This is a genomic window from Mucilaginibacter sp. 22184 (assembly GCF_052045695.1).
GTDB lineage: Bacteria > Bacteroidota > Bacteroidia > Sphingobacteriales > Sphingobacteriaceae > Mucilaginibacter.
Genome location: NZ_JBQEPI010000005.1, coordinates 461372 through 503545, shown reverse-complemented (window position 1 = coordinate 503545; position 42174 = coordinate 461372). Strand labels below are relative to the sequence as shown.

The window sequence follows — 42174 nt, the reverse complement described above, 5'->3', positions numbered from 1 at the left end:
CAAAAACATCCGCTCCCAGGAGCCTATCTGTACAACAACTTTACTCTCTTTCAAACCCTAACTCAGAGGGGTCACTTTAGATTGGCGAAGAGGGGTCAATATCATTGGTATATCCACTTAGGGTTTCATTTTGATTTTTTGGTTGTTTTAAGAAAAACATCAATCCAAAGCTTTTTTCCAACATAACACATTAATAAAAAGGTTAACAAAATTACGTTTGTGCCTGCTGTATCACAAGATGTCCATCTCGTAAACATGGTGTAATACAGTTGGTTATAAGCCATTCGTAGAGTCTTTTTATTTTTTAGCCTGATTTTTAAAAGACTCTACGAATGACGCAAAAGAGTTTTGCGATTGTATGCGAGTTTTGGTAGGTAATGACAAAGAAAAAGCCCTTTAATCTTTCAATTAAAGGGCTTTCTACACTTTTTAAATGCTTTCTGCGGAGAGTTAGGGTTCAGAACCTATGCGCTCTACGCTTTACTGATGCTGTTTTTGGCAAGTTTTTCAAAAAGACGCTACGAATGACGCAGTTTCTTTTGTTTTGCCTTATGGCGGAGAGCTAGGGATTCGAACCCCAGGAACCTTTCACAGTTCAACAGTTTTCAAGACTGCCGCAATCGACCACTCTGCCAGCTCTCCGGCGACAAAAGTACAAATCTGAAGCGGATTGCCAAATCTGAAAATGATTTTTTTTCATTTTATTTACATATCCTTAATAAGCTTTTGATAGCCAGTTTATTAATTTTATAAATTGCTTATAAATTGCCTGTTTTTTTGCTTCGGAAGGTGTTATAACGCGGTTTTTCGATGCGAATGTTGCGTTTTGAAAGCTCAATACTGGCGTTTAATTCAAATCCGATGAGCAAAATTAGCGAATTGAGGTACATCCAGATCATCACTACGATGATGGTTCCGATGGAGCCATACACTTTATTGTATGATGAAAAATGGTTTATATAATAGGAGAACCCTATTGAAGTTAATATGGCTAAGCCTGTTGCCAGAACAGAGCCCGGGTTAATGAACTTCCATCTTTTTTTGTGAGCTGGCCCATATCGGTATAAAATGGATACCGTTACAAAAAATATGATGATGATCACTACCCAGCTCAACAGCAAACCGAGTAAGGAGTACAGCCAGATAATGCTTTTACTAATTAAATGCCGCCTAATGAATTTGATGGCTGTTTGCCCGGCTACAAGTATACCTATGGCTATAACAAGGGCAAAACTGATAGCAATGGTAAGCAGTAGCGCCACGCCTCGTCTTTTTATCCAGCTGCGCCTGTCTTTGAGCAGCGATGATTTATTAAAAGCCTTCATCAGGTTGGTTACCCCATTGGTGGCAAAATACAGCGTAGATAGGAAGCCTAAGGATAATAATTTGCCATTCTGGTTCTTGATGATATCGATGAGGGTGTCCCTGAATGCCAGATAGGCGTTGGTAGGTAAAATGGTGGATAATATCCGCAATAACTCAACCTGGAAGTGATCTATAGGTATGTAAGGTATCAGCGTACACAAAAATATCGTTGCCGGAAATATAGCTAACATAAAGCTATAAGCCAATGAAGAGGCACGGTTAACCAGCGAACTGTTGGCGATCTCTTTGTAAAAAAAGACAATAACCGTATACAGTGGCAAAGGACGAAAACCTGGCAGGATGATAACTTTTGTCCAGTCAACAAAGTACCTGTAAAAACCAAACCGGAGCAAAAAATGATGCAGCCATCTCATTAAACCAAATCTACTTAAAAAACGGTACTAATTTATCAATGAAATCCTGCGGTGGTAAGCAGGGGCGGTTTGTTTTCATGTTGATGAATACCAGCAATGTTTCGCCCTGGTTGATCAGTTCGTCTTTGGGATTACTCAATTCATACCGGAAATGGATACGGATACCCGGCATTTTATCCATGATCACCTTTATGCTGATTTCTTCATCATATAGGGCTGGTTTAAGGTACTTGCATTTTAGCTCCAGTACGGGCATCATAATGCCCGACTCTTCCATACCCCGGTAGGTTAAACCCAGGCTGCGCAGCATTTCTACACGGCCAACCTCATAAAACTCGGCATAGTTGCCATAATACATATAGCCCATCTGGTCGGTTTCGCCGTACCTGACACGTATTTTAGTGGTATGCTCAAACATTAGCGCTTGATATTTCGCTCGTTAAGGGCTTGCTGAAATTTACGCGCGTTCACCAAATGGTCGCTTACATTGGTAGCAAAAGCATGATAGCCCGAAAAATCGGCCTTGGCGCACATATATATATAATCACTTTTTTGATAGTTCAGCACTGCTTTTACTGCAGCAACAGATGGCATCATGATAGGGCCGGGAGGCAAACCATTATGCAGATACGTATTGTATGGTGAGTTGTATGACAGATACCTGGTGAGTACCCGCTTGATAGTAAAATCGTTTAAAGCGAAGATAACTGTAGGGTCGGCTTCCAGTTTCATGCCTTTTTTTAGCCTGTTCAGGTACAAACCGGCTACGGCTGGCATTTCGTCATCATGCAGGGCTTCAGCGTCAACAATAGAAGCTAAAATAGACACTTCGGGCAGGCTTAGATTAAGTGCGGCGGCCTGTTGTTTACGCTCCGGAGTCCAGAATTTTTGATAATTCGCGTACATCTTTTCGAAGAACTTATCGGGTGATGTATTCCAATACAACTGATAGGAATTGGGCATAAACATGGCGTACACATTATCAGTAGTAAAACCATATTTAGACACGTAGCTGGCAGAATCCAGCAGGTTGATGATAGCTGTTGAATCGGGCTCGATCTTTTTAGATACAAAACCGGCAAACTGCTCTTTTTGCCTTAAACCGTGAAACTCCAGCTGTACGGGTTCCTGTGTACCAGATGCCAGCATATTGATGAGCTTGCGATTGCCCATACCCTGGCGCAGGTGGTAACGACCCGGTTTTACGCGTTTAGGATAGTTCATGTTTACCGCCGCCCAATTAAATGAGGCGGTGTCTTTCACCAGATCCTGCTCTTGTATGGTTTTTAATACCTGATCATAAGTGGCGCCGGTATGTATATACAGGTATTCCTGTTTGCCCGTAACGTTGGGGCCAAAGTACTTCAGATAATAATTGAAACCGGTAAAGCCCAGCAGTACAATAATAACGAGCACCAGGGCTATGATGAATTTTTTGAGTATACCCTTTGACGGCGCTTTCTGTTCAGTCATGATAAATAGATTTTTATTGAGTCAAGATATAATTATAGAGTCAAGATACAAGAGTCAGGAATCAAGATAAAAAAACTTTCTGGTTGTAATATTCCTATCGAAAACAAATTGATTTTATTAATTATTGACTCTTGTATCTTGATTCTTACTTTTTTAGTTTTTGGAGGGCTATCAATCCGCCGCTTAAATTTTTAACATCAAGATAACCATTTTGCTGCAATATAGTTTGTGCCGTTTTGCTGCGCAAACCAACTTTGCAGATAACGATAATCTCGTCTGTTTTGTTGTAGTCCCAATCCTGAATGCTTTGCTCCAGCCGGGGTAATGGTATATTGAGGCCACCTATATTATAGGTATGATATTCCATTGCCCCGCGTACATCTACCAGGTTCAGATGCTCGCCATTATTTAGGCGAGCCAACAACTCGGTGGCATTAATTTGTTGGGGCATCGGGTGTTTTGGTGCCTTGTGTTACCGTTAAGTTAATGCGTGTACCAATGCTGGCTTTACTGGCCGAATCGGTTTTCATAGGATACTGCGATACCACAACCACGTTAGTGGAGTCGGTAATGGTTCCCTGGTAAGTAATGGTACCAATAGTAAGACCGGCACCTTTAATGGCAAAGCGTGCGGCATCCAGATCAAGTTTAACCAGCTCCGGAATCTCCACTTCGCTGGCGCCTTCACCATCGCCCAAAACCAGGTCGATGCGTGAGCCTTTTGGTATTTTGGCGCCGGCTTTGATCACCTGGCCACCAAAACGAACTTCCAGGATACGATCACGCGCGATATCGGAGCGATAAGTAGTATCGCCAATTTTCAGGCCATAGTTTGACAAGGTAGCCACGGCTTCGCGATAGCTGCTTTGTTCCAGATCGGGCAGCGAAATATTAGGGGCCTGCAGCGTAACCATAGTCAGGTAAATAACCCTGCCTTCCTTTACATTGGTGCCCGCGTCAGGATCTTGCTCTACAATGGTTCCAGGGGCTACATCCTGCACATAAACCGAATCAATCTTATAATCAAAACCTTGTTCTTTTAAGGTGGCGGTGGCCCTGTCTATCAGCAGTCCTTTGAGTTTTGGTACGGGTATACCGGCTCCGTGGTGGGTATAATATCCGAGGCTGTAAAAAGCTATTAAAACGATAACTATTACCGAAATAATAGCCATGATGATGTTATTACGAAATGATTTTGTTTTTAAGTAAGCCCCAAACTTGCTCATTGGTATTTGCTTCAAATTAAGGATCAAACATAGTAATAATTTCGGATTTGGCTATGTAGAAAGTCCGAAAGTAGGAAAGGCTTGAAAGTCCGGAAGTGTTATAGGAGGAAGTTATTAGTCATGGAATACAGTGATTTTTACAAAATTTATGGTTCATTGTTTAATTATTTAGTTTAAAGAGTTTAATTTCGGCCCTGACTGATTTTTTGCCCTTTACATCACCTTTAATACTTTTAAAACAGACTTACCGTCTTTTAAGTTTTCCCCTAAAACAACAAATATGACAACTAAAAATGTAGCCCTTTTGGCCGGTGGTTTTACCGGTGAATATGAAGTATCCATCAACAGTGCCAGGAACATAGCGAGCACTTTACCGGCCGAAAAATATAAGATTTATACTTTATTAATCAAGCGTGACAAATGGTTTTATGAATCGGAAAATGGCTCGGTTGATGTGGACAAGAATGATTTTACCATCACGCTGAACGGCGAAAAGATCAAATTTGATTTCGCGTTTATTACCATACACGGCACCCCCGGCGAAGATGGTAAACTACAGGGCTATTTTGATATGCTGCGCATACCTTATAATACTTGTGATGCCACCACATCGGCCATCACCATGAATAAGGCTTATACCAAAACATTGGTAAACGGGATACATGGCCTACATACAGCTCATTCGATGCGTTTGTTTGAAAAGGATATGCATGATGTGGCTATTATTGCCGCTACACTGAAGTTTCCATTGTTCATTAAACCCAATAATGGTGGCAGCAGTGTGGGTATGAGCAAGGTTTATAATGTAGCCGGTTTACCCGATGCATTAAAAAAAGCTTTTCATGAAGATCAGCAGATATTGGTGGAAGAATTTATCAAAGGGCGTGAGTTTAGCATCGGCATAGCCCGTCTGCATGGTAAAATAACAGTTTTGCCTGCCACAGAAATCATTACTTCCAAAGACTTTTTTGACTATGAGGCTAAGTATACCTCGGGCGTAACGGAAGAAATAACCCCGGCCGACCTTACCGCGGAGCAAAACGAACGGATAGCCAATATTGTGACCGAAGTATATAGCAGGCTGAATTGTAAAGGCATGGTACGCATAGATTTTATTTTACTGGAAGGATCAAACGATTTTTATTTTATCGAAGTAAATACAACTCCCGGCCAATCAGCTGCCAGTCTGATCCCGCAGCAGGTAAGAGCTGCCGGTATGGATCTGGGTGAGTTTTATAGCGCTTTGATAGAAGGAGCGATTTAAGAGATTTCGGAACTCGGATGTTCGATTTGGGATTTATTCGGGGATGATTAAAAAAAGAATATTCTAAATCTTCAAATCATTGAATTTTTAAATCCGAAATCGAACATCCGAATTCCGAAAGTAAAAATATAGTAGAGACGCATATTTGCGTCTCTTTTTTGTAATAAAGGTTCATGATTCATTATCAAATCACCAATGTTAAAGTTCCAAAATTTCAAAAAACTATACGGAGGTTTCCCGGCATTGAAGGTTGATGAACTCGCCATCGAACCAGGTATTTACTGGATAAAAGGCGTAAATGGCTCGGGTAAAAGTACTTTGCTCAAATCCATAGCTGGTACATTATCCTTTGAGGGCGATATATTGCTGGATAACAGCATCAGCATCAAAAAGCAACCCGTGGAATACCGGAAACTGGTAAACTTTGCAGAGGCCGAACCCGTATTTCCGGAGTTCTTAACGGGTAAAGAGTTGATCGCTTTATTTGCTCAAGCCAAGGACGCGCAAGCAGGGCAGGAGCAGCATTATATCGATACCATGCAGATGCAGGCTTATGTAAACCGACCGGTCGGTGCCTACTCCAGCGGGATGCTCAAAAAGCTATCGCTGGTATTAGCTTTTATGGGTAAACCAAAACTGATACTATTAGATGAGCCCTTGATCACCATCGATATGGCATCCTTAAAAATATTAAATACCTGGATAGCAGATCGTTACAATCAGGATGGTACCAGCTTCCTGCTATCATCACACCAGGCATTGGAACATGCCGAACTACCCATAGCCCGCGAGTTACTGGTAGAAAACCAAACCCTGAAATTTATTGCCTGATGCAGCAGCCATTGACCAAAGTATTGCTCAAAATATTTGCCGGTGGTTTTTACCAGGTACATGCCGGAATATTGTTTGTTGTGTTTTTTATCATGGTGGGTACTGTGCCGGGCAATATGCTTATCACTTATCACAAATCATTAATGCTGGCCATGACCAGTAGTGCAGTGATGCTGGCTTTGGTATTGGCGGTTTGGCTTATCTATATTTTTAAAAGCTGGCATTATGTAAGTACCCAGCTTTTTGCACCTGATAAACAGTTCCTGTTTTACAGCGGCACTTCATTGAGTAAACCAGAACAGCGTAAAAGCTGGTGTTATACACAGGCTGCTATTTTAGCTCCTGTTATTATTTACGCGTTACTGGCCGTTGGGGTAGGTTTGGCTCATCATTTTTATATACTGCCCGTGGTGATTCTGGTGTTTATAACTGCTATGATCTGGTGTAGCGCGTTGATATATATCCGCCTGATGAACGGGCTAATTGATGGCAGTAAACAATCACTATTACTGAGATTGAGCAATAAATGGCGCAAGCCTTATTTCAGTCTGTACATCTATCACATATTTGACGCTAAGAAAGTGCCTTACTTTATTACCAAAGGTTTATCATGGCTCATCATTAGCGGGATGTTTTATTTATTTGCCGATGTGAAAACCGATACAAGGGTGGCAGGCATAGCCATACTGGCGGTGATCACCGCTCATGTTGTGCTGATATTTGAAGAACGTCGCTTTGAAGAAACCAAACTAAGCTTTGCCCGTAATTTACCTTATAACCGGTTCCGGTTATTCTTAAACTTTACCGCTGTTTATTTCTTTTTGTTGTTACCTGAAAGTGTTTGGCTTTTCAGCAGATTCCACCCGTTGATGGCTGTTGAACTATTGCTGGCTGGTTTAAGCACAGCCCTGCTGTTTCACAGCCTGCTGTATTGGTTTGGCTTGAATATGGACAGATACCTGCAATGGATCCTGGGCCTGTTTATTGTACTATTCTGGATAATTATGTTCCGCCTGCTTTGGGTATTGATCCCGCTGAACCTGATTGTCGCTTACCTGTTTTTCTACAATAATTATTATAGGTATAAGGGAGTCGTGAGTCGTGGTAAAATTGATGAACAATTTAGTAAAAAATCCGGTAACCCTTTAATTAGGTGAATCAAGGTTCAGACAAAAACTCACCGCTATCCACTCACTATTCACAATATTATATCAAATAGTGCTCAATCACATCCTGCGGGATCTTAGCTCCTCGGCCTGTAGCCATATCAATCATCACGTAATCAAAATAGCCGTCGCAGCTTATTTTGCCGGTACTTTTATTAGTAATAGTGAATTGCACCCGGCAGCCTTTTTCGTTAATAGATTCAATGCCTGTTTTTACAACAAAATAGTCGCCCATAGCCAGGGGGCGTTTATAATCTACATGGGCAATGCGTATCACCCAGCCAAAACCCCGTTCCATGAATTTTTCCATGGCCATACCGTAGCAGCGTTCCATCTGATCGTACCGGGCAGCCAGCACATAATCAAAATATTTGCTGTTATGCACATGCTGAAACATGTCAATATCATCAGGGCGTACGCGAAGTTCTGTTTCAAAGGTGCTATATTGGGCAGGAGTATTCATTAGGCAAATATAGTTGATTAGGTTGATTGAGTTGAATTGCTGGTTTCTTAATTACCCCCATTCACGCTTAGGGATTGCAGCGGATACCGGCCGAACCTAAGGCCCGCAGGCGTATGAGCGGAAAGCCCGGGCCGCAGGCAACGCACCTGGTAGGTCAAAAGTTAAAATTCAAAAATCAAAAGCTTTGCCCGGAAAAATATAAAGGCGACCTTTTGAATTCATTACCCTGGTAAGAAAAAATTAAAACCTTTGTTGTTAGAAAAATATAAAAATAGCCTTTTGAATTTTGAATTTTAACTTTTGAATTTAATACCTATCTTTGCACCCACAATTAATTAATCATTCACGCTTTAATATTATTCAAGTAATGTATTTAGGTAAAGAAGCAAAGGCAGAGATCTTTGCAAAACACGGTAAATCAGCTACAGACACAGGTTCTGCAGAAGGACAGGTAGCCTTATTCACCACCCGTATCGCTCACTTAACCGGGCACTTAAAAAATAACAAAAAAGACTTCTCTACTCAATTATCACTTCAAAAATTGGTAGGTAAACGCCGTGCATTGCTGGCATACCTTTACAATAAGGATATTGAAAGGTACCGTGCTATCATCAAAGCGTTACAGCTTAGGGATATCATCAAATAAGTTTTTCAAGTTTTTCATAAAAAGCCGTCCGCAATATTCGGATGGCTTTTTTACTTTTGAACAAATATTATACACACATAAAAACCGATGCGTTCCGAAAGATGAAAAGCGCATCACAACAAAAACAAGATGAGTTTAAACGTAATTAAAAAGGTTATCGATTTAGGTGACGGCCGCACCATTGAGATCGAAACCGGTAAATTGGCCAAACAAGCTGATGGTTCTGTAGTAATTAAAATGGGTGATACCATGTTATTGGCTACCGTAGTATCATCGCCGGAAGCGAAAGAGGGAGTTGATTTTTTACCCCTTTCTGTTGACTACCAAGAAAAATACGCTGCCACTGGTCGTATACCAGGTGGTTTTTTACGCCGCGAGGCTCGTTTATCAGATTATGAGGTGTTAATCTCCCGTTTGGTCGACCGTGCTTTGCGTCCTTTATTTCCCGAAGATTATCATGCTGATACCCAGGTGATGATCACGTTAATATCTGCCGATAAAGATATTATGCCAGATGCTTTAGCTGGTTTAGCAGCATCTGCAGCTTTATCTGTTTCTGATATCCCTTTTAATGGCCCTATCTCTGAAGTTCGTGTAGCTAAAATTGATGGGCAGTTAGTAATCAACCCAACCCTGAGCCAATTAGAAAACGCGACTTTAGAATTTATCGTTGCTGGTTCTGAGCATGACATCAACATGGTTGAAGGTGAATCAAAAGAAATTCAGGAATCTGAATTGGTTGAAGCCATCAAATTTGCGCACACTGCTATTAAATTACAATGTTTAGCTCAAAAAGAGTTAACCGCCGAAGTTGGTAAAACTGTAAAACGTACTTACAGCCATGAGCATAGCAACGAAGACTTGAAAAAAGCTATCTACGCTGCTACTTACGACCAGGTTTACGCTATCGCTTCTTCTGCATCTGCAAAAGACGAGCGCGGTGTTAAATTTAAAGAAGTTCGCGATGCTTATATCGAAACCTTAGGTGAGATTGATGACGTTACTAAGTTCCTGGCCAAAAAATACTACCACGATGTAGAGTATGATGCTATCCGTAACCTGGTATTAGACGAAGGTAAACGTTTAGACGGTCGTACAACTACCCAGATCCGTCCGATATGGAGCGAAGTTGGTTATTTACCATCTGCTCACGGTTCGGCTGTATTTACCCGTGGCGAAACTCAATCATTAACTACCGTTACCTTAGGTGCTAAGGATGATGAGCAAATGATTGATGGCGCGTTCATCAACGGTTACCAGAAATTTTTGTTACACTATAACTTCCCAGGTTTCTCAACCGGCGAGGTTCGTCCTAACCGTGGTGCTGGTCGCCGCGAAATTGGTCACGGTAACCTGGCTATGCGTTCATTAAAACAAGTATTGCCTTCTGAAGACGAAAACCCATACACTATCCGTATCGTTTCTGATATCCTGGAGTCAAACGGTTCGTCGTCAATGGCAACAGTTTGTGCCGGTACATTGGCGCTGATGGATGCTGGTGTAAAAATTAAAGAGCCTGTATCAGGCATCGCGATGGGATTGATCACCAATGAAATGGGTACTAAATACGCTATCCTTTCTGATATTTTGGGTGATGAAGACCACTTAGGTGATATGGACTTTAAAGTAACCGGTACTAAAAACGGTATCGTTGCTGTACAAATGGACTTGAAGATCAACGGCTTGTCATACGAAGTGTTAACCAACGCTTTGAACCAGGCTAAAGATGGTCGTTTACATATCCTTGGCGAAATGGCTAAAACCATTACCCAGCCACGTGAGGATTACAAACCACACGCTCCGCGTATTGTTACCATTAAAATCGACAAGGAATTTATTGGTGCAGTTATCGGGCCCGGTGGTAAAATCATCCAGGAAATGCAGCGCGAAACAGGTGCAACTATTTCTATTGAAGAAAAAGACAACCAGGGTATCGTTCAGGTATTTGCCGATAACAAGGCTTCTATCGACGCCGCTCTGTCACGTATCCGCGCTATCGCTTCAAAACCAGAAGTGGGCGAGATATATGAAGGTAAAGTAAAATCAATTATGCCATTTGGTGCATTTGTTGAAATTATGCCGGGTAAAGATGGTTTATTGCACATTTCTGAGATCGATCATCGTCGTATCGAAACGATGGATGGTATATTCCAGATTGGCGATGAGGTAAGAGTTAAATTGCTTGATGTTGATAAGCAAGGAAAACTAAAACTTTCCAGAAAAGTATTATTGCCGAAACCAGAAGCCCCAAAGGCTAATTAATTATTGAATTGAATATACAAAACCCTCGTAACGAGGGTTTTGTTATTTAGCCTGTTTTGTTTATGATTTTTTTGAAAAAAAATTAAAACAAAACAGGCTAATTTGAACTTTAGTAAAGTTGAGAGATTGCTGATAACACCATTAAGTCCGATCCTGCTTGAGAGAAAACATGACTTCTTCTACTAATGATCCTTTAGATTTTCTAAATAACAATCCGCATGGGATACAGTCGGGCGCACAGACCGATCTTGTGCAGTTGTTGTTATATGAGATCATCAGGGTAAAAGATCTCATCGTATATTACGACTCTATTCCCAATGGAGGCGGTCAATTAGGTTCATCTATCCTTAACGAACTGGTATCCGAAGCCTACAGCTCCCTGGTTAATTACGATACCGTGCTCATGAAGAAATACTACGACCTGTTGCTTAACTGCGATTAAGCCGCCCGGGCTTCCTGAAGGGGGAGTTTTTGAATTACATTTTTTTTCTTAACCTTTTTGTCATTCTGAACGCAGTGAAGAATCTATTCTATACCTTTTCTTCCGGCTTGCATAGTTCGCTAATAGATCCTTCGTTCCTCAGGATGACAAACTTTTAGAGTTGTAATCTAAAAATATCCTTGTCATTCTGAACGCAGTGAAGAATATATTGTACGCTATATTTCTTTAAATAAGTGCAAATTTGTAGATTCATCTGCAAGATGCGCCAGTATAACTTTTTTACTTACATCCTTACAAATTATAATAAAAGGGTATTATACACTGGTGTAACTAATGATTTAAATCAAAGATTATACGAACATTATTTTGGCATTGATCAAGCTGAAAGTTTCACCTCAAAGTATAAATGTTATTATCTCGTATGGTTTGAGCGACACCAATTTATAAATCATGCAATTGAACGTGAAAAGGAGATTAAAGGCTGGACGAGGGAAAAAAAGATAAAACTAATTGAGGTGGAAAACCAAAGTTGGGATTTTCTGAATAAGGAGATTATGGAATGGCCTCCTATCTTTACTGGTTAAACTATAACCAAAAAGTACCTTGTCATTATGAACGTAGTGAAGAATCTATTCTGTAGCTTTTCTTATGGTTTGGATAATTCACCAATAGATCCTTTGTTTCTTAGGATGATAATTTTTGTTCGTTTATGATCTAAAAAAATCTTTGTCATTCTGAGCGCAGCGAAGAATCTATTCTACGACTTTTCTACCGGCTTGCATAATTCACTTATAGATCCTTCGTTCCTCAGGATGACAACGGGGGCGAATATCATACACCCTCCCCAAAAAACTTTACATAAATTTTATAACTCTCCCTTTTGAGGGCCGTGGGGATTATTATATTTGCATATGAACCATCTGATAGCACCATCAATTTTAGCTGCCGATTTTGCCAACCTGCAACGCGATCTGGAAATGATCAATAAAAGCGATGCTGATTGGGTGCATGTTGATATTATGGATGGTATGTTTGTACCCAACATATCATTTGGTTTCCCGGTGGTTAGCGCTACCAAAAAACATGCCACCAAGCCACTGGATGTTCACTTGATGATTGTGGAGCCCGATCGTTATCTAAAAGCTTTTAAAGATGCCGGCGCCGATGGCATCACGGTACATTATGAAGCTTGTCAGCATTTGCACCGCACCGTGCAGGCTATTAAAGAGCTTGGCTGCAGGGCAGGAGTGGCCCTTAACCCACATACCCCGGTTACTTTGCTGCAGGACATCATTGCCGATCTTGATCTGGTACTCATCATGTCTGTAAACCCCGGTTTTGGTGGGCAAAAATTTATCGACAATACCTACAAAAAACTCCACGACCTGAAAGCGCTGAGCCGCGATAAAAATCCAAACCTGTTTATTGAGGTTGACGGTGGTGTTGATCAGCATAACATCCAAAAACTGGTTGATGCAGGTGCCAACGCGCTGGTTGCAGGCAGTTCTGTGTTTTCGTCGGCCGACCCGTCGGCTGCCATATCTCACCTTAAATATCCCGAAAAGTTATTACAATCGTAATAAATTCTACGAACCCGGTAGGATAAATTACAAATTTGCAATCAAAAGGCCTTTTGTTGATTAATTGTATATTTTTTCAAAAAATGCAAATAATCTCTATATATTTTGTCAAATTAATTAACTTCGGCCCAACTAAATACGAAGTTCCTAATCGTGTATTCAGAACCTACAATTTGTTAACTATATGAAACATAATTTTGGTGCCGGACCCGGCATTTTACCTCAGGAAGTTTTAAAACAAGCTGCTGAGGCAGTAATTGATTTAAATGGTATAGGATTGTCATTATTGGAGATCTCACACCGTTCAAAAGAATTTGAAGCAGTTTTAGATGAAGCTGTTAGTTTGGTGAAAGAGTTATTCAGCGTTCCTGAGGGTTATTCGGTTCTGTTTTTACAGGGAGGTGCCAGCACACAGTTTGCTTTGGTTCCTTATAACCTGTTGCCGTCAACCGGTAAAGCCGCCTACCTGGAAACAGGTGTTTGGGCAAATAAAGCTTTAAAAGAGGCTAAATACTTTGGCGAGGTTGAAATTGTAGCTACTTCAAAAGAGAGCAACTTTACTTATATTCCTAAGGATTATACTATTCCTGCGGATGCCGCTTATTTCCACATTACTTCAAACAATACCATTTACGGTACGCAATTACAGGAGTTCCCTAAATCGCCTATCCCGTTGGTTTGTGATATGTCGTCAGATATTTTCAGCCGCAAAGTTAACGTTGCTGATTTTGGTTTGATCTACGCCGGTGCTCAGAAAAACATGGGTCCGGCCGGTGTAACCCTGGTGATTGTAAAAGATGATATTTTAGGCAAGGTTGATCGCAAGATCCCGTCTATGTTTAACTACCAAACACAAATTGAAGGTGGTTCTATGTACAATACGCCTCCATGCTTTGCCATCTATGTTTCAATGTTAACCTTAAGGTGGTTAAAAGGTAAAGGCGGTGTTGCTGCCATTGAGCAGGAAAACATCACCAAAGCACGCGTATTGTATGATGCTATCGATGCTAACCCGCTGTTTAAAGCAGTGGCTGCTCCGGAAGATCGCTCTAACATGAACGTATGCTTTGTAATGGAGAACCCTGAGCTGGAAAAACCTTTCCTGAAATTATGTGACGAAAGAGGCATAGTAGGCATCAAAGGTCACCGCAGTGTAGGTGGTTTCCGTGCTTCCATTTATAATGCATTGCCATTAAGCAGCATTTTGGTGCTGATTGATGTAATGAACGAGTTTGCAGAAAGTAATAAATAATTTAGTGAATGGTGAGTGGAGAATGGTGAGCAGTTTACCGCTATTCAACCATTCACCGCTCACTGCTCACCACTCACACAAAAGACATGATCAAAATATTAGCTAACGATGGTATAGATCCAATTGGAAAAAAAATGCTGGAAGATGCAGGATTTTTTGTTGACACCAACAATATACCTCAGGATGAATTGCCTGAAAAATTAAAAAATTACGATGCCATCACCGTGCGTAGCGCAACCAAGGTACGCAAGGCATTAATTGACGCTACTCCAAACCTGAAACTGATTGGTCGCGGTGGTGTTGGTGTTGATAACATTGATGTTGACTATGCCAAAGAAAAAGGCATCGGCGTGTATAACACTCCCGCTTCATCTTCATTATCAGTAGCCGAATTGGTATTTTCAAGCCTGTTTGGCGGCGTTCGTTTTCTGTATGACAGCAACCGCAAAATGCCGGTTGAAGGTGGTACCAAATTCAACGATCTGAAAAAAGCTTATGCGAAAGGTATCGAACTACGTGGTAAAACATTAGGTATTGTAGGTTTTGGCCGTATCGGTCGCGAGGTAGCCAAAATTGCTATCGGCGTAGGTATGGAAGTGTTGGCTTATGACCTTTTTGAATTTAACTCCGAGCTTGACATCGTTTTGGGTGGTGGTACAACCGTAAAGGTTTCTGTAAAAAAAGCTACACTTGACGAAGTGATCAAAACAGCTGATTTTATTACGCTGCATACCCCATTTATTGACAAAGCCCTTTTAGGCGCCGAAGAACTGGCTCAAACCAAAAAAGGTGTAGGTCTGGTGAACATTTCACGTGGCGGCTTAATTGACGAGCTGGCCCTGATCGACGCCTTAAACAGCGGACAGGTTTCATTCGCGGCATTAGACGTATTTGACAATGAACCAACTCCGCGCGAAGAAATACTGAAACACCCTAAAATTTCCCTTACCCCGCACATTGGCGCCGCCACCAACGAGGCTCAGGAACGCATAGGTGTTGAATTGGCCAGTTTGATTATTGACCATTTCAAAAAATAAAAAGTAAATACGAGGTTTACTGTTTAACGCAAATAGCCGGGATCAGCAATGGTTCCGGCTATTTTGTTTTTATGGCCGATTGAAGACGGGGCATTTCGATAGAGCATGAAGGGGTGAGAGTGAGGATGAAAGAGAAATCTTCTGCAGTAAATTAATACTTTTTAAAATTTTAAAAGCCGCCCAAAATCGTGTGAAAATTTGTTTAAAAGTGTTAAACTCGGGGGTTTGAAACAATTTTTGAATGTTTTACCTCGTTTTTGAGCAGAAAAGTGTTAAAATTTAAGGTTTAAAAAGTAAAGATTTAATTTCCAACCCCAACGTATTTGATAAACTCAACGGGATGTTTTCGGGAAACCAGGAGCCGTATTTTGGAGTCGACTTTTAAGCTGTCGGTATTCCTTAAAGAGAAATGATTGTTGATTATTTGCCCATCATAATCATATTGAACATCTATTTCCGTTCTGTCGATCTTGGGGTGCTGAAAACCGGTAACTTTTGCAACAACAAGTATGCTGTCTTTGAATGCTTTTTCCTGTCTTAAATAACCGTAAGCAACTATAATAAAGGCAAGGCAAAAAATAACCCGGCTCAGTTGCATTTTGTTCTTAAAGTTTGATAAGGGTGCCATAGTTGATTGGGCTTATCTATGAAAATAGTTTGATGATCAATAATACGTATTTCCCTGGCTTAAAGTGTATAAACCACGTTTTTCTCTGGTATTGTTACAATATAGCCATTCTGCTCCAGGTCGTTAGCCAGTAACTGCATACTTTCGGTTTCTCCATGTACCAGGAAAACGTTTTTGAGTTTCGATTTGTCCTGTTGTTTTACGTTCTCCATCAGGTCGTTATGGTCGCCGTGGGCGCTCAGTACGTCGGTTTGTTTGATGGTGGCATAAACGGCCAGTTCGCGATCTTTGATGTGTACTATGGAGTCGCCACGCAGCAAACGGTGCCCTAAAGTACCTTTGGCACAGTAGCCTATAAAAAGGATGGTGCAGTAATAATTCTGGACATTATAAAACAGGTGATCCTGGATACGGCCGCCCTCCAGCATACCAGCAGAAGAAATGATGATGCAGGGCTCATAATAATTGGATATCTGGCGACTATCTTTCAAATTCTCTACATAAGTAAGGTTTTCGAACTCAAATTCATCGCCCTTGTCCTTGTAAAAATCCTGGGCATCCTGATTAACCAGGCTATGGTACTTTCTGAAAATGCCGGTTGCCATGGTGGCCATTGGACTATCCACAAACACTTTAACCGGTGGTAGCAAGCCTTCGCTGAAGATCTTGTTGAGGGAGTACACCAATGATTGGGTACGGCCGATACTGAACGCAGGAATGATCAACCGCCCTTGTTCTTTGACACAGGCTTTATCAATAACCTCTATGAGGGTTTGCTCAACCGACTTGTCTTTAGTGTGGTAGCGGCCTCCATAGGTCGATTCTGTGACCAGGTAATCAACCGGTGGCAACTCCTGTGGATCATTTAATACCGGGTAGTTTTTGCGACCGATATCCCCGGTGAAGGCAATGGATTTTTCTTCACCATTTTCTGTAACACGCAGGACCGCTGCTGCTGCACCTAGTAAATGTCCAACAGGTATAAAAGTAAGCTCAATATTGCCATTGATACGGAAAGGCCGGTTAAAGCCGATGGTCACAAAACGGTCTACAGTATCCATCACGTGCTTTTGTAGGTAAAGTGGCTGTGGACCTCCGCCGGTATTGAATTTGCCCTTGCCGCGTTTCCTGTGGCCTTTGCTGGCCTTATTCATGAAGATACTAACAGAATCGAGCAGTAATAATTCGGTGAGGTCGGCGGTAGGCGGGGTACACAGGATCTGGCCGTTAAAGCCCATTCTGATGAGTGTAGGCAGATTGCCCGAGTGATCGATATGCGCGTGGGTTAATATCACCACGTCGATCTCTTCAGGGCGAAAAGGGAAATTCTCGTTATCTTGTATGTTGCGGTCTTTCTCGTAATCTAACCCGCAATCCACTAAAATCTTATATCGGTCAACCTCCAGCAAATGCATGCTGCCGGTTACCTGACGGGCTGCCCCGTGTATGGTTAATTTCATTTTTATAGGTCGATGGACTATGGACGATAGACCATAGTCTCTGCAATTCTTTACTGTTGTAATATATTAAAATAATCGCTATGGTCTATGGACTATCGACCATTAACCATTCTGCGCGTCAAATTGTAATTGGTTCAGGTAGCGGTACAAACCCTGCTCATTGCTGATGAGTTCCAGGTGATTACCACATTCAATGATCTCGCCTTTTTCCAGTACAATGATCTTATCAGCTTCACGAATGGTTGATAAGCGGTGAGCTATGATGATGGACGTACGATCCTTCATTAATTCCTCCAGAGCTTCCTGTACCAGGCGTTCTGATTCGGAATCCAATGATGAGGTAGCCTCGTCCAGGATCAATATTGAAGGATTTTTAAGCAACGCCCGGGCTATAGCGATACGCTGGCGCTGACCACCCGATAATTTAACACCACGTTCGCCCACCACGGTTTCGTAGCCTTCGGGGAAAGAGGTAATAAACTGGTGAGCATTAGCACGTTTGGCAGCTTGGATAATATCTTCTTTAGATGCACTCAATCGGCCATAAGCAATGTTTTCTGATATCGTTCCGCCAAAAAGCATCACATCCTGGGGAACTATGGCTACCTGGTTACGGATATCAGTGATAGAAAAATCAGAAGCTGGGCGACCATCAAACAAAATATTTCCACTTTGTGGATGATAGAATTGCAGTATCAAGGATGCCATGGTTGATTTACCCGAACCACTCGGCCCAACAATAGCCACTTTTTGACCAGCCGCCGCATCAAAGGAAATGCCCTTTAAAACGGTAAGCTCCGAACGGGAAGGGTAGGCGAACACCACGTTGTCAAAAGCAAGATTGCCTTTGATTTTTTGATCTACCTGGTTGTTATTTTCAATCATTTGTATGTTTTCGCCTTGTTCGGCCAGTATTTCCAGTACGCGTTCGCTTGCGCCAACAGCTTTCTGTAAATTGGCATAAAGGTCTGGAAAAGTGCCCATAGCGGCGCCTACGAATATAGAGTACATGATAAACGTAGTCAAATCGCCCACCAGGATCTCATGGTTGCTCACCAGTACCGATCCATACCATATCACACCTACGAAGGTGCCGAACAAACAAAACACGATAAAGGATGCAAATATCCCGCGAAATTTGGCACCTTTTACGGCTATATTCACAACCATACGCAAAATTTTGTCATAGCGGGTAGCTTCATAAGCTTCGTTCACAAAAGCTTTTACGTTGGCGATGCCTTGCAGGGTTTCTTCAACAATGGTATTTGATTCAGCCAGCCTGTCCTGCGCCTGGCGTGATAGTTTGCGGATATATCTTCCGAAAAACACAGCAAAACCTACCAGGAAGGGGAGGATAGCCAGTAAAGCCAGGGTTAATTTTATCGATACCACCGCTAATAAAATAACACTGCCTACCATGATCACCAATTGCCTGATGATCTCGGCAAAAGTAGTGGTTAAAGTATCCTGGATCTGTGACAGATCGGCTGAGATGCGGCTGTTCAGTTCACCAACACGGCGATTGGCGAAAAAGTTCATGGGCAGCGTGATCAGCTTAAAATAGGTATCACGACGGATATCGGCCAATGATTTTTCGGCGACCTGTACAAACCAAACTACCCGGAAAAAGGAAACAAAAGCCTGACCGAATAGCAATACAAAACCAGCAAGGGCGATGGCATTAAGACTATGGGGTAAATAACTGTTTGGGTATTTACCTTGCGCGGCATCTATTAAAGCGCCCAGAATTTTAGGAAAAGCAAGGCCCACCAGGCTGGATATGAACAAAAATATCAATCCTGCTATAAATTTGCCTCGGTAAGGTTTAATGTAATTGAGTAGCTTACGGATGTTTTGTATGCTCTGCCTGTTTATTTTTGCTTTGGGTAATTCTGCTTCTGCTTTAGCGCCACTATTCAGCCGTCCTCTTGCCATGTATATATTTAAATTCTAAACTCTAAGTTCTAAATCCAAGGTAAAACACCTGGATCCAAGATCGCAAAATTACACCTTAACTTTACTTTTTCTGCTTATCAGAAATAAAATTGACGCAATCATGAGAACAATAACCAAAATATAGATTCGCTGCATGTTTTGAGCCTTTTGAGCCTCAGCTTTTAAAGCTACATTTTGTTGCCTTAATTTGCTGATCAGGTTGACATAATTTTGGTTAATGGTTTCGGCCTCTTTGGAGTGATTCTGGATCTGTCGTTGCTGAAAGGCACGGTATTCCAGCAGGATCTTGAGCTCTTTATAAATGTTATCGTCTGTTTTAACAATGTCCATCAAAATATCGTTCGACCGGCGGATATCGCTTTTTGTTTGCAGTCCAAATATCCCGGTATGTTCATTCAGACTCTGGCTGTACTGACCAAATCGCACTTTGCGCATATCCAGCATGCTGTTTATTTTTTTTCGCTGGAGCTGATAAGCGATGGAATCGGCACTTACTTGCGCATTTGTTTGCGCTTGCAAATCGGTAAGTAAAAAGAAGATGACGCCAATCAATAAGAATTTTTTCATCATACTATTGAAATTCAATGATCACTTTATCATTTAAATTTAACCCTAATAAGCCGCTGGCGTTACCTTTATTAATAGCTATTTCCAGATGGTCGCTGATACCAAAAAGGCATAATTTTTCGCCAACCGGTACTTCGTTATAATGCCAGCTCAGATGGTTGATGGTTTCGTTACGTTTAAAATTTAACACGAATTTGCGTCCTTGCTGTACGCTATTGAAAAATTCCTTGGTAATGTTGGTGATCACATTTTGAAACGAATCGATATAGATAACCACACCTTTGATCAGATTTTTTTCAATAACCGGCTGCAGGTTCATCTTATTTTCAATGTCTTGTACCGGGATGCCTATCTCATTAAGCTTACCACCTTTGGCCAGGTGGCATGCCGCTTTTACAAAAATATCGGCCAGTGGAAAATGCAAAAACTTAAGATCCTGCATAATGTTTATTTCCACGATCTCCTCTGGTGTTTCTTTAAACATCAGCGAAAAAATGCCATTATCGGCACCCACAAAATAGTGGTTTTTGTATTTTACAGCCAGAAATTTGGTATGGTCGTTATACACCGTATCAATACCAATGAGGTGTACTGTGCCATCGGGAAAGTAGTAAAAACTGTTTTTCAGGATAAAGGCTGCCTGCTGTACATCAAACGCGGCAACGTTATTGGTAATATCAACAATATTCACTGCAGGCAACAATTTGTAGATGCTGCCTTTCAATGCAGCCTGGTAAATATCTTTATCGCCCAAATCAGTAGTTAATGTTATTATTGCCATTAATTTTATAATATTTATTGCTAATCTTGTAGTAGCATTTGAAGCTACAAATATTCAATTTTTAATTCATAAAAATCCGTAACTAAAAATCAAATTAGTATTGAACGAGCTAAAGCTATCTATTGAAAATGTAAATCCGGCAGTATTGTGGGGGCCAAATAATGATCATTTTGAGATCATTAAGAAACAATATCCTAAGCTTAAAATAGTTGCACGTGGCAGCGAAGTTAAAATTCTGGGTGATGATCACGAACTGAATATTTTTCAGGAAAAATTCGATCACCTGCTACAACACGTAGAGAAGTTCGAAAACCTGAATATTACCGACCTGGAGCGCATCCTGGGTTCCAAAAATACTAACGCGCCAGCGGCTGATCCGTCGGCGGATAAATTTGCCAGCGGCGAAGTGATCGTTTTTGGACCCAACGGCGTAATGGTTAAAGCCCGTACAGCTAATCAGCGCAAAATGGTTGATTGCATCAATAAAAGCGATATACTTTTTGCCATAGGGCCCGCCGGTACCGGTAAAACCTATACAGCTGTAGCTTTGGCGGTAAGGGCACTCAAAAACAAGGAGATAAAAAGGATAATCCTGACTAGACCTGCGGTTGAAGCAGGGGAGAACCTTGGATTTTTACCGGGCGACCTGAAAGAAAAGATAGATCCGTACCTGCGACCTTTGTACGATGCGCTTGATGATATGATTCCGGCCGAGAAACTGAAGTTTTACCTGGAGAACCGTACCATCGAGATAGCACCGCTGGCATTTATGCGTGGCCGTACACTTGACAATTGCTTTGTGATATTGGACGAGGCACAGAACGCTACCGATATGCAGCTCAAGATGTTTTTAACCCGTATGGGGCCATCGGCCAAGTTTATTGTTACCGGCGACGTTACCCAGATTGACTTGCCTAAAAAACAACAGTCGGGCTTGCATACTGCCCTGCGCATATTAACAGATATTAAAGGAATAGAGATTGTTTACCTGAGCGGCGAAGACGTAGTAAGGCACAAACTGGTACGTAAAATACTGGAAGCTTACGGGGATATACAATAAGGTTTTAGTATCAAGTAGTTTAGTTGGTATCAAGTAACTAGTATCAAGTATCAAGATTTTTGATCCCTGTATTGATTATTTGAAGCTGAAGTTAAACGTAAGCAATGTACTTGCTACTTGATACTAGTTACTTGATACTAAAAAAAGAATGAACGCGATAAAAGAAACACATTTTAACTTACCCGGCCAAACTAACTACTACAAAGGCAAGGTTCGTGATGTTTATACGATTGATAATAAATTCCTGGCTATGGTGGTTACCGACCGCATATCAGCTTTTGATGTGGTGCTGCCAGAGCCTATCCCTTACAAAGGACAAGTACTTAACCAGATAGCGGCCCGATTTTTAGAAGCTACTGCTGATATTGTACCCAACTGGGTAATAGCTGTACCCGATCCGAGTGTTACCATCGGACGCATTTGTGAGCCTTTTAAAGTAGAAATGGTCATCCGTGGTTATTTGGCAGGCCATGCCTGGCGCGAATACAGCGCGGGTAAAAGACAGGTTTGCGGCGAAAGTTTACCCGAAGGCTTAAAGGAGAACGATATACTGCCTGAGCCCATCATAACACCAACCACGAAGGCATCTGTTGGTCATGATGAGGATATATCCAGGGCCGAGATCTTGAAGCAAAACATTGTTTCGGCTGATGACTACGCCCAACTGGAAGTATATACCAAGGCTTTGTTCAAACGCGGAACCGAAATAGCTGCTAAGCAAGGACTGATATTGGTTGATACCAAATATGAGTTTGGAAAAGTTGATGGCCAGATATACCTGATCGATGAGATACATACACCCGATTCCTCACGATACTTTTATAAAGAAGGTTATGAAGAGCGCCAGCAGAAAGGAGAGGCCCAGAAACAGCTTTCAAAAGAATTTGTGAGAAAATGGCTGATTGAGAATGGTTTTCAGGGTAAAGATGGCCAGGTAGTGCCGGTTATGACCCCTGAAATTGTAAAATCAATCTCAGAACGGTATATTGAACTATATGAGCAGATTATTGGTGAAGTATTTGTAAAGTCTGACAATGACAGCGTGCTTAACAGGGTTGAAACCAACATTAAAGCCGCTTTAACAAATTTGTAGTTTTTTAATTACCCGTAAAATTATCATATCTTAGCTTTCTAATTATTAATAAGAATGAAATTTACTGTCGATAAGCACGAGAAATATATTTTAGTGAAGCTTAATGAGTCAAAATTGAACTCATTGGTTACACCTCAATTGAAATCCGAGTTGATATTGATCAATACTGAAGGTCAGCGAAATATAATTCTTGATCTTTCACAGGTAAAATTTGCAGATTCTTCTGGCTTAAGCAGCTTGCTGGTAGGTCACCGCTTATGTAAAAATGCTACGGGGTTATTTATCCTGGCAGGCTTAAATGACGCGGTATCCCGTTTGGTAACCATATCGCAATTGGATAATGTACTGAACATTGTGCCTACAGCCGAAGAAGGTATCGATCTTATTTTTATGGAAGAGATTGAAAAAGAGCTGAAAAAGGAAGCGAGATAAGGTGTATGATTGTTTACCCTGTATGAAATTTGAGGTAACAATATTGGGTAGCAGCTCAGCGACCCCTATTTTTAACAGAAATCCTACTTCACAGGCGCTCAATATCAACGAGCGCCTGTATTTAATTGATTGCGGCGAAGGTACCCAACAGCAAATGTTACGTTTTGATGTTAAGGCGAGCCGTATTGATCATATATTCATCAGTCATCTTCACGGCGATCATTACTTGGGATTGATAGGCTTACTATCGTCTATGCACTTGAATGGTCGTAAAAAAGCCTTGTATCTTTTCGGCCCAGCTCACTTAAAAGAGATTATTGACCTGCAGTTTAAGTATTCAGAAACAGTACTGCAGTTTCCGCTGGAGTTTACAGCAATTGACGCTCAGAAATCTGAAGTGATCGTCGATAATAGCGATGTTGTTGTAGAAACTATTCCGCTGGATCATCGTATTGCCTGTACCGGTTTTCTTTTTAAAGAAAAGAAGCGTTTACGTAAATTAATAAAGGAAAAAATTGAGGCTTTGAATATACCCGTGGAGTATTATTCGGCCCTTAAAAGGGGAAATGATTATACATCGGCAAGCGGTGAAGTATATAAAAATGAAAGCCTGACCATCGATTCCCAAATCCCAAAATCATACGCGTATTGCTCAGATACATTATATAACGAGCAGTATTTTGAACAGATCAGCAACGTTACGATGCTTTATCACGAGGCTACCTTTTTAAATGATATGTTGGATAGGGCTAAAGATACCCACCATACCACAGCTTTACAGGCAGCAGAAATCGCCTTAAAAACCAAAGCTAAAAAACTGCTGATCGGACACTTTTCTGCCCGGTATAAAACCCTGAACGAGTTGCTTGACGAGGCCAGAAGTGTTTTCCCGGAAACAGAACTGGCTATTGAAGGGAAAACATTCCCGATAGAATAAGAGGCAAGATATCAGCGTCAGGAATCAAGCCTGGATATAGCAAAAAAGTGGGTTTACATGTAAACCCACTTTTTTGTATGTTTTTTATATTAACGCATTGATTATCAATTATATATATAGATGTAAACCCTAGAAAGTGTAAACCATGTAAACCCACTTTTTAGCGCATATTTGCCGTCTTGATTCCTGAATCTAACTTTTTGATTCAAAAACTTAATCTTTTTTACCGCCAAAAACCGAGAAGCTTACATAACGTTTTGGATGTGCTTTCAGGTCGATGAACAGATTGTTGAGGTTATTGGATGCATCGGTAAGGTTTTTATACATCTTGTCGTCGTTCATCAGTAAACCTAATGATCCCTGACCATTGTTAATCTTAGCAATGGTAGCCTGTAGGTCGGCCATGGCCTTATTGGCATTATCTAATGTTTGTTTGATGTTGGCAGATGCAATATCATTGCTCACCTTTTCAAAATTGGCGGTCATGCCGTTTAAGTGGGTGGTGCTGGTTTTCAGGCTTCCTGATACCACTTCGGCATTAGTCAGGATACCATTAATATGGCCAGATTGAGAAGCTACCAGGTTATCAATCTTTTTAGTAGTACCTTCCAGCGTTTGCAGCGAATTAGCAATGCTCATAAAGCTGCGATCAACGTTTTTCTGGAAGTTAGGGTTTAATATTTTATTGATAGCCGCTAATGATGAGTCCATTTTTGTGATCAGCATTTCGGCTTTTTTCTGTATAGGCTGCAGGCTTTCGGCCAGGCTTCCTTGTATGTCGGCTTTTAAGGTGTCTTTATCTTCGGCAGCAACTTTACTGTTTCCTAGCTCAAAAACAATGGCTTTACTACCCAAAAGATCGGTACTGGATAATTTAGCCAGGGTATTGTTGGGTATAACATAATCCGGGTCGATCTTAAACTCTACGATAGTATGCCCATCTGGCTGCAATTTCATGCTTGAAACACGTCCAATCTGAAAACCGTTAACTAACACAGGCTTTGCCAAAGCAAGACCTTCCACACTTCTGTAAACGGCGTAATATTTATTAGAACCCGAAAAAACATCGTTGCCACGCAAAAAACTATATCCTAATATCAGTATAGTAATAGCTATGGCTGTAAGAGCTCCTATTTTTGTTTCGTTTGAGATTTTCATTAAGTAGTTGTTTTCGGGTTAATTTGTTTCTTCTATTTTGGATCGTTGATATGATGTTATATAACAGGTAAAGCTAAACTATATTATTTTGAAACCTGCTCAACCTCGTTTTTAAAATTTGTTAAGGCCCGTACAATCGAGTTAACAATAGCATTTTGCCCATCCTCCGAATTTAGATATGCCTCGTCATCAGGGTTATTAATATACCCGGTTTCTACCAAAACAGATGGCATGGAACTATGACATAATACATAAATACTTTGGTCTCTTATACCTTCGCTCGGTCTGCCGTCTGTTTCAACAAATTCTTTGTTGAGTAATGTTGCCAGATTGATACTTTGCTGCCTGAATTTTCTTTTATACTCGTTTGTTAAAATAATAGTTATGGGGTCGTTGGGATCTAAAGCTCCTCCATCAAGTTCAGATTCACCCTCAACCTGATTCTTTTTGATCTCATTTTCTGCCTCTCTTGTGCGTTTTAATGCATAAACCAATAATAACACACCTTTACCAGAACGATCGGGAACCAAACTTGTTTTATAAACCGGTTTATGATGTTTAGTACCTACTCTTCTGCTTACGCGTCTATCCGATAAAGAATTACAATGTATCGAAATAAAAACATCACCTTTATTTTCATTGGCAATTTCGGCACGCCGCTCAAATGAAACATCATCTTCGGTGCTGCGTGTAAGTACTCCTTTTACACCTGGTATATCTTTTTCTACCGCTTTTTGCAATTTTAACGCGATGGCAAGCGTTACATTCCTTTCAGTAGAATATTCGCCTGATGCGCCATGTGAAAAGTGACCTACATTACTGGAAGGTTTACCCCCGTGGCCGGCATCAATAATAATAGTTTTGAGTTTAAAACCAGTGTTATTTATAACCGTATCTTTTTTTATGAAACCATAAGATGTGACCGGAAAATATGAAAGGAGTGCCAGCAATACCGATAAACTATAAATCAATCTTTTCAATGCCCTATTTTTCATTATTTTTGAACGCTGTTAACTTTATCTGCAAAAATACTATTCATAATCAATTTTGAAATCCACAACCTTTTTTTTTCTGCTTGCGATTATTTTAACGGTGAGTGTATTTTCTGCCGAAAGCAAAAATACATATAAAGGCTATAGCAGCAAACCTGTTATCGATACTATTATAAAACTGGATACCATTAAGGACAAGAAATTGCTTAAAGGCAAAAAGAACACACGCAACTCATCATCCAAAAATACCCCTGCTAAAACTGATACCACTCAAAAGAAAGGTGATATAGAGTCTGAGGTAAAAGCTGTTGCGGAAGATTCTACCCATGTAGATAACGAACACAATATTTTATATTTATATGGCCGTGCCCGGGTTACTTATGAGGACTTTGAACTTGATGCCGATTTTATCCGCGTTGACCAAAAAAACCACATCATATTCGCCCGTGGAAGTATTGACCCTCGTACGCACCGTTATGTAGGCCGACCTATCTCCAAGCAAAAGACAGAAAAGCCAGTGTCATCTGATTCGTTGTTATTCAATTACGAAACCAAAAAAGGAAAGCTATATAACCCGGCTTCAGAACAGGAGGGTAATTTTATATCCGGCGGGCAGGCAAAAAAGTTAAATGAAACTGAAGTGGCCTATCGTAATGTGATATTCAGTACCTGTGATCTCCCATATCCGGAAACCCATTTTGGTGTGGTGATAACCCGGGGTATTGGCGAGAAAAACAGGATCATCTCGGGCCCGGCATATCTGGAGATCGAGGGAATACCTTTGCCTCTGGCTATTCCGTTTGGATTTTTTCCAAAGCCCAACCAACGAACATCGGGTGTCATATTGCCTACTTTTGGCGAAGATCAGCAACTTGGATTTAAGCTCTCCAACTTTGGATATTATTTAGGGTTTAATGATTATATAGACCTTACCACCACAGCTACCGTATATTCTAAAGGATCGTACGAATTAAATAGCGTTATGCGTTATTTAAAACGATATAAGTACACAGGAAACCTGGCATTAAGCTTTGGATCACACAACTATGGCTTGCCAGGTGACCCTGCCACAAAAGACATTCATATTGACTGGACGCATTCCCAGGATCCTAACGCTAACCCGGGTTCTACTTTTAGCGCATCTGTAAACGCGGGTACTTCCGGATTTTTCAGGAATACAAGGGGAACTGTTAACGTAAATACCATAGCAACGAGCAGCTTGCGTTCAAGTATATCCTATGGTAAAACATGGGCGGGTACACCATTCAACTTAAGTGTTGGATTATCGCACAGCCAGGATATTGCTAATAAAACAATTACTTTAGAGTTGCCAACAGTTGCCTTTGGAATGTCGTCCATAAATCCGTTTGATTCCAAGGATAGGGTTGGCGAGCAAAAATGGTATCAGAAAATTACGGTGAGCTATAACATGACAGCCACCAATAAGGTAAATAATATACCTGAGGCTGAGCTTTTCAAAAGCGAGACCCTTTCAAAGCGTCTGCAAAATGGTTTCCAGCACCAAATACCTGTTAGTTTAGGTCTTAACGTATTGAAATACTTTCAGTTTAATAGTAGCATTAACTATACAGAACGCTGGTATTTTCAAAGTATCACCAAAAGATTTGAACGGGGGAGCATCAGTAATTCAGATCAGCTGATTACTGATACCATCCCCGGTTTTAAACGCTCTGGCGAATACAGTATTAGTACGGGCTTATCTACCAAATTATATGGGCAGATCAATTTTAAACATGGTAATTTAAAGGCAATAAGGCACGTTATGACGCCTTCTATAAGTTTTGGTTACCGTCCCGATTTTTCAGACCCAAGTTTTGGGTATTATAAAACCGCAGTGAGTAATGCTACCATACCTTATCCATACGCGTCGCAAAAATATTCTATTTTTGATGGCGCTGTTTATGGAGGACCTTCTCCGGGTAAGCAAGCTGGGCTTAATTTTAGTCTCGATAATACGATAGAAGCCAAAGTAAAGGCTAAAAGTACCGATACATCCGGTACAGACAGGAAGATCACCATTTTGCAAGGTTTATCTTTCTCCACCTTTTACAATTTCGCAGCGGATACCATGAAGCTTTCGCCCATAACCTTTTCCGGGCATACCGCTATCTTTAATCAAAAATTGAGCATTAGTTTTCAGGGTACCTTTAATCCATACGTAACCGTAGTTCGCGACTCTATTCAAAATAATAACATAGTAAGATATAGTCAGCTTATCAACCGTTATAGCTGGCAAGACGGTAAGTTTCCGCAATTGGCAAACGTGGGTATATCTATGAGCGGTAGTTTAAATTCAACAAAGGCGGCAGCACGTGGTACCCCGGGCGCGGTGAATGGCCTGGCTAACCTTACGCCAACGCAGTCCCAGCGTTTGGCCTTAGTTAACAGTGACCCGAATGCTTATGTTGATTTTAATGTGCCCTGGAATATTAATTTCAACTATAGTTACAGTTACACCAACTCGTTAAATACGGTTAGTACAAGTAACACCGTTCAGATAAGTGGAGACGTTAATGTTTCGCCTAAGTGGAAGGTGCAGTATTCAACCAATTATGATATTAAAGCGGGTAAATTGGGAAGCGCAACATCATTTTCGATCTATCGCGACCTGCATTGCTGGGATCTTTCCATACAATGGATCCCTTTTGGTTATTTGAAATCATATAATGTTACCTTGAAGGTAAAATCAACTATATTGCAGGATCTGAAACTGAGTAAGCGAAATGATTATACCAACAGTGGAACTTTTTACTAATTGAAATGCTGGCAGAAATTATAACTATAGGCGACGAAATACTTATAGGTCAAATTGTAGATACCAATTCGGCCTGGATGGCTACAGAATTAAATAAGATAGGAATACGCGTAAAACAAATATCATCGGTATCTGATGATCGCGAACATATCCTTAAAGCATTAGCTGAGGCTGCAAATCGTGTAGACATTGTTTTTATTACAGGAGGTCTGGGGCCAACCAAGGATGATATAACCAAAAAAACTTTAGCCGAATATTTTGGTGTTGAACTGGTAGAAGATCCTGATACACTTGAACATGTGAAGGGGATTTTTGCCCGGTTTAACAGGCCTATGATTGAGGTGAATAGATTACAGGCTTATGTACCGGCGAATTGCAAAGTGATCTTTAATCAGAATGGTACTGCGCCAGGTATGTGGTTTTATGAAAATAAGGTCACCTATATATCTATGCCGGGTGTACCTTTCGAGATGATGTACATGATGACAGAGCGGGTACTGCCACAGATAAAAGAGCTTTTTCAACTGCCTGTTATTATTCATAAAACTATTTTAACCGTTGGGGTAGGGGAATCTTTTTTAGCTGAACAGATCGCTGATATTGAAAACGACTTACCGCCACACATCAAATTAGCCTATTTGCCTAAATTAGGCATAGTACGCCTGCGCCTGAGCGCCTTTGCTGATCATGAGGCCGGTTTGCAGGAGCAGGTTGATCAGTTTGCCAAACGGATCATTGAACGTATTGGTGACGCCTATGTAATAGATCAGGATATTACCCTCGAAAAATCTATCCTGAATAAAATGGAAGCCAGGGGGCTTACCTTATCTGTGGCCGAAAGTTGCACTGGTGGATATCTTTCACATTTGTTCACGCAACATCCCGGTTCATCGACTGTGTTTTTGGGTGGTGGGGTAACCTATGCTTATGAACTAAAGGAAAGTGTTTTGGGGGTAAAGCACCAAACGCTCCTTGATTTTGGCGCGGTAAGCGAGCAAACGGTAAAAGAAATGGTTGAAGGCGCATTAAAAAATTTTAAATCGGATTTTGCGATTGCCATAACCGGCATTGCGGGGCCAGATGGAGGTACCGAAACTAAACCTGTTGGTACTGTGTGGATTGCGGTTGCGGGCAAACAAAAAATGTTGATAAAGAAATACACATTCGGAAATAAACGCATTCAAAACATCGAAAGAAGCGCTATAACAGCGTTATCAATGTTGAATACTTTACTCACATAAATTGTAAAGTACTGATCGAAATCCCTAATTTTGGAAAAGAAACTATAATTTTAGCATGGCCAAATACCAACTGTTATTGCCAAAAATGGGTGAAAGTGTTGCAGAAGCAACTATAATTAAATGGACAAAAAATCCAGGAGATCATATAGACGCGGATGAAGCAGTAATGGAGATAGCAACAGATAAAGTTGACTCAGACGTTCCATCTCCTGTGGCTGGCAAACTTGTTGAACAGCTCTATAAAGAAAACGATGTTGTTCAGGTAGGATCAGTAATCGCGATTATTGAAACTGACGAAGCTAATTCAAGTGAGCCGGTAGTTCCGGCAACTACGCAACCTTTAGAAGAAACGGCACCAACCCAGCTTGCCGCCCCAATAGCCGAGACAGCAGAACAGCCTGCTGCAGAAGCCGAGATTGCTTCTATACCTGGTTTGGATCAATTAACTAAAGCCAATGCTGCTACAGAGCCTACCGTATTTAAAAGTGAAGGTCGCTTTTACTCACCTTTGGTAAGAAATATTGCCAGCCAGGAAGGTATCAGTACCGACGAGCTGGATAAAATACCCGGAAGTGGTTCAGAAGGCCGTTTAACAAAAGATGATCTTTTGAATTATCTCCAGCATAAACAAAAATCAGCTCCTGCTCAAAAAACAGAAGAACCGGTACAACAACAGGCTCCTGTAACAGCAAGTGCTTATACACCTCCTCCTGTAGCGGCACCAGTTGCGCAACCGGTTAAAGGAGAAGAACAACAAAGACCAGCTGCATCTGTATCGGGTGCTGATGAGGTTATTGAAATGGATAGGATGCGTCGTTTAATTGCCGATCATATGGTGATGAGCAAGCAAACCTCTCCTCATGTTACTTCATTTGTTGAGGCCGATGTTACCAACCTGGTGTTGTGGCGCGAGAAGGTAAAAAACAGCTTTGAAAAACGCGAAGGGGAAAAAATAACCTTTACACCAATCTTTATCGAAGCTGTTGTAAAAGCCATTAAAGATTTCCCGATGATCAACATTACCGTAAATGGTACCCAGATTATCAAAAAAGCAGCTATTAACATCAGTATGGCTACTGCTTTACCAAGTGGTAACCTGATAGTTCCTGTAATTAAAAAAGCCGATGAGCTAAATCTGCTGGGTATTACCAAAGCGGTAAATGATCTGGCCAACCGTGCCCGTGTTGGTAAGCTGCAACCCGATGATGTAAAAGATGGTACTTTTACCATTACCAATGTAGGTTCATTTGGTAACGTAATGGGTACGCCTATTATTAATCAACCACAGGTTGCCATCCTGGCTGTTGGTGCTATCAGGAAGAAACCTGCTGTGATCGAAACAAAAGAAGGGGATATGATCGCCATTCGTCACATGATGTTCCTGTCGTTATCATATGATCACCGTGTGGTTGACGGTGCTTTGGGCGGGTCATTTGTACGCCGTGTAGCCGACTATCTCGAACAGTGGGATCAGAACAGAGCGATATAATTTAATTTATATATAACAAAAAGCCGGGTATTGCCCGGCTTTTTGCGTTTATTGGAGAATCATCCCTTTAATATTTTAGCCTTTTCGCCGTCAAACTCTTCCTGCGAAAGAATTCCTGCATCCAATAGTTCTTTTAAATCCAAAAGAGCTTGTTTTTTACCCGCCATATCATTTTTAGGGGCGGCCTGAATCGGCTCTGTCGCCTTAGCAAAATCTGAATTTGTGCCATTGGCCGGACTTGCCTTTAATAAAAGTTCCGTTATTTCATTGTAACCTTTAATGTTGGAGTAATCAATTGCCTTTTGCTCTTTGGCATTTACTATAGAAGCATCTGCATTGTTTTCGAGCAATAGCTTCACCATATCTTTTTTGCCGTTTGCCGCAGCATAATGCAATGCACTATTCCCACTTTCATCCTGCACATTAATTTGAGCGCCCTTATCCAGCAGTAACTTGATCATGCTTATATGACCACTTTTTGCTGCCACATGAATTAAGCTTTCGCCCCCGTAATTGTAGGTGTTACTTAGTGAAAAATTACTGTCAGAAGCCAGGTTGTTGGCGGTTTCAACCCAATCAAGGTAGGAGTACATCGAGTCGGTAGTGTCATTTACCGGTTTTGCATAATTAACATCAACGCCGTTGTTTAAAAACAGTTCAACGCTCTCTTTTTGATTATTTGAGCAAGCATACCAAATTGGCGATAGTCCATTTTTTGAAGCCACAAAAACATTCGCACCTCTATCTACCAATAATTTAGTGAGCATGCGGTTGCTATCGTAACAACTTATTAAAAGGGCCGATTCACCTGCATGGTTCACGTGGTTAATATCTGCTCCATTATCAAGCAAAAGCTCTACCATGGGGATGTTTTTTGATTTGGCCGCATACAACAGTGGTGAATTCCCTAATTTATCAGTCGTATTTATATTGGCTCCCTTGCTCAATAAAAGCTTTACAATTTCGCGGTTACGCCAGCCAGCAGCCACTAGTAATGGTGTTTCTGCCTCATTATTTTCTATATCTACATCGGTTGCTGTTTCTAAAAGTTTCTCTAAAATCTCAATCTGCGCATTGAGGGCGGTTAAATGTAACAGACTATTGCCTTTAAAATCTTTAATTGACGTATTTGCACCCTTATTTAAAAGGTACAAGGCTGTTTGTTTCTGCTTCTGTAATAGGGCAAAATAAAAAGGAGTTTCCCCGGCATGATCTTCATAATCCAGCACAGCGCCTTCATCAATTAATATTTTAACCAGATCCAAAAAGCCTTGGTGTGCCGCGTAATGCAGCGCCGTACGGCCTTTTTCGTCGGTATATTTTACATCAACTTCTTTGTTTTGTAATAAGAGCTCAGCAATTTTTCTTTTCCCGCTTTCGCAGGCTATGATAAAAGACATGGACATATTTAGGTAGATTTAATAGTTCAAGATTAAGCATTCTGCTCGTTTTTCATCAGGAGTTCAACCGTTTTAATCTTCAGGTTATCGTCAGATGCAAGCATTAAAGCGGTTTGATCTTTATTATTGGTGATACTGGCATCTGCGCCATTCTCCAATAGTAATTTTACTTTTCTATAGGTTTCTTTAGCTTTTCGCTCCTCATAGTTAACATTATAGGCGCAAACTTTATGCAGCAGGGTATTACCCTCATTATCCTGCCGGTTAATGTCTAAAACTCCGGTATCAATAATGGTTTCTAAAACTGCAGGATCTTTTTCGGCAATCAGGTTAACAGGGGTAGCAGGATTTTGGTAATACAGACTTTCCTGGTACAAATCGGCTCCGTCATGGATCAATTTGGATAATAATTCAAGCGTGCTTTCTGATGGGCCGGTTATCATCCTCATGTATTCAAACAGCAAACTTACCTGGTTTTTATTCAATAAATCAAACTGTGGAGTATCGTATTCGCGCAGTTGATTATACAAACCTAAATTTTGCTGATGGGCCACAGCATAGAAAAAAGCGGTATTGCCATCTTTATCTATATGATTCGGATCCGCGCCATTTTGCAATAACAGGTCGATGTATTCCTTCCTGTTGCGTTCAATGGCGGCTATCAATGGCGTTTTTTTAACAATATTGGCATCATTGATATCCAAACCTTCATTAATAAGCAAAGACAAATAGGATAATGAAAGCTCAGGATACCGTGAATAAGTATTAATAACCTGGTGGAGCAAATTTTCCTCCGCATTATTTTTAAAGTTTATATTGCAACCGGCCTCGATCAAAATTTTGATGTGCTCCAGTTTGGCGAAATTTTCAAAGAAATAACTCAATAGCGTTTTGGCACCAACTTCATCATTGATACTATCGAATTTGGTCATGAAATCCCTGAGAAAACCGTTGGACTCACTATCGTCGGATAAATTGCGAATTATACTGGCAAAGATGCTTTTGTCGAAACTATCATACTCATAAATGTCTGTTTCTATGGTTTTATCTTTTACAAAATAGTTCAGTATTTCAAATTGTTTGTCCCGAAGCAGTTTGTCGAAAATTTGGGATTTATTAAAGTCGAAGATCGTTTTTGGGAGTTTTTCACCGTTTTTTATGGATTCCAGGGCAGAGGCATAGTCGCCAGATTGAAGCAGTTGTTCCAGCATAAATTAAGTTTTCTGCCATAGCCTCAACATTTATACCAAATTACCATTGTTAGCCAACAGTAATTTGATAGTATGTTAAAGTGGAAAAGACAATTTATTTTACCAGTTCAAAACCCCAGTCTTTTCCTTTGTCGACAGCAGGTACACCTTTAGCCATCCAAACAGGCAGTGGAGCGCCTTTTAAAAAGTGGTCAAAAAACTGCTGCTCGCGTATGGTGATGTCTTTGCGATTTTGTCTTAGCACCAGGTTATGCGCTTCGCCGTTATATTGTAAAAGCCAAACAGGTTTACCCAGGCGGCGTAACGCAGTAAACATTTCTATGCCCTGGTACCATGGCACGGCACCGTCTGCATCATTGCTCATGATCATTACCGGTGTTTGTACTTTTGGGAGCTGAAATAAAGGAGAGTTTTCGATATAAAGCTCTGGTTTTTCCCACAACGTTGCGCCAATGCGACTTTGGGTTTTTTCATATTGAAATTGCCTGTTTACACCCGATTCCCAGCGTATACCACCGTAGGCCGATGTCATATTAGCTACGGGAGCGCCTGCCCATGCGGCTGCATACATATTGGTTTGTGTTATCAGGTAGGCTACCTGGTAACCTCCCCAGCTTTGCCCCTGAATACCGATATGGGCCGCATCCACCCAGGAATTCTTTTTAAGTGCTTCTACGCCCGAATTGATATATTCAACCGCTGATGCGCCGGGGTGACCGGTTTGATAGCTGATATCAGGTGCGAAAACCAAATAGCCATTACTCACAAAGTAGGATATCGGCAAACGGGAAGGAGTAGGGGCCGGAGCGATGTAGTTATAAAGTCCTTCTGATAGTTTTTCATAAAAATATACGATCATCGGGTACTTTTTAGCTGGGTCGAAATCTTCGGGTTTATACAAAATACCCTCAGATTTGAACCCTTTTGGGGTTGTCCATTTCACCAGTGAAGCCGTACCCCAGTTGTATTCGGATTGTTGGGGGTTGATATCGCTTAGTTTAGTTTCTTTTTTCAGATCGGTTGATACATACAGATCCGGTGGAAGCTCATAACTGGCTTTGGTGTAAATGTAGGCGTTGGCATTTTTAGCTTTCAACAGATCACCATAACTTACCGGGTTCATATTAACCTTTTCAGGAATAGCATTACTCTCGGGGTATTTGGTATAATAACCCCATTGTTTATTTACTTCATTTTGGGTTTGCAGCCACATCTGTTGCTTTAACGGAATATACTTTTGTTCAGGGTCTGTAGCGTCGTATCGGATGATCAATTTGTTTTTACGACCTATACCGTTGGTGAAGCTGGTTACAGCCCCTGTAGCCGGATCTATCTTCCAGATATCATATCGGTCGTATATCAAAAATGCTTTGTCGCCCTGCAGCCAACCGGCCATCCCATAATCCGGTGCAAAATCGGGAACGTCATTCAGTTCATCGCCCATTTTTGTGCCGATGGTGGCCGTGAGATTGCTTTTTTGTCCGTTAGCAATAGTATAACAAAACCAGTTTTGCTGTTCCAGATCAAACCAGATCACATATTTACCGTCGGGGGATATGCGGTACCTCGCCCTCGAACCCGCGTTGATGAGGCGTTTGTTACCACTTTTGGTATCAATCAAAATAGCCTGTTGTTTGGTGCCGCCTTGCCATTGTGCTTGTATGCGGGCTCCTGTATCAGTTACGCCCAAAACATAGCGGGCATCTTTATTTTCGGCCACCAGTACTTCCTGCACGGCCTTACTGCCCAATTGTAAGAGTTTTGGCTCAGCCTCATTGGGTTTTATTACCGCCAGATAGCTGCGTTTTAATTCTGTTTGCAGGTTTTTTAGCTGCTGTGGCTGCAGATAATCGTCTTTATAATTCCAGATATCCAGCTTCGCTACTTCAAAATCAACAATAGTAGTATCGGCAGGTTTGGGAATTGGGGCAGTTCCAAAAAATAAATTACCGCCGCTTTTGCTGAAATAAACCTTGCCATCGCCGCTTACCACCCAATGCTCTGGAATGCCTTTTGCCCCAGCCTCTGCTACAACCGCCGCGCTGTCGCGGGTACTGGTATAATAATAGAGTTTAAATGGTTTAACCAGTGCTTTTTCCGGATTCTTTTCAGCTGTGAAAGCCAGCTGTTTTCCTTCATCATCAATCGTAATATTGCGGTAATTACCCCGACCAGTACTAATAGCCTTAAGTGCGTTTTTATCAATATCATACACATACATACCCGATTTAACATCTTTCTGCTTTGCAGGCGCGGTTACGGCAAATGCCAATAACTTTCCGTTTTTGCTTAACTGGTAATCGGTGGCGTATTTGAATGTACGTGTTGTACCAGCGCCCCCCAATTTACTCACTGTTAAATCGGAGCCTTCATGTGTTGTGGGTGCAATAGTTGCACTTACAGCCTTCTTTGAAGTATCATTAGGCAGTGGTTTCTTAACTGTATCAGCGCTGGCCAGATAAGCTACAACAGCGGCATTTGCCGATAATTTAAACGATCGGATAGCCGGTACTTTGGTTATGGATTGTGAACCAAGTGTAATAATACCCATCGTATCCTTTGGAAAATCGGCCTGTTTTTTCTTCTTGATTTTAGCTTCGCGAATAGATTTATAAAAAGGTCTGATCAGGAAAGTAACAAACCTGGAGTCGCTACTAAAAGTGGCTGTATCGGCACGTGGTACCCTTATTTTAGCGGTATTAGTTGTATTGGTGATCACCAGTTCGGCATCGCCCTGTTGTGGTTTTATGACGTAAAATATCCATTTGCCATTATTGCTGATGTGCTGGTTGCTGATGCTTTGCCATCCATCAAAAACAGAATTGTCCAAAGGTTTTTTTGCAGCTTTTTGGGCGGATACACTAAGAAAACAAAAAGATGAAAATAACAGGAGTAGGGCTTTACGCATAGGAAACTTAAGTAAGAGTTAAATATGCTAAAAACAGGGCATTTATAAAAATTCAGCCACAGGAAAGTTACAATAGGATTTGAAAATAAGGTTGGTAAAAGCCCGGATCCATTAATTATAATGCTTGTTAGGTGAGTTATTTTGTGATAAAAAGTGGGTTTACACGGTTTACACTTTTTTATGGTTAACATGAAGTTAAATATTTGATAATCAATTTATTGTATTGAATTTATATCGAATAATGCCTTAAAAGTGTAAACCCACTTTTATAACAAAAGGGGGGCTTCGGGAGACCACAAGGTGACTGTGAAATATAAAAAAAGAGACACATATGACGTGTCTCTTTAACCTGCCTTAAATGTAGAGACGCGTCGCATGCGCCTCTTAATAGGTAGCTTATATCATTGCTTTATTTAAAGCTTTAATGGCTTCTTTAAAGTCTTCGCGGGCTACCAGGAACTGGATGTTAACCTTGCGCAGGGCAAAACCACAGCTCTTAATATTGATACCTTTTTGAGCCAATGCTGTAGCCGATTTAGCCAGTAAACCCGGCTGATCCATATTGGAGCCAATAAGGCAAACCATAGCCATTTTTTCTACAGTTACTTTCTCATAGTCGTTTTCAAGCTCCTGTATCAGTTTTTTATTAAAATCCTTATCCCATATCACTATCGAGATACTATTGGCGCTGGTGGCCTTAAAAGTGTAGCTCACGCCAAATTTATAGAACAGCTGCATGATATGGAAGTCGGTACCCACATTACCCACCATCGATGGGTCATAAATATCGATCATCAGCACGCGCTCGGTACCTGTAATTACTTCAACCCGTTTTTTGTCGCAAATGTACTCGCGGGTTATGAGTGTACCAGGGTGCTCTGGCTGGAAGGTGTTTTTGATCCTGAGGTCGATATCATGAATTTCCAAGGGTTTTGATGCCTTGGGGTGGATGGCTTCCATGCCCACATCTGCCAGCTGATCGGCCACATCATAGTTGGTATTACCTACGGGGAAGCAATTTTCCACACCAACCAGTTCAGGATCGGCCGTGCATAAATGATATTCTTTATGGATAATGGCCTCCTCCGGTTTAACGGCCACCGCTATTTTGCTAAAAGTAACCTCCGAGTATCCGCGGTCAAATTCGCGCATGATACCTTCGGTGCCTTTGGTGTAACCGGTTACAATAGTGATGGTATTCTCAAAATCAATATGTTGCAGGTCTTTCTTTATGCGTTGGTCGATGGTGAACGAGCGGTGGTCATGAAAGCCGCTCAGATCAACAAACGTGGCATTGATACCCATATTTTGCAGGATATTGGTAAAGTTAAATGCTGAGTGGCTTTCGCCGATTGATGCCAGGATCTCGCGGGCAGCCAGCAAAACGTCGTCTTTATTTACATAGCCCGAAGCCAGGATGTTGGCTATGTTTTCCAGATAAGTCTGCGCGTCTTTAAGGCGTTGCTCAATAAATTTATCGGCCTCGGCAATGTTTAATCCAAGGCTTTCATAACTTTTATTGATCTGCTTTAACTTTACTATAAGGGCCTTAAGCGGCTTATGAAAATCTTTATAAGTCGCCAGTTTATGGTAAACACCCGGCGCACCGGTTTTTTTGTTTTCGAGCAGGAGATTGGTTACCCCTGAAAAGGCCGATACGACAAAGATGCGGTTGTACAATTGTTGTCCGGAACGTTCAAATAGGATGATGTTTTTGATCACATCATTTAAGGCGGTCATAGAGGTACCACCGATTTTTTCGACTGTTAACATTTTTATAAATAAACGCTTTTAGCGCATGGGTGCCAAAACTGTACCATCGGTAAAATAATGGCTTTTTAGTTGATATGGCGCGTTCAAAGAATTGTTTTTTAGATGGTTATATTTTCTGTGCTAATTAAGCAGATATATCAAAATAAAAGATATTTTTTACGATATAATTATTCATCCTTCTTGTAAAGGTCGCCTGCCTTTTCGGCCGAAAGCTTAATGCCTTTGATCATGGCCGAGCTGAAGCCATTGTGCTCCATTTCATTTAAACCTGCAATGGTACATCCACTTGGCGAAGTAACCTTATCAATTTCCTGCTCGGGGTGTGATGCCAGCTGCAGCAGCAGATCGGCAGCGCCCTTAGCTGTTTGAGCGGCCATTTTTAAAGCATCATGTGCATGGAAGCCTATTTCGGTACCACCTTGCGATGCCGCACGGATAGAACGCAGGAAAAATGCTATACCACAGGCACAAAGCGCGGTTGCAGATGTCATCAGTTCCTCGTTGATCTGGATGCTCATTCCCACAGTATCAAAAAGCGACTTTACCATGTTTATATTTTTATTGGTACCATTATCGGTAGCTATACAGGTCATGGAATGGCCAATAGCTATGGCTGTATTCGGCATGGCCCTGATTACCTGTACGTTCAGATCGAGCTGCTGGCGAATATCATTACAGGTAACCCCGGATATTACGGAAATGATCAATTGCTTTTCGGCTTTTATAGCAGGCTTTATTTCATCCAGTAGTTTGTTAAGTTGTTGGGGGAGTACGGCCAACACAATAATGTCTGCCTTTTTTACCGCTTTGATATTATTGTCGGTAGTGTGATATCCTAATTGAGCGTAATCAGCCAGGGCCGATACATTACGACGGGTGAGTGAAATTTGCTGGGGTTTGCAAATATTTGCTTTGACCAACCCTTTGGCTAATGACAGCCCTATGTTACCAGAGCCTAAAATGGCTAAATGCTGTGATGAATTCATGCGTTTTTACTTAAACGTGTTCCAAATGGTTTATTTTCTTTTAATTGTCCCAGGTCGTCAGATTTACCTATGATCACTGCCTTAACACCGCATGCAATGGCGGTAAAAGCGTTATCAAGTTTGGGCAACATGCCGCTGTGTATAATGCGCTGGATCTTTAATTCTTCGTAACGTATCGGATCAATTTCCCTGATTAGCGAATCTTCATCATCAATATCCTGAAGTACACCCTTTTTCTCGAAGCAATAAATAAGTGTGGTTTCGTACAATGATGACAGTGATACGGCAAGTGCCGAGGCAATGGTATCGGCATTGGTATTTAATAATTGCCCTTCGCCATCATGCGTCAGCGCACAAAAAACGGGAGTGAAGCCAGCCTGCATTAAGCGGCTTATATTTTCGGGGTTGATGGAATTTTCATCAATATCGCCTACAAAGCCATAATCAATGGTTTTTACCGGGCGTTTTTTGGCCTTGATAAAATTACCGTCGGCACCTGTTAAACCGATAGCGTTATTGCCAAAACGCTGTAGTTGTGCCACAATGTTCTTATTAATCAGGCCGCCGTATACCATGGTTACCACTCTTAGGGTTTCAATATCGGTAATACGCCTGCCATCAACCATTCTGGCTTCGATGCCTAACTCTTCGGCAATTTGGGTAGCAACTTTGCCTCCACCATGCACTAATATTTTAAAACCATCCAGCCCTTCAAAATCTTTCAGAAAATGATACAGATTTTCGGAATTATCAATTACGTTTCCTCCAATTTTTATGATGTACAGGCTTTTATTGCCTTGTAACTGGGCAGAATTTGTTGAAACTGTATCAATTTTGTCCATTATAATAGTAATATAACCCTCTTGATGTTAAATTCCTATTAAATCAAACAGGAATCTGCTAAAAATATGAATTTATAGCGTATTTTATTCAAAAAATGTTAAAAAATGATTAATCCATTATCAGTGTAACTTTACAATTTGATTATGAAATAATTAGTAATATTGAGATTTTAAGGCATTAAACTTGCTTAAAGCTTTTATATGGATCAAAAAAAAGGTACTAAACCCCGTGTGGTTATTATAGGTGGCGGATTTGGTGGGTTGGAATTAGCCAAAAATCTTAAAAAAGCACCGGTAGACGTGCTTTTACTGGATAAGCATAATTATCACACTTTTCAGCCTTTATTGTACCAGGTGGCTGCGGGAGGTATTGCTGCTGATTCGATAGGTTTCCCTATTCGCCGGATATTTACAAGACAGAATAACTTCAGGTTTGCCCTGGCCGAAGTGGAGCGCGTAAATCCGGAAAATAATACATTGACTACCAATATTGGTACTATTTACTTTGATTACCTGATCATCGCAACGGGTTCAAATACCAACTTTTTTGGAAATAAGGAAATAGAGCATTTTGCTATGCCGATGAAAAATATCCCGGAAGCATTGAACCTGCGCAGCTTGATTCTGCAAAACCTGGAAATGTCGTTAATAGCCAAAGATCCCGAGGAGAAAGCTGCTTTAATGACATTTGTGGTGGTAGGAGGTGGCCCGACAGGTGTTGAACTTTCAGGTGCTTTGGCCGAAATGCGCCAGTTGATACTCATGAAAGATTATCATGGCCTGCGTAAACACAGCATGAAAGTTTATCTGGTTGAGGGCAAGCCCGAATTGCTGGCCGCGTTTTCGCCGGGCGCATCTGCAAAGGCCAAGAAGTTTTTGTTGGATATGGATGTAACCATTTTTAATAGTGTACACGTGCAAAGCTATAATGGTACAGAGCTTAAGATTGATGATGGTACCACCATACTCACCAAAAATGTATTATGGGCAGCAGGTGTAAAAGGGGAGGTGCCACAGGGAGTGCCTGAAACGTCTATCACCAAAGGCAATCGTATCCAAACAGATGGAATTGGTAGAGTGAATGGTTATGTTAATATTTTTGC

At 41.1% G+C, this 42174-nt stretch carries 37 protein-coding genes and 1 tRNA gene (1 of these 38 running past the window's edge); 18 read left to right on the top strand and 20 right to left on the bottom strand.

Annotated elements, in window-relative coordinates; translation table 11 throughout:
* Positions 1-552 precede the first annotated feature (552 nt).
* The 6 genes from ACTJKG_RS14055 to ACTJKG_RS14030 form a co-directional block, all read right to left on the bottom strand.
* A tRNA-Ser gene (locus tag ACTJKG_RS14055) sits at positions 553-642 on the bottom strand.
* A gap of 116 nt (positions 643-758) precedes the next feature.
* Positions 759-1739 (bottom strand): YihY/virulence factor BrkB family protein, encoded by a 981-nt coding sequence (locus ACTJKG_RS14050; protein WP_172333703.1) that lies wholly within the window; start codon positions 1737-1739, stop codon positions 759-761.
* Positions 1740-1749: 10 nt separating this feature from the next.
* Positions 1750-2157 (bottom strand): acyl-CoA thioesterase, encoded by a 408-nt coding sequence (locus tag ACTJKG_RS14045; protein WP_172333702.1) that lies wholly within the window; start codon positions 2155-2157, stop codon positions 1750-1752.
* Positions 2157-3212 carry an endolytic transglycosylase MltG gene (mltG, locus tag ACTJKG_RS14040; RefSeq protein WP_172333701.1) on the bottom strand — a complete coding sequence of 352 codons (1056 nt, stop codon included), beginning with the start codon at positions 3210-3212 and terminating at the stop codon, positions 2157-2159. Before mltG ends, ACTJKG_RS14045 begins: the two co-directional genes overlap by 1 nt.
* Before the next feature lie 145 nt (positions 3213-3357).
* On the bottom strand, positions 3358-3663 hold the full coding sequence (locus tag ACTJKG_RS14035) for a rhodanese-like domain-containing protein (RefSeq protein ID WP_172333700.1): 306 nt from the start codon (positions 3661-3663) through the stop codon (positions 3358-3360).
* Complete coding sequence (locus ACTJKG_RS14030) at positions 3647-4438, bottom strand: PASTA domain-containing protein (protein ID WP_172333699.1); 792 nt, start codon at positions 4436-4438, stop codon at positions 3647-3649. Before ACTJKG_RS14030 ends, ACTJKG_RS14035 begins: the two co-directional genes overlap by 17 nt.
* A gap of 280 nt (positions 4439-4718) precedes the next feature.
* Here ACTJKG_RS14030 and ACTJKG_RS14025 point away from each other — a divergent pair, with 280 nt between their 5' ends.
* The 3 genes from ACTJKG_RS14025 (at position 4719) to ACTJKG_RS14015 (ending at position 7690) form a co-directional block, all read left to right on the top strand.
* Entirely contained in the window at positions 4719-5702 is a 984-nt protein-coding gene (locus ACTJKG_RS14025) for a D-alanine--D-alanine ligase (protein ID WP_440739566.1), read from the top strand.
* Positions 5703-5897: 195 nt separating this feature from the next.
* On the top strand, positions 5898-6533 hold the full coding sequence (locus ACTJKG_RS14020) for an ABC transporter ATP-binding protein (RefSeq protein WP_440739565.1): 636 nt from the start codon (positions 5898-5900) through the stop codon (positions 6531-6533).
* The gene (locus ACTJKG_RS14015) at positions 6533-7690 is read left to right on the top strand and encodes a hypothetical protein (protein ID WP_440739564.1); all 1158 of its coding nucleotides are present in this window, start codon (positions 6533-6535) and stop codon (positions 7688-7690) included. The genes ACTJKG_RS14020 and ACTJKG_RS14015 overlap by 1 nt, the downstream gene beginning before the upstream one ends.
* A 49-nt stretch (positions 7691-7739) precedes the next feature.
* Here ACTJKG_RS14015 and ACTJKG_RS14010 read toward each other — a convergent pair whose 3' ends face one another.
* The gene (locus ACTJKG_RS14010) at positions 7740-8162 is read right to left on the bottom strand and encodes an acyl-CoA thioesterase (RefSeq protein ID WP_172333695.1); all 423 of its coding nucleotides are present in this window, start codon (positions 8160-8162) and stop codon (positions 7740-7742) included.
* A gap of 367 nt (positions 8163-8529) precedes the next feature.
* On the opposite strand from ACTJKG_RS14010, the gene rpsO reads away from it, so the two are divergent.
* The 7 genes from rpsO (at position 8530) to ACTJKG_RS13975 (ending at position 15381) form a co-directional block, all read left to right on the top strand.
* The gene (rpsO, locus tag ACTJKG_RS14005) at positions 8530-8808 is read left to right on the top strand and encodes a 30S ribosomal protein S15 (protein WP_166086991.1); all 279 of its coding nucleotides are present in this window, start codon (positions 8530-8532) and stop codon (positions 8806-8808) included.
* Positions 8809-8937: 129 nt separating this feature from the next.
* Complete coding sequence (gene pnp, locus ACTJKG_RS14000) at positions 8938-11070, top strand: polyribonucleotide nucleotidyltransferase (protein WP_440739563.1); 2133 nt, start codon at positions 8938-8940, stop codon at positions 11068-11070.
* 169 nt (positions 11071-11239) lie between these two features.
* The gene (locus ACTJKG_RS13995) at positions 11240-11512 is read left to right on the top strand and encodes a hypothetical protein (RefSeq protein ID WP_090468044.1); all 273 of its coding nucleotides are present in this window, start codon (positions 11240-11242) and stop codon (positions 11510-11512) included.
* Positions 11513-11772: 260 nt separating this feature from the next.
* The gene (locus tag ACTJKG_RS13990) at positions 11773-12096 is read left to right on the top strand and encodes a GIY-YIG nuclease family protein (protein ID WP_440739562.1); all 324 of its coding nucleotides are present in this window, start codon (positions 11773-11775) and stop codon (positions 12094-12096) included.
* A gap of 327 nt (positions 12097-12423) precedes the next feature.
* Positions 12424-13092, top strand: a complete 669-nt coding sequence (gene rpe / locus ACTJKG_RS13985; RefSeq protein ID WP_440739561.1) for a ribulose-phosphate 3-epimerase — start codon at positions 12424-12426, stop codon at positions 13090-13092.
* Between the two features lie 184 nt (positions 13093-13276).
* Entirely contained in the window at positions 13277-14344 is a 1068-nt protein-coding gene (serC, locus tag ACTJKG_RS13980; RefSeq protein ID WP_440739560.1) for a 3-phosphoserine/phosphohydroxythreonine transaminase, read from the top strand.
* Between the two features lie 86 nt (positions 14345-14430).
* Entirely contained in the window at positions 14431-15381 is a 951-nt protein-coding gene (locus tag ACTJKG_RS13975; RefSeq protein ID WP_172333690.1) for a D-2-hydroxyacid dehydrogenase, read from the top strand.
* 301 nt (positions 15382-15682) lie between these two features.
* On the opposite strand, the gene ACTJKG_RS13970 is transcribed toward ACTJKG_RS13975, so the two are convergent.
* The 5 genes from ACTJKG_RS13970 to ACTJKG_RS13950 form a co-directional block, all read right to left on the bottom strand.
* Positions 15683-16009, bottom strand: a complete 327-nt coding sequence (locus ACTJKG_RS13970) for a hypothetical protein (protein ID WP_440739559.1) — start codon at positions 16007-16009, stop codon at positions 15683-15685.
* A 59-nt stretch (positions 16010-16068) separates the two neighbouring features.
* Positions 16069-17469, bottom strand: coding sequence for an MBL fold metallo-hydrolase (locus ACTJKG_RS13965; RefSeq protein WP_440739558.1), 1401 nt, complete (start codon positions 17467-17469; stop codon positions 16069-16071).
* Between the two features lie 102 nt (positions 17470-17571).
* On the bottom strand, positions 17572-19404 hold the full coding sequence (locus ACTJKG_RS13960; protein WP_440739557.1) for an ABC transporter ATP-binding protein: 1833 nt from the start codon (positions 19402-19404) through the stop codon (positions 17572-17574).
* Positions 19405-19473: 69 nt separating this feature from the next.
* A complete protein-coding gene (locus ACTJKG_RS13955) occupies positions 19474-19995 on the bottom strand; it encodes a hypothetical protein (RefSeq protein WP_440739556.1) in 522 nt (173 codons plus the stop codon).
* Between the two features lies 1 nt (position 19996).
* Positions 19997-20773, bottom strand: a complete 777-nt coding sequence (locus ACTJKG_RS13950) for an SAM hydrolase/SAM-dependent halogenase family protein (protein WP_440739555.1) — start codon at positions 20771-20773, stop codon at positions 19997-19999.
* Positions 20774-20873: 100 nt separating this feature from the next.
* Between ACTJKG_RS13950 and ACTJKG_RS13945 the strand changes: the two genes are divergently transcribed.
* The 4 genes from ACTJKG_RS13945 to ACTJKG_RS13930 all read left to right on the top strand — a co-directional run bounded on the left by ACTJKG_RS13945 (position 20874) and on the right by ACTJKG_RS13930 (position 24295).
* A complete protein-coding gene (locus tag ACTJKG_RS13945) occupies positions 20874-21833 on the top strand; it encodes a PhoH family protein (RefSeq protein ID WP_172333685.1) in 960 nt (319 codons plus the stop codon).
* 148 nt (positions 21834-21981) lie between these two features.
* The gene (locus ACTJKG_RS13940; RefSeq protein WP_440739554.1) at positions 21982-22926 is read left to right on the top strand and encodes a phosphoribosylaminoimidazolesuccinocarboxamide synthase; all 945 of its coding nucleotides are present in this window, start codon (positions 21982-21984) and stop codon (positions 22924-22926) included.
* Between the two features lie 54 nt (positions 22927-22980).
* Entirely contained in the window at positions 22981-23358 is a 378-nt protein-coding gene (locus tag ACTJKG_RS13935; RefSeq protein ID WP_172333683.1) for an STAS domain-containing protein, read from the top strand.
* 22 nt (positions 23359-23380) lie between these two features.
* Positions 23381-24295, top strand: coding sequence for a ribonuclease Z (locus ACTJKG_RS13930; protein WP_440739553.1), 915 nt, complete (start codon positions 23381-23383; stop codon positions 24293-24295).
* Positions 24296-24508: 213 nt separating this feature from the next.
* Here ACTJKG_RS13930 and ACTJKG_RS13925 read toward each other — a convergent pair whose 3' ends face one another.
* Together ACTJKG_RS13925 and ACTJKG_RS13920 are read right to left on the bottom strand one after the other, a co-directional pair.
* A complete protein-coding gene (locus tag ACTJKG_RS13925; RefSeq protein WP_172333681.1) occupies positions 24509-25453 on the bottom strand; it encodes an MlaD family protein in 945 nt (314 codons plus the stop codon).
* A gap of 83 nt (positions 25454-25536) precedes the next feature.
* Entirely contained in the window at positions 25537-26448 is a 912-nt protein-coding gene (locus ACTJKG_RS13920) for an N-acetylmuramoyl-L-alanine amidase family protein (protein ID WP_172333680.1), read from the bottom strand.
* A gap of 97 nt (positions 26449-26545) precedes the next feature.
* Here ACTJKG_RS13920 and ACTJKG_RS13915 point away from each other — a divergent pair, with 97 nt between their 5' ends.
* From ACTJKG_RS13915 to ACTJKG_RS13905, 3 genes are read left to right on the top strand one after another with little or no spacing between them, the layout of a single operon-like run.
* On the top strand, positions 26546-29221 hold the full coding sequence (locus ACTJKG_RS13915; RefSeq protein ID WP_440739552.1) for a putative LPS assembly protein LptD: 2676 nt from the start codon (positions 26546-26548) through the stop codon (positions 29219-29221).
* A 5-nt stretch (positions 29222-29226) separates the two neighbouring features.
* Complete coding sequence (locus ACTJKG_RS13910) at positions 29227-30462, top strand: competence/damage-inducible protein A (protein WP_440739551.1); 1236 nt, start codon at positions 29227-29229, stop codon at positions 30460-30462.
* Positions 30463-30517: 55 nt separating this feature from the next.
* Entirely contained in the window at positions 30518-31951 is a 1434-nt protein-coding gene (locus ACTJKG_RS13905; RefSeq protein WP_440739550.1) for a dihydrolipoamide acetyltransferase family protein, read from the top strand.
* A gap of 59 nt (positions 31952-32010) precedes the next feature.
* On the opposite strand, the gene ACTJKG_RS13900 is transcribed toward ACTJKG_RS13905, so the two are convergent.
* The 6 genes from ACTJKG_RS13900 to argB form a co-directional block, all read right to left on the bottom strand.
* Entirely contained in the window at positions 32011-33351 is a 1341-nt protein-coding gene (locus ACTJKG_RS13900) for an ankyrin repeat domain-containing protein (RefSeq protein WP_440739549.1), read from the bottom strand.
* A gap of 32 nt (positions 33352-33383) precedes the next feature.
* Positions 33384-34562, bottom strand: a complete 1179-nt coding sequence (locus ACTJKG_RS13895; protein WP_440739548.1) for an ankyrin repeat domain-containing protein — start codon at positions 34560-34562, stop codon at positions 33384-33386.
* 94 nt (positions 34563-34656) lie between these two features.
* Entirely contained in the window at positions 34657-37392 is a 2736-nt protein-coding gene (locus ACTJKG_RS13890) for a prolyl oligopeptidase family serine peptidase (protein WP_440739547.1), read from the bottom strand.
* A 474-nt stretch (positions 37393-37866) separates the two neighbouring features.
* The gene (locus ACTJKG_RS13885) at positions 37867-39243 is read right to left on the bottom strand and encodes an aspartate kinase (protein WP_440739546.1); all 1377 of its coding nucleotides are present in this window, start codon (positions 39241-39243) and stop codon (positions 37867-37869) included.
* Positions 39244-39410: 167 nt separating this feature from the next.
* Complete coding sequence (gene proC, locus ACTJKG_RS13880; protein WP_440739545.1) at positions 39411-40229, bottom strand: pyrroline-5-carboxylate reductase; 819 nt, start codon at positions 40227-40229, stop codon at positions 39411-39413.
* The gene (gene argB / locus ACTJKG_RS13875; protein ID WP_172333671.1) at positions 40226-41071 is read right to left on the bottom strand and encodes an acetylglutamate kinase; all 846 of its coding nucleotides are present in this window, start codon (positions 41069-41071) and stop codon (positions 40226-40228) included. Before argB ends, proC begins: the two co-directional genes overlap by 4 nt.
* A 201-nt stretch (positions 41072-41272) precedes the next feature.
* On the opposite strand from argB, the gene ACTJKG_RS13870 reads away from it, so the two are divergent.
* Positions 41273-42174, top strand: the 5' portion of a protein-coding gene (locus tag ACTJKG_RS13870; RefSeq protein ID WP_440739544.1) for an NAD(P)/FAD-dependent oxidoreductase. Its footprint extends 397 nt past the window's final position; only the first 902 of its 1299 coding nucleotides appear in the window; the start codon lies at positions 41273-41275; its stop codon lies beyond the right edge, outside the window.

Coding starts and splice junctions, on each gene's coding strand:
- ACTJKG_RS13965 (WP_440739558.1), bottom strand. CDS start 17,469: ATGAAATTAACCATACACGGGGCAGCCCGTCAGGTAACCGGCAGCATG.
- mltG (WP_172333701.1), bottom strand. CDS start 3,212: ATGACTGAACAGAAAGCGCCGTCAAAGGGTATACTCAAAAAATTCATC.
- ACTJKG_RS13895 (WP_440739548.1), bottom strand. CDS start 34,562: ATGCTGGAACAACTGCTTCAATCTGGCGACTATGCCTCTGCCCTGGAA.
- ACTJKG_RS13970 (WP_440739559.1), bottom strand. CDS start 16,009: ATGGCACCCTTATCAAACTTTAAGAACAAAATGCAACTGAGCCGGGTT.
- ACTJKG_RS14015 (WP_440739564.1), top strand. CDS start 6,533: ATGCAGCAGCCATTGACCAAAGTATTGCTCAAAATATTTGCCGGTGGT.
- ACTJKG_RS13885 (WP_440739546.1), bottom strand. CDS start 39,243: ATGTTAACAGTCGAAAAAATCGGTGGTACCTCTATGACCGCCTTAAAT.
- ACTJKG_RS14045 (WP_172333702.1), bottom strand. CDS start 2,157: ATGTTTGAGCATACCACTAAAATACGTGTCAGGTACGGCGAAACCGAC.
- ACTJKG_RS13920 (WP_172333680.1), bottom strand. CDS start 26,448: ATGAAAAATAGGGCATTGAAAAGATTGATTTATAGTTTATCGGTATTG.
- ACTJKG_RS13905 (WP_440739550.1), top strand. CDS start 30,518: ATGGCCAAATACCAACTGTTATTGCCAAAAATGGGTGAAAGTGTTGCA.
- ACTJKG_RS14030 (WP_172333699.1), bottom strand. CDS start 4,438: ATGAGCAAGTTTGGGGCTTACTTAAAAACAAAATCATTTCGTAATAAC.
- ACTJKG_RS14035 (WP_172333700.1), bottom strand. CDS start 3,663: ATGCCCCAACAAATTAATGCCACCGAGTTGTTGGCTCGCCTAAATAAT.
- ACTJKG_RS13975 (WP_172333690.1), top strand. CDS start 14,431: ATGATCAAAATATTAGCTAACGATGGTATAGATCCAATTGGAAAAAAA.
- ACTJKG_RS13900 (WP_440739549.1), bottom strand. CDS start 33,351: ATGTCTTTTATCATAGCCTGCGAAAGCGGGAAAAGAAAAATTGCTGAG.
- serC (WP_440739560.1), top strand. CDS start 13,277: ATGAAACATAATTTTGGTGCCGGACCCGGCATTTTACCTCAGGAAGTT.
- ACTJKG_RS14050 (WP_172333703.1), bottom strand. CDS start 1,739: ATGAGATGGCTGCATCATTTTTTGCTCCGGTTTGGTTTTTACAGGTAC.
- proC (WP_440739545.1), bottom strand. CDS start 40,229: ATGAATTCATCACAGCATTTAGCCATTTTAGGCTCTGGTAACATAGGG.
- ACTJKG_RS13950 (WP_440739555.1), bottom strand. CDS start 20,773: ATGGCAATAATAACATTAACTACTGATTTGGGCGATAAAGATATTTAC.
- ACTJKG_RS13930 (WP_440739553.1), top strand. CDS start 23,381: ATGAAATTTGAGGTAACAATATTGGGTAGCAGCTCAGCGACCCCTATT.
- ACTJKG_RS14025 (WP_440739566.1), top strand. CDS start 4,719: ATGACAACTAAAAATGTAGCCCTTTTGGCCGGTGGTTTTACCGGTGAA.
- pnp (WP_440739563.1), top strand. CDS start 8,938: ATGAGTTTAAACGTAATTAAAAAGGTTATCGATTTAGGTGACGGCCGC.
- ACTJKG_RS13960 (WP_440739557.1), bottom strand. CDS start 19,404: ATGGCAAGAGGACGGCTGAATAGTGGCGCTAAAGCAGAAGCAGAATTA.
- ACTJKG_RS14010 (WP_172333695.1), bottom strand. CDS start 8,162: ATGAATACTCCTGCCCAATATAGCACCTTTGAAACAGAACTTCGCGTA.
- ACTJKG_RS13940 (WP_440739554.1), top strand. CDS start 21,982: ATGAACGCGATAAAAGAAACACATTTTAACTTACCCGGCCAAACTAAC.
- ACTJKG_RS13935 (WP_172333683.1), top strand. CDS start 22,981: ATGAAATTTACTGTCGATAAGCACGAGAAATATATTTTAGTGAAGCTT.
- rpe (WP_440739561.1), top strand. CDS start 12,424: ATGAACCATCTGATAGCACCATCAATTTTAGCTGCCGATTTTGCCAAC.
- ACTJKG_RS13955 (WP_440739556.1), bottom strand. CDS start 19,995: ATGATGAAAAAATTCTTATTGATTGGCGTCATCTTCTTTTTACTTACC.
- rpsO (WP_166086991.1), top strand. CDS start 8,530: ATGTATTTAGGTAAAGAAGCAAAGGCAGAGATCTTTGCAAAACACGGT.
- ACTJKG_RS13910 (WP_440739551.1), top strand. CDS start 29,227: ATGCTGGCAGAAATTATAACTATAGGCGACGAAATACTTATAGGTCAA.
- ACTJKG_RS13990 (WP_440739562.1), top strand. CDS start 11,773: ATGCGCCAGTATAACTTTTTTACTTACATCCTTACAAATTATAATAAA.
- ACTJKG_RS13925 (WP_172333681.1), bottom strand. CDS start 25,453: ATGAAAATCTCAAACGAAACAAAAATAGGAGCTCTTACAGCCATAGCT.
- argB (WP_172333671.1), bottom strand. CDS start 41,071: ATGGACAAAATTGATACAGTTTCAACAAATTCTGCCCAGTTACAAGGC.
- ACTJKG_RS14020 (WP_440739565.1), top strand. CDS start 5,898: ATGTTAAAGTTCCAAAATTTCAAAAAACTATACGGAGGTTTCCCGGCA.
- ACTJKG_RS13995 (WP_090468044.1), top strand. CDS start 11,240: ATGACTTCTTCTACTAATGATCCTTTAGATTTTCTAAATAACAATCCG.